The organism is Paraburkholderia sediminicola (genome assembly GCF_046026675.1).
In the GTDB taxonomy this organism is placed as follows: Bacteria; Pseudomonadota; Gammaproteobacteria; order Burkholderiales; family Burkholderiaceae; genus Paraburkholderia; species Paraburkholderia sediminicola_F.
Genome location: NZ_JAQQEY010000001.1, coordinates 3,391,222 through 3,448,072, shown reverse-complemented (window position 1 = coordinate 3,448,072; position 56,851 = coordinate 3,391,222). Strand labels below are relative to the sequence as shown.

Below are 56,851 nucleotides of genomic sequence, written 5' to 3'. Positions count from 1 at the left end.
GAGAAGCCCGCATTGCCGGTGACGAGGCAGAAGTAGATCAGCGTCAGCAGCCAGAAGCGGCCCGAGCGCAACGCAACCGCCAGACTCTGCTCTGCGCCGGCTGCAGCCGCCGCAGTGTTTTCGCGCGAAAGGCGGGTGAGGATTACGCGCTTTTCGTCGTCGGTGAGCCAGGCGGCTTCGGCGGGTGTGTTGCGCAACACGGCGAGCGCCCAGAAGCCGGCGAGGATCGACGGAATGCCTTCGATCAGGAACATCCACTGCCAGCCGCGCAAGCCGTGCGCTTCATGCAGCGCCGACATCAGAAAGCCCGACAACGGCGCGCCGATGATTCCTGCCACCGGAATCGCCGCCATGAACACGGCGACCATCCTCGCGCGCCGGTCGGACGGAAACCAGAAGGTCAGATACAGCACCACGCCCGGCACCAGTCCGGCCTCGGCGACGCCGAGGAAAAAGCGCAACACGTAGAACATCGTCTCCGAGCGTACGAACATCATCAGACACGACAGCAGCCCCCACAGCATCGTGATGCGGGCGATGGTGGCGCGCGCGCCGAACTTCTTCAGCAGCAGATTGCTCGGCACTTCGAACACGAAATAGCCGAAGAAAAAGATCCCCGCGCCGAGTCCGTACGCCGCGTTCGACAGGCCGAGGTCGCCGGTGAACTGCAGCTTCGCATAGCCGATGTTGACGCGGTCCAGGTACGACAGCACGTAGACGAGAAACAGGAACGGCATGATGCGCCAGGTGATCTTGCGCAGGGCGGCGGCTTCGAGCCACGCGTCGGAAGACGCGTCGGCGTTGGCGGATAGCGAAGGGGGATTCATGGATGCCTCATTCGACGATAGGTAACGCGTGCACGCGGTAAGCGTGGCGCAGCGTGCGGTTCAGGATGGGATCGTGCAGTTCGAGTTCGAGCGCGTCGCCGTCGGCCATCCCGACGATGCCGCCTTGTACCGCCAGCGTGCCGCAGAACATCGCGGCGCCTTCCGCTACGGGCGCGCGTTCCAGCAGATCGGCGGCCGGCAGCAGCGACGCGACGCTGCCTTGCTGATAGATGCGCCGCTCGCCGTTCTTTGTCACGGCGAAGGCACGCAGTTCGAGTTGATCCCAGTGACCGGCGACATCGTCGAAACGCCATGCGTCGCGTGCGACCGGTTTCGGGCAAACCTGTTTGGAGACGGTGACGCCATAGGCCTCGACTTCGCGGTCGGTATGATCGGAGCCGACGGTGACGAGTAGCCCCGCCTTCGAGCGCACCAGTACGCACTCGGCTTCACCGCTTGACTTCACGCCGACCACGTCGACCTGTTCAGCCTGCGTCAGCAGTTCGGCGCCGAGGCGATAGAAGCAGGGCGTGGTCGACGGCCGCTTCACGCCGAGTTCCGCCAGTTCGGCGATGTGATGCTCGATCGCCGCCTGATCGCGCCCGGCCCAGCCGGCGATCGTCAGACGATTCACTTCGACGATATCGGCGCGACTGTCGCCGGAACGATCTACAACATTGAAGGACACCTGCATCACTCGACTCCCAAGAAAATATGCGTCAAATATTATTGTGATATTTCACAGGTGTCCAGCGTGTCAAAAAAGTTTCGTGTCAACGGCCCTGCCGTGAGGTTAGCGATCCGGCTAATCCCACGCCCTTTCGACGTTTGCGCGATTTGGTGCGTCGCACGAGTACGTTACACTGCGTTTTTGAGACATTACTTTTTGTAAGGGACGCATCCATGCATCACGGTATCGGCTTTATTCAGGATCTGGCGGTCGTGATGGCGCTCGCCGGCGTCGTCACCGTGCTGTTCCATCGCCTGAAACAGCCGGTGGTGCTGGGCTACATCGCCGCGGGCGTGATCATCGGGCCGTACACGCCGCCGTTCCAGCTGATTCACGACGAGCAGACCATCCAGACGTTGGGTGAACTCGGCGTGGTGTTCCTGATGTTTTCGCTCGGCCTCGAATTCAGCCTGCGCAAGCTGTTCAAGGTCGGCGCGACGGCGATCGTCGCGGCGCTCTCCGAAATCGTGCTGATGCTATGGATCGGCTACGAGATCGGCAGCGCGTTCGGCTGGAGCTCGATGGACTCGCTGTTCCTCGGCGCGATTCTCGCGATCTCGTCGACGACCATCATCGTCAAGGCGCTCTCCGAATTGGGCTTGAAGCGCGAGAGCTTCGCGCAACTGGTGTTCGGAATTCTGATCGTCGAGGATATTCTCGCCATCGCGATGCTGGTGCTGCTCTCCGGCATCGCGCAGACGGGGCAGTTGAGCGCGGGTGTCGCCGTCGTTACGCTCGGCAAGCTGCTGCTCTTCATGACGGTGTCGTTAGTGGTGGGCATTCTGGTCGTGCCGCGCGCGTTGAACTACGTGGCGCGCGCCAGGAGCGACGAGATGCTGCTGGTGTCGGTGCTCGGCTTCTGCTTCGGCTTCTGTCTGCTGGTGGTGAAGCTCGATTACAGCATTGCGCTCGGCGCGTTCCTGATAGGCGCGATCATGGCCGAGTCGCGCCATCTGCATCGGATCGAGCACCTGATCGCGCCGCTGCGCGACGCCTTTTCTGCGATTTTCTTCGTGACGATCGGCCTGATGCTGAACCCGGCTGTGCTGGTCGACTATGCCTGGCCGATCGCGGTGATTACGGTGGCGGTGATCGTCGGCAAGATCGTGTCGTGCGGGCTCGGCACTTTTCTCGCGGGCAAGGATGGACGCACGGCGATGCGGGTCGGCATGACCGTTTCGCAGATCGGCGAGTTCTCGTTCATCATCGCGTCGCTCGGTCTGACCTTGAAGGTGACGAGCGCGTTTCTGTATCCGATCGCGGTGGCGGTCTCCGCTTTGACCACGCTTTTCACGCCTTACCTGATTCGTGCCGCCGATCCGCTGACGCAGCGTCTCGGGCAGGCGATGCCACGCACGCTCGCCAACGTGTTCGGCATGTACGGGCAGTGGCTGCGTAGTTTGAACACTGGAACCGGCGAGCCGACGCTGTTCAGCATGACGCGGCGGATCATTTTGCAGATCGCCGTCAATCTCGCGCTGGTCGCGGCGATCTTCCTGATCGTGTCGTACAGCGCGCCTTACACCAGCACCCTGCTCGGACACTGGATGAGCTCCGAGCCGATGCAGCGCGTCGTGCTTTGGAGCATCGCGCTGGTGCTGTCGATGCCGTTCCTGGTCGCGGTCTATCGTAAGACCAAGTCGCTCGCGCTGCTACTCGCCGAGGTGAGCGTGCAGCCGGCGACAGCGGGGCGCTTCACCAGTGCGATCCGTTACGCGATCTCCGACCTGGTGCCGGTGGTCTCGATGGTCGGCGTGTTTTTGCTGGTCGCGGCGCTCTCCAGCAGCATTTTGCCGCCGACGGGCCTCCTGACCGTGGTGCTGGTGTGCGCTGCCCTACTGCTGGCGCTGGTGTGGCGCTGGTGCGTGAAAATCCACGCGACGATGCAGATCGCCCTGCGCGAAACGTTCGAAGAACAGCCGGATCCGTAAGTCAGACGACCCGCGTCTGGAGCCGCAACAATGTGAGCAATTGTGTGCGGGTTTGCCGGGCTTGCCGCGCTAGCGGATAATCAGGGCATATTCATTCGTTCGCGTGGAAGGCGCCTGTCTGACTGTCATGAGCGAAAACAAACCTGAAAACGCCGGTAAGCCCGGCAGCCCAACGTCGCCTTCGGCGACGCCAGCGTCCTCATCTTCGTCAACACCGTCCGGCGCAGCCCCAGGCGCGTCGAAACCCGAGGTTTTGCCGCCCGAGCCGGCAGCCACGTTGCCGCTTTCCCACGAAGATTCCATCCAGTCGTCGATCAAGGACGTGGTTACGCCGTCGGCTGCATCGCCGGCTGCCGAGGAGGCCGCGGCGAGGTCGTCGACTGACGACCCTAATAGCGCATCCACTGTCACCCCCACCGATCCGCAAACGGCGCGGCAACGCGACGCAGCTGAAGCACGCAGTTCAGCGGCGGCGTCGACCGCACAGCAGGAGGCCGAGGTTCACGAGCGCGCCGCACGCAAGGCGGGACAGGCTTACAAGAGTCCAGCCACACGTCCCAGCACGCTCGGAAGCAGTGAACCGCTCGCCGGCGAATTGAGCGCTCCGGCCGACGAAGCAGCCCTCACCGGAAACGAGGAACAAGCGCAAGAAGCGGCCGCTGCCGCCCACCGGGCCGGTTCGCCGCCGCCGGGTTTCGGCGCCGCGCCTGACTTCACTGCAACGAACCCGCCGCCGCCGAATGCGTTGCCGCCGTCGCCGCCGCGCTATCTGAAGCAAAGCGATTCGGCGTGGACGGTGTTCGGCCGCATCATCGCGGCGCGGGCGCGTCAGTTGTTCGATCGCGCTGGCCAACGGATCACGCAGCGCACGCTGCGCATCGGCGTGTCGGCACGCATCTTTCACCCGGAGCCGGGCGCGAAGGGCTTGCGGGGCAAGACGCTGCAATACCTCGAGGAATCGATTGCGCACTGGGTGATGTCGCGCGACGTGCTGGTGTTCATGATTCCGACGGTCGGCCATCAGGGCATGCTGCACCCGAGCAATATCCGTTTGCGCGACTATGCGAAGCATCTCGACGGTCTGCTGCTGCAAGGCGGCGCGGACGTCTCGCCGCAATCGTACGCGGAACAGGCAACGAGTCCCGAGTGGCCGGGCGACCGCGTGCGCGACATGTACGAACTTGAATTGCTGCATGAGTTCATCGAGTCGGGCAAGCCGGTGCTTGGCGTGTGCCGCGGTTGCCAGTTGATCAATGTGGCGTTCGGCGGCACCTTGTATCAGGACATCGCCACCGACGTGCCGACCGCCGGCGCGCACGTCAACGAGAACTACGATCAGCATCGGCACAGCATTCATTTTCCGGACGGCTCGACGCTGGCCAATATGTTTCCGGGCCGGCGCGAGGCGATCGTCAACTCGATTCACCATCAGGCGGTCAAGACCATCGGCCGCGATCTGAATATCGAGGCGGTGTCGGCGTCGGACGGCATCATCGAGGCCGTGCGCTATCGGCGTGCGCCGTTTGTGATGGGCGTGCAGTGGCACCCGGAGTTTCATCGCGCGGGCGGTCCGGAGCTACTCGATTGCACGCCGCTGCTCGATACCTTCCTGCGGGTGGCGCGCGAAACGCGGTTTTAAGGGCACGCCTTCAGGGCGTGCTTTCGAGTTTCGAGTCCGGTCTTTCAAGCACGATTGTCACGAGCTGCCGCCATGTTTGGCAGCGGCGCTTCGTGCGGTTGTTTTCCCACTGCGGCTTCATGTTCATGTTCGCTCCGCTGTCAGGGCCTTAATTGGGTTATGCGGGTTATACGCTTGTTATCGGCGGCGTGTTTTCAAGCTACCTATCTCCATATTTCCGCTCTGCTTGACGTTGGATTCGTGCGAACGCCATGCAGATTGGGAAACGTCCGCATGAGTCATGCGTGAGTCAAATTGTTGCGTTTTCATGTTATCCGAAACCTTTTATTTCGCGACGGATACGTCCATCTGGCTAAATCATTCGTTATCGATTTATCTCGATTTAAAGTCCGTCAGCGAGACAGTTGAATGCTTCGCTTGACGGCTAATCCGCGCGATAATCCAAGGCTGTTTTGGATTTGCATGGAGTATGCACGTATGAAGTACCCCTTAATTGTACGGCGCACCATGTTGCTCGCGGCCTCGTGTGCGCTGTTGCAGCATGGTGGTTTCGTACTGGCAGCGCAAAGCGACGAAACCGCGCCGCTGGTCGGCACGCGGCCGTCCATCAACACGCTCACGCCCCAACCGGTCGCTGCTGCGCTGCGTAGCGCGGCATCCGCCACGCCGGCTACCGCCAGCGATGCGCAAGGCAACGTCGCAGAACTGATGCAGATGATTCACGATGCGAAGCTGAGCGAACTGCGCACCACATATAACGGCAGCTACGGCGCGAGTCTGTTTTTCTATCCGCAGGAAATGACGTACTACGTCGCGCTTTTTCAGGACAAGCATTTCTGGCGCGTAATCAAGTCGGAGGACGTAGGCCGCGCCGAAGCGGTCTATGCAGGTTTCGTCCAGAAGACGGCGCAACTCGCGGACGTCGAGATTCGCCGTACGCAGCTGCAGGCGCAGAAGGCGTATATCGAAGACATCATCGCGTTATCGGAAGATCGCGCGAAGCGCTTGCAGGCCGATCTCGACGTTGCGCGTGCGCAGCAGGCCAAGGTCAACGACTACCAGCGGCAGGCGCAAGGCGAGGCGGCGGCGCTGCGCGGGGAAAAGGAAAAGGCACAGGCGCAGTTGCGTCAGGTGCAGGGCGAAGTGATGCAGTTGCAGCGGCAGACCGAGTTCGGATTGCCAACGCAGAAGTAGGTGTATGAGTGTAAAAAAGCCCGGGCGTGAATGGCCGGGCTCAGACTGCTGATCAACCCCACGTTTTTCGGAGCGTGGGGTTTTGTTTTTTGCGACTCGATTTTTCGGTGTTTCGATGGCCGCGCAATATTGCGCAGATATGTGCCGGCTGACAGGGTCATCGACGCATATTCGTCGGTGCCGCTTTGGACGACGATCAAACCAGGCGCACGTACCTCACCGATCCAGCCGGTACACGTAGCGCAACGCAGTAATATCCACGCCGCCCATATGATCCGGTTCGGCGCCGACGAACTGCCAGCCTTGCCGTTCATAAAAACCGATCGCCGGTGTGTTGCCTTCGAGCACGTAGAGATACAACTGCGTCTCGCCTTGCGCGCGCGCCCAGTCTTCGGCGGCACGCATCAACAGCTTGCCGGCGCCAATGCCCTGGTGTGCTGGCAGCGCATGCAGGTTGTCGAGCAGGACACCCCATGCGGATTCCGGCTGCCGTTCGACGCAGACAAAACCGATCGGCTCGTCCGCGAGCTCGGCGATCAGGACGATACGGCGCTCGCCGCCCGGTGCGCGCAGGCGCGCTTCCCAATAGGCGGCACGCTCCCGCGTTACCTCGCCGTCGAGGAACGCATCAGGCAGCAGGCCGCGATAGGTAGCCTGCCAGCTGGCGCTATGGATCGAAGCGATCAGCGCCGCATCCGCGAGGGTCGCAGGGCGCAGTGAGAGTGCGTGGGAGGTTTGCATCGGGATGGTGGTCAACGGGAATGGCCTGTCTGCGAAAAGTCTACCGCAAGGGTGAGCGGGTGTTGTCTGTAATGAAGCTGTATGGAATACGCGACAGCGCCAGGAACGGTAACATTACGTGTTGCGGGTTCCGGGTATTTCACAACGTTTACCCTGATACCGCGCAAATGTGTTCAGCATGAAAATGCAGCGCCCCCGGCGCGTTCTAATTATTGAGTTGCCCGCGGCATCCGCTTGCCGAACGCAGTGGATCGTTTCAACTGCCTGAGCGCCGCCTGTCTGCGTGGCGACAGGCTTATCAGAGAATGTCATGTCTACTGCGTCACACGCTACTTCTTCATCGCAGGAATCCAAGGTCAAGACAGTTTTCCGCGTGGTTAGCGGCAACTTTCTTGAGATGTACGACTTCATGGTCTACGGCTATTACGCGTCCGCGATTGCCAAGACCTATTTCCCGAGCGGTAACGAATTCGCCTCGCTGATGTTGTCGTTGTCGGTATTCGGCGCGGGCTTCCTGATGCGGCCGCTTGGCGCAATCGTGCTGGGTGCCTACATCGACCATCACGGCCGGCGCAAAGGCCTGATCCTCACCCTCGGCCTGATGGCGCTCGGCACCCTCACGGTCGCGTCGATACCAGGCTACGCGACCATCGGCGTGCTTGCGCCCGTGCTAGTGCTGGGCGGCCGGCTGCTGCAAGGCTTCTCGGCCGGGGTCGAACTGGGCGGCGTGTCGGTCTATCTGTCGGAGATCGCGACCAAGGGCAACAAGGGTTTCTATTGCGCGTGGCAGTCGGGCAGCCAGCAGGTTGCCGTGGTGTTTGCCGCGCTGATCGGCGTGGTGCTCAACAAAGTGCTGCCGGCTGACCAGATGAGCGCCTGGGGCTGGCGCGTGCCGTTCCTGATCGGCTGCCTGATCGTGCCGTTCCTGTTCCTGATCCGCCGTTCGTTGCAGGAAACCGAGGAATTCAAGGCGCGCAAGCATCGTCCGAGCATGGGCGAGATCATGAAGACGATGGCCGCGAACTGGGGCATCGTGCTGGGCGGTATGGGCATGGTCATCATGACCACCGTGTCGTTCTACATGATCACGGCCTACACGCCGACCTTCGGCAAGGAAGTGCTGAAGCTGTCGTCGATCGATACGCTCGTCGTCACCGTCTGTATCGGTTTGTCGAACCTGATCTGGCTGCCGCTCGCGGGCGCGTTGTCGGATCGCGTCGGCCGCCGTCCGGTGCTGATCGCCTTCACGATCCTGACGATCATCACCGCATACCCGGCGCTGCAATGGCTGGTCGCCGACCCGTCGTTCGCTCGCCTTCTGGCGGTCGAGCTGTGGCTGTCGTTCCTGTACGGCAGCTACAACGGGGCGATGGTGGTGGCGCTGACCGAAGTGATGCCGGTCGAAGTGCGGACCGCCGGCTTCTCGCTGGCCTACAGCCTGGCTACGACGATCGGCGGCTTCACGCCGGCCATTTCCACGTTGCTCATTCACACCACCGGCAACAAGGCCGCGCCTGGTCTGTTCCTGGGCGTGGCGGCGATTTGCGGGTTGATCGCGACGCTGGTGCTGTATCGCACGCCGGAGTCGCGCAATCAGTATCGAGCGGCTTAAGCGTCACCGTTCACCCGGGCAAACAAAAACCCCGCGCTCGTGAGAGCGCGGGGTTTTTTCTTGAGCGTCGCATCGGCAACCGATTTCGCTGAATCCGGTCCAGTTAGCCGCGGCGCAATTCGTTCGCCACTGCCTCAACCACATCGCCCCACGCGCCGGGTTGTGGCTGGCGCAACAGCGTTGCGCCCGGATACCACGGACTGCGCGACTCGCCGACGAACCAGCGCCAATCCGCGGCGAACGGCAGCATCAGCCATAGCGGCTTTTTCAGTGCACCGGCGAGGTGAGCGATCGACGTATCGATCGACACAACCGCGTCGAGCCGCTCGATGATTGCCGCGGTATCCGCAAAATCGCCGATCCGCTTGTCGAAGCGATGAATCGACGCCGCGTGCGGATGCGCGTCGAGCGCCACGTGTTCCTCGGCGCTCAGTTCAGGTTGCAGCACGATCCAGTCGATCCCTTCGAGCGCGAACAGCGGAGCGAGCGCGGCGAGCGGCATCGAACGGGTTTCGTTCTGCTGGATGCGTCCTGACCACGCGATGCCGATCTTGCGCTTCGCGTGACCGCCGAGCGAGCCGCGCCATTTGCGGCCGTAAGCCGGCGGTGCGCTGAGGTAGGGCGTGCGGTCGGGAATCGTGTCGTAGGTTGTGCCGAGCGCGAGCGGCAAGCTCAGCAGCGGGCATTGCAGATCCGCCGCCGGACGCGGTGTGCCCTGGGCGATTAGCGTCACGCGCCACGCTTGCGCGGCCGGTGCAAGCAGCGGCAGCAGTTGCGGTTGCACTTCGAGCACAACGCGCGCGGCACGCTGCGCGGCCAGCGGAACGAAACGGACGAATTGCAGCGTATCGCCGAAGCCCTGCTCGGCATGAACGAGGAGCGTGCGTTGTTCGATCGGCTCGCCGTGCCAGCGCGGCAACGTCTGAATGACCGGCTGCGCGGTGGTCTGCAGCCGCCATTCGTATTCCGGCAGCCCACGTGCGAAATCGCGCAACGCGAGCCAGGCAAGCGCACGGTTCATGTGCGCGGACGCGAGATCGGGGCGCAAGCGCAGCGCCTGATCGAAGGCCCGCACTGCTGCGGCGTGCGCGCCCAGTGCCTGGTGTGCCGTGCCGAGGCTCAGCCATGCGAGTGCGAACTGCGGATCGAGACCCACCGCGCGCTCGAGATACGGCAGCGCTTGCGCATGGCGTCCCAGTGCCGCGAGCGCGTTGCCGAGGCCGAAGATAGTGGGCGGCAGGTTCGGCTGCAAGGCGAGCGCCGTCTGGAACGAGGCGACCGCTTCTGCGTGGCGGCCGGTGGCGTCGAGCGTATTGGCGAGATTGAAGTGCGCGGCGACAAAGCGGGGTTCGGCCGCCAGGGCCGCCTGAAAGCACGGGATCGCCTCGTCCGCGCGGTCAAGCGCATTCAGCGACATGCCCATGTTGTTGAGCGCACCCGCGTGCCCAGGACGCAGTTCGAGCGCGCGCTGGAATGACGCGATCGCCTCCGTATGCCGGCCGAGCGCGTGCAATGCGTTGCCGAGATTGTTATGCGACGAGGCGTCGTTCGGTTGCAGGCGCAGCGACTTCTCGAAGGCGTCGGCGGCATCTTCGTGGCGGCCCACCGACGCGTATGCATTGCCCAGGTTGTAGTGCGCCATCGGAAAAGACGGCGCCAGCGTGAGCGCATTGCGGAACTGTTCGATGGCGCCGTCGATCTGGCCGAGCGCCTTTAGTGCATTGCCGAGGTTCAACTGCAGCGCGGCATCTTCCGGGCGCAGGTTCACCGCGCGCCGCACGAGCTCGGCGGCTTCGGCGTGCTGGCCCTGCTGGTGGCGCAGGACGCCCAGCAGGTGCAACGCATCGACGTGCACGGGATTGCCGTCGAGCGTCGCGCGGTAGCCGCGTTCGGCGTCGTCGAGGCGGCCGTCACGATGCGCCGCGAAAGCGCGGTCAAATACTTGTTGCATGACGGAGGGGTGGCATTCGGGTGAGGCAGAGGCCGCATTTTCCCACACTCGCCGGGCCGCCCTCCAATTTGACCTGTTGCCTCGATGTCTATAACATATGAATACATGTTCATATGTGTGTCAATGATGCCGCTTGCCATGGCTTCCGCTATCTCGCCTGCCAGTTTCGAAGACCGTCCAGTGGAGACGATCGTGCCGCTAGCCGACCTGTTTCGCCTGCTTGGCGATCCGACGCGTTTGCGCATCGTGCTCGCGTGCGTCGACGAGCGGCGCGCGGTCGGCGCGATCGCGGAGGGGCTGGGGCTGTCGCCGTCGCTGGTGAGCCACCATTTGCGGCTGCTGCGCGCGGCGCGGATTGTGCGCGCGGAGCGGCGGGGCAAGCAGGTGTTCTATCTTGCCGCCGACCGCCACATCAGCGCGATGCTGGCCGGCATGCTCGAGCATGTAGCTGAGCCGGCCGGCGAATTTTCTTTGGACCCGTCATGAAGAAAATCACCGCCCCGATCCGGGCCGCCGAAGAGCGCGAGGACGACCACGCGCCGGTGTGGCTCGAGGGGGAATTCGATGGCATCGATGGGGAAGATGCGCAGGTCGAGGGGCAGGATGGCGATGCTCGCGATCAGGCCGGGCTTCTGCGCGGCGTGGTTCGTCCCGAGGCGGCCGATGCACGTGAGAGCGGCTTGCAGGAGCACGGCACGCAGGGGCACGAGGCACATGAGCGCGAGGCGAGCACGCACGGTACGAGTGAGCACTGCGCGCATGATCACGGCGCCGACCACAGCCACAGCGCCGACAGTCAAGGCAGCCGCAGTCGAGGCGGCCAAAGCCAAAACAGCCCCGCGGACCACAATCACGGCAACCACGCCGACCATAGTCACGCCGACCACAACCACGGCAGCCACGCCGGCCACGGCCACTCCGGCCACAGCCACTCCGGCCACAGCCACGCCCACGCACCCTCTCCAGGCCACGGCCGCGCCTTCGCGCTCGCCGTCGGGCTGAACGTAGCGATTGTGGTGGTTCAAGCCGTCTACGGCGTGATCGCGCATTCCACCGCGCTGCTCGCCGACGCCGGCCACAATCTCTCCGACGTGCTCGGCTTGCTGCTCGCGTGGGGCGCAACCTGGCTCGCCGCGCGTCGTCCGTCGGCGCGCTATACCTTCGGCTACGGCAGTTCGTCGATCCTGGCGTCGCTCGCCAACGCGGGGCTGCTGCTGTTCGCGTGCGGTGTGATCGTCGCCGAGGCGATCGGGCGCCTGATGAATCCGGCACCCGTCGCGGGACTGGTGGTGTTCGTCGTCGCGACGATCGGCGTGGTGGTGAACGGCTTCTCGGCGTGGCTCTTCATGCGCGGCCAGAAGGAAGATCTGAACATTCGCGGCGCGTTCCTGCATATGGCCGCGGACGCCGCCATCTCGGCCGCTGTCGCGATCAGCGGCCTCGTGATTCTCTATACCAACTGGACGTGGCTCGACCCGGTGATGAGCCTGCTCGTGGTCGCGGTGGTAGTGGTTGGCACGTGGGGACTGCTGCGCGATTCGGTGCGCATGGCGCTCGACGCCGTGCCGCCCGGCGTCAGCCTGCAGGATATCCGCGACTATCTCGCCGGACAGCCCGGCGTGACCGACGTGCACGACCTGCACGTCTGGGCCTTGTCGACTACCGGCAATGCGCTCAGCGCGCATCTGGTGATGCCGGCAGGCCATCCCGGCGACGAGTCGATTGACGCTATCGTCGTCACACTGCGCGAACGTTTTTCGATGCAGCATGCCACGCTGCAAGTCGATCTCGGCACCACCGAGCATCGATGCGCGATGGATCATTCCCACGATTGATGCAGCGCACCGTTGAACGGGCTATCGGCGGCGTACACTAGAACGATCTGTTGCCTCCGGAGTCCCGCATGGACGCTGCCGCACACGATGCGTCGCCGGTGCTGATCGTTGGGGCGGGTCCGACCGGGCTCGCCGCGGCAATGAGTCTGGCGCGTGCCCACATCCCCGTGCGTCTGATCGACAAAGCGCTGCAACCGAATCCGTATTCACGGGCCATCGGCATTCAGGCGCGCACTCTCGAACTGTTTGAACAGCACCGGCTGATCGAGCCGTTTCTCGAACTCGGTCATCGCGCGCGCATCGCCAATCTTTTTTCCAATGGCATGCGTCTCGCGCGCCTCGATTTCGATCCGCTGCGCACACGCTATCCCTATCTGCTGTTTCTCGATCAATCCGTTACCGAACGTCTGCTGACGGAGCATCTCGCGACGCTCGGCGTGACAGTCGAACGCGGCGTTGAACTGATGATGTTCGTGCAGGGTTCCGCCAGCATTCAGGTGACGTTGCGTCGCGCGGACGGCCATACCGAAACCCTGCGCCCGTCGTACGTGATCGCGGCTGACGGCGCGCATAGCACGATCCGCCACCGGCTCGGCTTGAGCTTTGCGGGCAGCACCTTCGAGCAGACGTTCCTGCTGGCCGATGTGCATGCCGAAACCGATTGGCCCGAAGACGAATTCCATATCTTCGCGTCGGGCGAGGGTCTCGTCGCGCTGTTTCCGATGGGCCATGGCCGTCATCGTCTGATTGCGGACCATCCGGTCGAACCGACCACGGTCCCGCCGCCGGCCACGCCCGCGGTGCTCGGCGAACCGCCACTCAACCACGTCTCACCGCCGTCGCTCGCCGAATGCAAGGCGCTGATCGCCCGGCGCGTGCGGGAGCGCGTCGACGTGTCGGAGCTGGCATGGTCATCGTATTTTCATCTGAACAGCAGGATGGTGGAGCGGCTGCGCGTTGGCCGCATCTTCCTCGCCGGGGACGCGGCTCACGTACACAGCCCGGCCGGCGCGCAAGGGATGAACACGGGCATTCAGGAAGCGTTCAATCTCGGCTGGAAGATCGCGCGCGTTCTGAACGGCGCCGCGCCTGACCGTCTGCTCGATACGTATCACAATGAACGGCATCCGATTGAGCGCGACGTGCTGCGGCAAACGGGCTTCATCACGCATATGGCCGAGGCCGATCATGGACCGCTGAAGCTGCTGCGCGAGCGCGTGATGCCGGTGCTAGCGGCGCTCGGTCCGCTGCGCGATGCGGCGCGTATGACGATCAGCGAGTTGTCGGTCCAGTATCGGCGCAGTCCGCTGACGCTCGAACGCCTGCTCGACGGCGGCCCGCGTGCCGGCGAGCGCGCGCCGGATGCGCTGGTGCACGTAGTGGATGGGCCGCTTGGCCGTGCGCCGGGCGTCGGTTGCATTTTCGATCTGCACGATCCGGCGTTTTTCTCGTTGTTCCTGCTGGTCCCGCCGCTGGCCGTCGACGACACGCCGCTCGATCCGGCCGCGAAGCACGCACCGCCACCGGACCCGGAACTGGAGCGGCTGGCTGCGGAGGTCGAGAGATTGTTGCCGGGCGCGGTGCGCATCTGGCGCGTGACCGATACGAGCGGCGAGGGCGGCCCGGCACTGTCCGAATCGTATGGACGCACGCGGCCGTCGTTCTATCTGGTGCGGCCGGACGGCTACATCAGCGCGCGCGGGCGTACGGGGTCCGACCTGCACGGCTTGCTGCGGCATTGCGAAGCGTGGTTTGCCGTGGGGGGCGTGATACCGGAGCAGGCGGCGCTGTGAGGAGGCCCTGACACGCACTCGCCTTGCGCGTCGTATCCGCCGGCTGCCCGGCCTTCGCTTATACCGCAGCCGCCGCAGCCGGCGTCAAGCTTTCACGATGCTTGACGAGCGCTTCCTTGACGATGCCCGACATCTCGATGCCGCTCGCATCCGGCTCATCGAGCGCCGCCAGCAAAGCGCGCCGCATGCGCGGCTCCCAGAAGCGGCGGATATGATCGGCGATGCCGGCGAGTGCTTCCTCGCGGTCCGGCATCGAATCGAAAAAATCGCCGATCCGGTTCGCCATGTCGATCAGATTCTGATTGTCCATGGCTTGCCTCACTTACCCGACGTTGCGTTGGCCAACTCGCGCTGCTTCAGCAGATCGAGCTGCTCCGTGTTGAAGCGCGAATAGTCCTTCTGCCATTGCGACGGTTGTTCGACCGGCATCACCTGCACCGCGGTCACCTTGTATTCGGGACAGTTGGTAGCCCAGTCCGAGCTATCGGTGGTGATGACGTTCGCGCCCGATTCGGGGAAGTGGAACGTCGTGTAAACGACGCCCGGCTGCATCCGCTCGGTGACCTTCGCGCGCAATACGGTTTGTCCCGCGCGGGATTCGATACCGACCCAATCGTCATTCCTGATGCCGCGTTCTTCCGCATCGTGCGGATGGATCTCGAGACGATCTTCGTCATGCCAGCGCGAATTTTCGGTGCGGCGTGTCTGCGCGCCGACGTTGTACTGCGACAGGATGCGGCCTGTGGTGAGTAGCAGTGGAAACTTGCGCGTGACCTTTTCCGGCGTGGCGATGAACTTCGTGATCACGAACTTGCCCTTGCCGCGCACAAAGGCGTCGATGTGCATGGTGGGCGTTCCGTTGGGCGCGTCCTCGTTGCACGGCCACTGGATGCTGCCGAGCTCCTCGAGTTTCTTGTACGACACACCGTGGAAGGTCGGCGTGAGACGCGCAATCTCGTCCATGATCTGCGACGGATGCGTGTAGCCCATCTCGTACCCGAGTGCGCGCGCGAGCATCACCGTGACTTCCCAGTCGGCGTAACCCGGCACCGGCGGCATCACCTTGCGCACGCGCGAAATGCGGCGTTCCGCGTTGGTGAAGGTGCCATCCTTTTCGAGGAACGACGAACCCGGCAGCAGGACGTGCGCGTACTTTGCGGTTTCATTGAGGAAAATGTCCTGCACGACGATGCATTCCATCGACGACAGTGCCGCCGACACGTGATGCGTGTTCGGATCGGATTGCACGATGTCTTCGCCCTGGCAGTACAGACCCTTGAAGGTGCCGTGCACGGCGGCGTCGAACATGTTCGGAATGCGCAGGCCCGGTTCGGGTTGCAGCGTGACGTTCCATGCTTCCTCGAACAACGCACGCGTGATCGAATCGCTGATATGGCGATAGCCCGGCAGTTCGTGCGGGAACGAGCCCATGTCGCATGAACCTTGCACATTGTTCTGGCCACGCAACGGATTTACACCGACACCTTCGCGGCCGATGTTGCCGGTCGCCATCGCCAGATTCGCGATGCCCATCACCATCGTCGAACCTTGCGCGTGTTCGGTGACGCCGAGTCCGTAATAGATTGCGGCATTGCCGCCGGTGGCATAGATGCGCGCAGCTTCGCGGATGGACGCGGCGGGCACGCCGGTGAGTTCCTCCGTCGCTTCCGGCGCGTTCTCGGGCAGGGCGACGAACGCACGCCATTGCTCGAACGCGCGCGTTTCGCAGCGCTCGGCGATGAACGCTTCGTTCAGCAAGCCTTCGGTCACGATCACATGCGCGAGCGCATTGACCACCGCCACGTTGGTGCCCGGACGCAATTGCAAATGATGCGAGGCCTTCACGTGCGGTGTATCGACGATATCGATACGACGCGGATCGACGACGATCAGCTTCGCGCCTTCACGGATACGGCGCTTCATGCGCGAACCGAATACCGGATGGCCGTCGGTCGGATTCGCACCGATCACCATGATGACGTCGGCTTTGTCGACCGAGGCGAAGGTCTGCGTGCCGGCCGATTCGCCGAGCGTGGTCTTCAGGCCGTAGCCGGTCGGTGAGTGACACACGCGCGCGCAGGTGTCGACGTTGTTGTTGCCGAAGGCGGCGCGCACGAGTTTCTGTACGAGATACGTTTCTTCGTTCGTGCAGCGCGACGACGTAATGCCGCCGATCGAATCGCGGCCGTGCTTCGCCTGAATGCGGCGGAATTCCGACGCCGCGTAACTGAGCGCTTCTTCCCAGCTGACTTCACGCCACGGATCCGTAATTTTTGCGCGGATCATCGGCTTGGTGATGCGGTCCTTGTGCGTCGCGTAGCCCCAGGCGAAGCGGCCCTTCACGCACGCGTGGCCTTCGTTGGCCTGGCCGTTCTTGTGCGGCACCATCCGCACGACCTGGTTGCCCTTCATCTCGGCCTTGAACGAGCAGCCGACGCCGCAATACGCGCACGTGGTGACCACCGAATGCTCGGCCTGGCCGAGCATGATGACGGTCTTTTCCTGCAACGTCGCGGTCGGACACGCAGCGACGCATGCGCCGCACGACACGCATTCCGATTCCATGAACGGCTTGTTTTCGCTTGCGGCCACGCGCGATTCGAAACCGCGCCCGGCGATGGTCAGCGCAAACGTGCCTTGCGTTTCTTCACACGCGCGCACGCAACGATTACAGACGATGCACTTCGACGGGTCGTACGTGAAGTACGGATTCGATTCGTCCTTCTTATCCTTCAGGTGGTTCGCGCCATCGAAGCCGTAGCGCACTTCGCGCAAGCCGGTGACGCCTGCCATGTCCTGCAATTCGCAGTCGCCGTTGGCCGGGCAGGTCAGACAGTCGAGCGGGTGATCGGAGATGTACAACTCCATCACGTTACGGCGCAGCGACTGCAGACGATCGGTTTGCGTGCGGACCTTCATGCCCGCTTCGACAGGCGTAGTGCACGAAGCGGGGTAGCCGCGCTTGCCTTCGATCTCGACCAGGCACAAACGGCATGAGCCGAACGGTTCGAGCGAATCGGTCGCGCAGAGCTTCGGCACGTTGACGCCGGCTTCGACGGCGGCGCGCATCACCGAAGTGCCGGCCGGAACCGTCACCGCCTGGCCGTCGATTTCCAGTGTGACGTCGACGTCGGCATGACGCGCGGGTGTGCCGTAGTCGGTGTCGTCAAAGAACGAACGGGGCGCACGTTGCGCTTGTGCTTGCGATTTGCACGCGCAGTTACCGGAGCCGCAGCCGCCACCCAAGGGGACTTCCTTCGGGGCGCCGGCAGGGGAGTTGAGCACATCGGACATGTGAGGCTCCTGGGTCAGGCCGCAGCCGCTTTGGGCGCGTGGTCATGCACGTTATCGAGACCGAAGTCTTCGGGGAAATGGTCGAGCGCGGACAGTACCGGGAACGGCGTCATGCCGCCCATCGCGCAGAGCGAACCGGACACCATCGTGTCGCACAGATCGCGCAGCAACTGCACTTGCCGCGTGGACGTATCGCCGTTGCGGATCCGTCCGATCACTTCGACGCCGCGCGTCGAGCCGATCCGGCACGGCGTGCATTTCCCGCACGACTCCAGCGCGCAGAAGTGCATCGCGTACTGCGCGAGTTCGGCGAGATTCGACGTGTCGTCATGCACGACGATGCCGCCGTGGCCGACCACCGCGCCGACGGCCGCGTACGCTTCGTAGTCCATGGGGATGTCCCACTGGTTTTCGGGCAAATACGTGCCGAGCGGGCCGCCGACCTGCACGGCGCGCGCCGGGCGTCCGCTTGCCGTGCCGTCACCGTAGTCGTAGAGCAATTCGCGCAGCGTGACGCCGAACGCCAGCTCGACCAGACCGCCTTGCTTCACATTGCCGGCGAGCTGGAACGGCAACGTGCCGCGCGAGCGGCCCATGCCAAAGTCTTTATAGAACGCCGCACCGCGCGCGAAGATGATCGGGACCGTTGCGAGTGTGATGACGTTGTTGATCACCGTCGGCTGGCCGTACAGGCCGACTAGCGCCGGCACCGGCGGCTTCGCGCGCACGATGCCGCGTTTGCCTTCGAGCGATTCGAGCAGCGCGGTTTCCTCGCCGCAGACATAAGCGCCTGCACCCTTCGCGACGAAGAGTTCGAAGCGATGCGCTGCCGAGCCGAGTACGCTGTCGCCGAGCCAACCGGCGGCGCGTGCTTTGGCGATCGCGGCTTCGAGCGTCGCGATCGAGTGCGGATATTCGCTGCGCACATAGATATAGCCGACTGTCGCACCGGTCACGACGCCCGCGATGATCATCCCTTCGATCAGCACGTACGGGTCGCTTTCCATTACCAGGCGATCGGAGAAGGTGCCGGAGTCGCCTTCGTCCGCATTGCAGACGATGTATTTCTGCGCCGCCCTGGCGCCGCGCACCGTGCGCCATTTGATGCCGGCGGGGAAGGCTGCGCCGCCGCGCCCGCGCAGGCCGGATTCGATCAGCGCTTCGCAGGCGGCGTCGCCGTCGGTTTGCAGGGCTTGCTTGAGACCTTCGAGGCCGCCGTGAGCGACGTAGTCGTCGATGGAAAGCGGATCGGTGATGCCGATCCGCGCGAAGGTCAGACGCTGTTGCTTCTTCAGATACGGGATGTCATCGACCACACCGACACGGCGGGCGTGCTCGCCGCCTTCGATGAAGCCGGCGTCGAACAGCGCGGTAACGTCGCTCTCTTCGACGTTCGCATAGCCGACTCGACCTTCAGCCGTCGCAACTTCGACGAGCGGTTCGAGCCACAGCAAACCGCGTGAACCGTTGCGAACCAGTTCGATTGCAATACCGCGACGTGCGGCTTCAGATTCGATCGCTTGAGCCAGTGCATCGGCGCCGAGCGCAAGCGCCGACGAATCGCAGGGAACGTAAATGCGCGTCATGCCGTGACCTCCACGCATTTGCTGGCGGCGGCGAAGAGCGCGTCGAATTTTTGCGGCGTCACTTTCGCGTGCAGCGTGCCGTTGACCATCATCGCCGGCGACAGCGCGCATTGGCCGAGGCAATAGACCGATTCCAGCTCGACCGTCTCACCATGCCGATGCTCCGCATCGAAACGGCAGCCTGTGTGCGCCTCGATATGCTGCGCGAGCGCCTCGGTGCCCATGCTGCGGCATGCTTCGGCGCGGCACAGTTGCACCGTGACGGGCGCCGCGGGCTGCGTGCGGAAATGGTGGTAGTAGGTGATGACGCCATGCACTTCCGCGCGCGACAGGTTCATGGCGCGGGCGAGAGACGCAACCGTGTCGGGCGGCACGTAGCCGAGTTCGTCCTGAATGGCGTGCAGTACCGCTAGCAGCGACATGCCCGGTTGAGCGTGACGCTGCACCAACTGCTCTGGCGCGACGGCGATGGAATCATCCAAGTGGGGGCTCCTCCAAAGTCATATATGCACTTGTTATTCATAATGCGTGCACTTATGCTTCGTATATTCGGTATGGGATAGCCGAACAATAGGCGGGTGATACGCCTCGTGCAATAGGAAAGAGTTGAACATATATGATCAGGATCGAGTGCCAGGCGCAGCTGGTTGTGAAGGGCCCGGATGGCCGTGAGGCAAGCCTGTCGGACGTCGTGCCGCTGCTCGCACTGGTGGACGAGTCCGGCAGCATCGCGCAGGCGGCGACGCTTAAGGGTTTGTCCTACCGTCACGCGTGGGGTTTGTTGCGCAGCATCGAGGAGCGTTTGGGTGGTCCGCTGATCGCGAAGGAGCGTGGGCGCGGCTCGGTGCTGTCCGAGCTCGGTCAGGCCGTGCTGCGCGCGCAGCGTCTGTGCGGCGAGCGGCTCGACGGCAACATGCAGGCGCTGGCGAGCGAAGTCGCCAGCGAATTGAACCGTTGGCTCGCGCCGGCCGCCGACGACGTCCGGATCTACGCGTCGCACGGTTACGCCGTGGCGGCGCTGGTGACGGCGCTGGTCGCGAACGACCTGCCGGTCGATATCAAATACCGCGACAGCGCCGACGCGGTTAGCGCGCTCGCCCGTGGCGAATGTGATCTGGCCGGCTTTCACTTACCGCTGGGCGAGTTTCGCGCGGCCTGCGCGGATACGTATCGACGCTGGCTCGATCCGCAGCGTCATGTGCTCGTGCATCTGACGAAGCGCAAACAGGGCCTTTTTCTCGGCAAGGGGAATCCAAAGGGAATCGGCGGCCTGAGCGATCTCGCGCGCGACGACATTCGCTTCGTCAATCGTCAGCCCGGTTCCGGTACGCGCATGCTGCTGGATCTCGCGCTACGAAAAGTCGGAGTCGATCCGGATCGGGTCAACGGCTATGCGTCGGCGGAACTCACGCATTCGGCGATCGCGGCATTCGTGGCGAGCGGCATGGCGGATGTGGGTTTTGGCGTCGAGCCGGCTGCGCATCATTTCGGGCTCGACTTCATTCCGATCGTCGACGAAGACTATTACTTCGCCTGCGACCGCGCCCGGCTGGAGCGCGCGCCGCTCGCAACGGTGATCGGCTTGCTGCGCGGCGCGGCGTTTCGGCATGGCGTCGAACAGCTCGAAGGTTACGATCCACGCGACTGCGGCAAGCTGCTCGATCTCGATGCGGGACTTGGTCCGAGCGCGGCGTAAGCAACTGTAAACAAATTGGTTGCGTCGCCGCTGCGGGGGGCGTTTGTTTGGGATAATCTCTATCCTTCCGCTTACGCCTTAACCGCGCGCTATGGCGCGCTGAACCGATATGAAAGTTCTTCTACACGCATGTGCTGCGGCAGCGACGGCCGGGGTGCTTCTCGCCACCGCTTCGGTTGCTTTCGCACAGAATTCGCCGGGTGTGCCGGGCGGTATCCTGCAAGATCAGTTCCGTCTTGCCGAGCATCCGCAGATGCCGTTTGCGGCGTCCGCGCCCTCGGACAAATACCAGTCCAACAAAAAGTCATCCATGCGCAAGCGTGGCGACAATGGCGATCCGAACGGGTGTAATTTGCAGTGTCCTAAAGACGAATAAGCGAGGCGCGCGAATCAGCGCTTTCGTGTTCCGCTTTTTGTGTTCTGCTTTTGTGTCCGTTTAAGACGCCGGCTTACTGCCGGCGTTTTTCGTTTGAGTGATTTTTATAAGGTCTCTCGGTTCTGGCCCATCGTTCAGCGGCGAGCGGTTATGGCTTCGCCGTGTGCCACATGTCCTTGAAGCCATCCCCCTTCATGTCGCCCGCTTGCTTGTCGGCAGCGTAGCGATACAGCGGATGGCCTTTATAAGCCCATTGCTGTTTGCCGTCGGCCGACGGAATCACGGTCCAGTCGCCTGACGGCTTGTCCGACGAGCTCGCCATGGCCGCCGGCCAGTTGCTCATGCAGCCGCCGGTGCAGGCGCTCATGCCGGGCGTGGTGTCTTTGTCGAAGGTATAGAGCGTCATGCCGTCCGTGGTGACGAAGCGGCCGTCCACAGTCTTCGGGGCTTCGGCAAAAGCGGTCTGTTGCAATGCGAGGAGAGTCAGCGTGGAGAGGCAGAAGAGAGTCTTGCGCATGATGTCGGCTCCTGATTTTGATGTTGGTCTCGCGCGGAACGCAGTGTGCGGTCGTGCGTGCGGAATAAACGATTGGACGGATGCGTTTATTCCCTTGGCTTCACGCAGCTTTGATATGCGCCAGCAAAAAGGCCCGCTCGATGAGCGGGCCTTCTGTTTTATAGGTAGCCAACAAAAAACCCGCAAGCAGCAGGCCGCTTACGGGTTTTGAGTGAGTCTTGATGGTGCAGCATGAAAGTGCAGCTTAAAGCGATGTTCTGGTGGAGGCGGCGGGAATCGAACCCGCGTCCAGAAGCACTCTACGACTAGTTCTACATACTTAGTTCTGTCATTTGATCTAACCACCACGACGCGGACGAACACGCTGCGTGACGGCGATTCACTAGATTTTCGACCTTGGCGTCGTGACGCCGCCAAGACTTAACTGACGTATATGACCTCTGTCGGTATTGCTACCGGTCTTGCGACTCTAGCCCGTCAGTGAACTAGGCAGAGGACGGCGGCCCTTAGGCTGCCAGTGCGAACGTTTCGTCGTTTGCAGTTACGTTTTCCCATTGATTAACGAGGTGACGGGTCCTCGGTATGCCCTAGCCGCTTCGCAACCCCTGTCGAAACCAGGTCGCCCCCGCGGTTCGTTGCCCAAAATGTTTGGGCCGAACAGAGATTTTACAATAGTTTGACGGCCACGTCCTGGCTGATTGGCTTGATGTCCGACCGTGTTGGTGCACTGTCGATGCGAAGCGGCACGACGCCGCGATGCATTGCGAGTGCCGTTTCTACGGTGCTCGCTATATGCATCAGCAGTTCACCCGATGTCGCGCAGCAGCTTCTGCAATTCTGCGGGCGAGTGCACGACATGCTGCGCATGCCATTGCGTCGGAGGAATGTCGTTGCCGCAGTAACCGTAGGCGGCCGCGATGGTCTTCATGCCGGCCGCGAAACCCGCCTGGACGTCGCGCAGGTCGTCGCCAACGTAGACGATGCGCTCCGGCACCACATCCAGCTCACGCGCGGCGTGCAACAGGGGCGCGGGGTGCGGCTTCGAATGCGGGGTCGTGTCGCCGCTCACCACGCAGCCGGCACGCTCTTCGAGGCCGAGTTGCGCGATCAGCGGCTCGGTGAGCCTTGCCACCTTGTTTGTCACGATGCCCCAGCGCACGCCCCGTGCATCGAGATCGTCGAGCAATTCGGGGATGCCGGGAAACAGCGTGGTCTCGATGCACAAGTCCGCTTCGTAGTTGGCGAGAAACTCCTCGCGCATCGACGCGAACTCGTGATCCTCAGGGCCGATGCCGAAGGCCCCGCCGATCAGCCCGCGTGCGCCGGCTGACGCGAGCGGCCGCAGGTCTTCGAGCGGCACCATCTCGAGGCTGCGATCATGGCGCATTTTGTTGACGGCGGCCGCCAGGTCGGGCGCGGTGTCGGCCAGCGTGCCGTCGAGGTCGAACAGGATAGCCTGGCAAAGACCGAGCGCGTCGTCGATGTCTTCGCGTTGGGGCAGGGGCGTGGGATCGCTCATTGATTGGATTGAGTCCGGGCAGGTCGGGGCGGATCAGACGTCGCGGCGGCAGGCGAGCATGTAGTTCACGCTCGTGTCGGAGGAGAGCGTGAAATGCTTGCTGAGCGGGTTGTAAACGATACCTTTGATCTCGACCGTACGTAGGCCGGCGGCGCGTACGAAGCTCGCCAATTCCGACGGACGGATGAAGCGCGCGTAGTCATGCGTACCCTTGGGCAGCATCCGCGCGATATATTCGGCGCCGATCACCGCGAACAGATACGACTTCACATTGCGGTTCAGCGTGGAGAAAAACACCCAGCCGCCGGGTTTCACGAGTGTCTTGCATGCTTCGACAATGGCAGCTGGTTGGGGCACGTGCTCGAGCATTTCCATGCAGGTGACGACGTCGTAAGTGCCCGGTTCGCGGGCGGCCAGTGCTTCGGCGGCGATTTCTTCGTAACTGACGGTTACACCACTTTCAAGGCTGTGAAGATCTGCCACGCCGAGCGCCTGCGTCGACAGGTCGATTCCCCTCACATGCGCTCCCAATCCCGCCATCGACTCCGACAGAATGCCGCCGCCGCAGCCGATATCCAACACGGTTTTGCCGGCGAGATGCGCATGTGCGTCGATCCAGCTCAAGCGAATCGGGTTGAGTTCATGCAGCGGTTTGAATTCGGCATTCGGGTCCCACCAACGATGCGCGAGGTCGCTAAATTTCTGCAGTTCGTGGGGATCGGCGTTGGTCATAGCGGAAGCTGCCTCGATGAGAGCGTTGGGCGGGCGCTCGAGGATAAACCCTGAGTATATAGGCCGGGCGACAGGGCGGCAAAATGCCGCGCGGTGGCGACGCGTCCTGTTCCGGCAGGTCGGGCGCGTACTCGGAGGAGAAGGCGAGCGGCGCCCGCAGCTGCGGCATAAAAAAAGCCCCGCCGAAGCGGGGCTTTGATACTGCGGTAATTTGTAGCTTACTGCTTCGAAGTACCGACAACTTCGACTTCCACGCGACGATCCGGTGCGAGGCAGGCGACGAGTTGCTTGTGGTTCTTCTGGTTGCAGCCGGTCGTGACCGGGTTGCGCTTGCCCTTGCCTTCCGTATAGATACGGTTGGATTCGATGCCCTTGCTGACGAGGTACGACTTCACAGCTTGAGCGCGGCGCAGCGACAGACGGTCGTTGTACTTGTCCGAACCGATGCGGTCCGTGTAACCCGTTGCAACGATGACTTCCAGGTTCAGCGAACCAACCTTCGATGCCAGATCGTCCAGCTTTTCCTTGCCAGCCGGCTTCAGGATAGCCTTGTCAAAGTCGAACAGAGCGTCAGCTTGATACGTAATCTTTTGGCTCGTAATAGCCGGTGCAGGTGCGACCGGAGCCGGCGGGGTCGGAGCCTGGGCAACCAGGGCGCCATCGCACTTAGCGTTGGCCGTTGCCGGCGTCCAGAATGCATCGCGCCAGCAAAGCTCGTTCGTGCCGTTCATCCACACGTATTCGCCGGTACCATTCACCCAGTTGTCGTTCGTAGCTTGTCGCGACGCCGGCACCGATTGCGCCATAGCGGATGCAGCCATAACTGCGGTAGCTGCAATGAACGCGAGCTTTGAAAGTTTATTCATATTTCTCCTCTCGAAATTGAGATTACCGCAGGTTTACTGCGAGCCTGTTGACGAAGACAAGTCATACATTGCTCGAAGTATAACATCGGTGTAGAACAAAAAACGTGCTGTGTAGACTTCGAGCAGTGTCTAACTCTTTGTGCGTTGGCATTTTGCCATATCGTTCCCTTCCAACGATAAAAAAATCTGCCCCCGATCAAATCACCCTCCAATTGTGGTGCATGCGCAACAGAAGCAATCCGCTGTAGGCGCCGCCAGTCATGGCTGAGCGGCGAATTGCCCCACGCACAAATCGAGCCTGCCCCGACTTGATCATGGGGCGTTCAGGCGCCGTTCCCGCTCATCTGCTAATAGGTATACGTACCCCAGTCGGGGGCGGATGCGCGGCATGTTAGAATCGCGTGATGCGTTGCGCCTGCAATGCTTACGCGAAGGCGCGGCGAGGTGAGGTCAGCTTCACGCCGTCGCCTTGGCACGTAAAAGATACGGATAATGGATCAATTCGCCAAAGAGACTCTGCCAATCTCCCTAGAGGAGGAAATGCGCCGTTCGTATCTCGATTACGCGATGAGCGTGATCGTGGGGCGTGCGCTTCCCGATGTTCGCGATGGCCTGAAGCCGGTGCACCGGCGCGTGCTGTACGCGATGCACGAACTGAACAACGACTGGAACCGGGCGTACAAGAAGTCGGCGCGTATTGTCGGCGACGTCATCGGTAAATATCACCCGCACGGCGACACGGCTGTTTACGACACCATCGTCCGGATGGCGCAGAACTTCTCGCTGCGCTACATGCTGGTGGACGGTCAGGGCAACTTCGGTTCGGTCGACGGCGACAACGCCGCGGCAATGCGGTACACCGAAATCCGCATGGCGAAGATCGGCCACGAGCTGCTGGCCGATATCGACAAGGAAACCGTCGACTTCACGCCGAACTACGACGGCAGCGAAAACGAACCGGCCATCCTGCCGGCGCGTATTCCCAATCTGCTGATCAATGGCTCGTCCGGTATTGCGGTCGGCATGGCGACTAACATCCCGCCGCACAACCTCAACGAGGTTGTCGACGCATGTCAGCATCTGCTGAAAAACCCGGAAGCCACGATCGACGAACTGATCGAGATCATCCCGGCGCCTGACTTCCCGACCGCCGGCATCATCTACGGCGTGGCCGGCGTTCGCGACGGCTATCGCACCGGCCGCGGCCGCGTTGTGATGCGCGCGCTCACCCACTTCGAGGAAATCGACCGCGGCCAGCGCATGTCGATCATCGTCGACGAATTGCCGTATCAGGTGAACAAGCGCTCACTTCTTGAGCGCATCGCCGAACTGGTCAACGAGAAGAAGCTCGAAGGCATCTCGGACATTCGCGACGAATCCGATAAGAGCGGCATGCGCGTCGTGATCGAGCTGAAGCGCGGCGAAGTGCCGGAAGTGGTTCTCAACAATCTATATAAAGCCACCCAGCTTCAGGACACCTTCGGCATGAACATGGTCGCGCTGGTCGACGGCCAGCCGAAACTGCTGAACCTGAAGGAAATGCTGGCGTGCTTCCTGTCGCATCGCCGGGAAGTGCTGACGCGGCGCACTGTATACGAACTGCGCAAGGCTCGCGAACGCGGTCACGTGCTCGAAGGTCTGGCCGTCGCGCTCGCCAACATCGACGAGTTCATCGCGATCATCAAGGCCGCACCGACGCCGCCGATCGCCAAGCAGGAATTGATGGCGCGCCCGTGGGATTCGTCTCTGGTACGCGATATGTTGTCGCGTGCCGAGGCGGAAAACGCGTCGGCCGGTGGTCGTGAGGCTTATCGCCCTGACGGTTTGAATCCGTCGTTTGGTATGCAGTCCGACGGCCTCTACCGCTTGTCCGACACCCAGGCTCAGGAAATCTTGCAGATGCGTCTGCAACGCCTGACGGGTCTGGAGCAGGACAAGATCATCGGCGAGTACCGCGAAGTGATGGCGCAAATCGCCGACCTGCTGGACATTCTGGCTCGCCCGGAGCGCATTACGGCGATCATCGTCGAGGAATTGACGTCGATCAAAGCCGAATTCGGCGACGCGCGCCGCTCGAAGATCGAGCTGAACGCAACCGAATTGAACACCGAAGACCTGATCACGCCGCAAGAGATGGTCGTGACCATGTCGCACGCGGGTTATGTGAAATCGCAGCCGCTGTCCGAATACGGTGCGCAGAAGCGGGGTGGTCGCGGCAAACAGGCCACGGCGATGAAAGAAGACGACTGGATCGACACGCTGTTCATCGCGAACACGCACGATCACATTCTGTGCTTCTCGAATCGTGGTCGCGTCTACAGCGTGAAGGTCTACGAAGTGCCGCAAGGTTCGCGGAACTCGCGCGGCCGTCCGATCGTCAATATCTTCCCGCTTCAGGATGGCGAGAAAATTACGGTTGTCTTGCCGGTCAAGGAATTTTCGGCGGACAAATTCGTCTTTATGGGCACCGCGTTAGGAACTGTAAAAAAGACGCCGTTAGAAGCCTTTGGCCGCGTGTTACGCAAGGGTATTATTGCGGTCGGTCTGGATGACGGCGACTACCTGATCGGCGCCGCCATTACAGACGGCCAGCACGACGTGATGCTGTTCTCGGATTCGGGCAAGGCAGTTCGCTTCGACGAGAACGATGTGCGCCCGATGGGCCGCGAGGCGCGTGGCGTACGCGGCATGCAACTCGAAGACGGCCAGAGCGTGATTGCGTTGCTGGTGGCCGGCGACGAGCAGCAGTCGGTATTGACCGCAACCGAAAACGGCTACGGCAAACGCACGCTGATCACCGAGTACACGCGCCACGGGCGCGGCACGAAGGGAATGATCGCGATCCAGACGTCGGAGCGTAACGGCAAGGTCGTCGCCGCCACGCTGGTGGATCAGGAAGCGCAGATCATGCTGATCACCAATACGGGCGTGCTGATTCGTACGCGCGTATCGGAAATCCGCGAAATGGGGCGCGCAACCCAAGGTGTTACACTCATCAGCCTTGACGAAGGGACCAAGCTTTCAGGTCTGCAACAGGTTGCTGAGGCGGAAGCAGATATCGATGTGGAAGGCGACACCGAAGATCCTGCCGAAGGCGACAACGGCGGTGAAGACGGTGGTGCGGCCTGATTCGCGTCGGCAGCTTTCAGTCTCAGTTATTGGTTGAAAGCTGCGCAGGGAACAATGGCGTGTCGGGCCGATACGCATCCCGCGCAGCTTGCAGTTCAAGTTAATTTCTCTTAGGGAGTAATGATGCAAAAACGATTCAAACAACTGATGTTGCTGGCTGCTCTCGTGCCGACCTTCGCTATGGCTCAAGCGCTTCAGAGCCCGGCCCCGGCGGCTCCGGCTGCTGCCGCTGCACCGGTTGATCCGGCCAAGCAGGCTGCAATCAAGGACTTGCTGGACGCAATCGACGCACAGAAGCTCGTCGGCGCGATCGGCAACAGTGCCCAGATGCAAGCCAAGCAGCTGGTTCCGGCTATCCTGTCGGACGCCCTGAGCGAAAACAAGACGATGACGGACAAGCAGAAGCAGGCTTCCGTCCCGACGCTGCAAAAGAACGCAGTGCCGAAGCTGGTTGACGGCGCGGGCCAGGTGTTCGCAACGGACAGCTTCCGCCAGGACGCAATGCAAGCTCAGTACGACGCTTACGCGAAGTACTACAGCACGTCGGAAATCAAAGATCTGACCACGTTCTACAAGAGCCCGACCGGCCGCAAGTTCATCCAGGTGCAAGACCAGGTTGGCCGCGACGTCGTGAATGGCTTGATGCAAAAGTACATGCCGCAATCGATCAAGGCGACGCGCGACCAGGCTGACAAGGAAGTCGCTTCGGTCAAGCCGGCTAAGTAAGTTGGTTAAATGAGTTGGCTAAATAAGCCGGCGAGTTGAACCAAAAGGTCGAAAGGCTGCGCTGACATCGCGCTAGCCGCTGCTCGGCGAGCCATATGGCGTGCTGGGTTTGGCGGGTTGGCGGTGACAATGCGATAATGGCCGTTTGCGCACACGCGCAGGCGGCCATTTTCTTTTTGGGCGCGGAAATGTTGCTAAATGCGTGTTGCGAAATGCATGTCGCCCAACTCGCGTTGTTGAGTTTCGCGTCGCAAACTTTGCAATGGCTGCCTTCGCGGCTGCCAACTTCGCCGATTTTTGCGCGATCTGTTCGTTTTTCGCGCCAGCTTCCAGGATCTCACGATGCGCCTCTTTAATTTCTCCGCCGGCCCAGCTGCCATGCCAGAAGAAGTGCTGCGTCAGGCAGCCGACGAGATGCTCGATTGGCAGGGCAGTGGCATGAGCGTGATGGAAATGAGCCATCGCGGCAAAGAATTCATGTCGATCCACGAAGAAGCGCTCGTCGATCTGCGGGAGTTGCTGGAGGTGCCGGCCAGCCACCGGATTTTGTTCCTGCAAGGCGGCGGCCTGGGCGAAAACGCAATCGTGCCGATGAATCTGATGGGCGCGAAACCGCGCGCGGACTTCGTCGTGACCGGTTCGTGGTCGCAAAAGTCGCTCAAAGAAGCGCAAAAGTACGGCACGGTGCATCTGGCGGCGAGCGGCCAGACGGCCGAGGGCTTCACGCGCGCACCCGCTCGCTCGGAATGGCAGCTGTCGGACGATCCGGCGTACGTGCATCTGTGCACCAACGAAACGATTCACGGCGTCGAGACGTTCGAGATTCCCGATCTCGGCGATATTCCGCTGGTGGCGGACGCCTCGTCGCACATCCTGTCGCGCCCGATGGACATCGCCAAATATGGCGTGCTGTTTGGCGGCGCGCAGAAGAACATTGGCATGGCGGGTGTGACTGTCGTGATCGTGCGCGAAGACATGCTGGACCGCGCGCAGGCGATTTGCCCTTCGGCGTTTGAATGGAAAACCGTCGCCGAAAACAATTCGATGTACAACACGCCGCCCACTTACGCGATCTACATCGCGGGGCTGGTATTCAAGTGGTTGAAGAAGCAGGGCGGCCTTGCCGCGATGGATGCGCGTAACCTCGAGAAATCGAAGCTGTTGTACGACACGATCGATTCGAGCAGCTTCTATCTGAACAAGGTCGAGCGTGGCTCGCGTTCGCGGATGAACGTACCGTTTTTCCTCGCCGACGAGTCGCGCAACGAAGATTTCCTGGCCGGCGCGAAAGCGCGGGGAATGGTGCAGCTAAAGGGCCACAAGTCCGTCGGCGGCATGCGGGCGTCGATTTATAACGCCGTCCCGCTCGAAGGCGTCAAAGCGCTTGTCGAATACATGAAGGAATTCGAACAGCGCAGTGCCTGATCGTCTTCGATATTCAGGCACGCGCATCCTTTCCAGCACGCATTTGTGCAGCAGCTACCGGCAGGGCCGTTTTCACGCATGGACGACGAACTCAATACCCGACTCAAACCCCTTCGCGAACGCATCGACGCGCTCGACGCGCAGCTGATCGCGCTTCTCAATCAGCGTGCCGCAGTGGCGCTCGAAGTGGGCGAGGTGAAGAAGCATTTCAACGCACCGGTGTTCCGCCCCGAGCGCGAGCAGCAGGTGATCGCGCGCTTGCAGGATATGAGCGACGGCCCGCTGGCCAGCGAGCATATCAGCGCGATCTGGCGCGAGATCATGGCCGCGAGCCGCGCGCTCGAAAAGAGTATCAAGGCCGCGTATCTCGGTCCGGTCGGTACGTATAGCGAACAGGCGATGCACGAGTACTTTGGTCAGTCGATCGAAGGGCTGCCGTGCCCGTCGATCGACGAAGTATTTCGCTCGGTCGAAGCAGGCGCCGCCGAATTTGGTGTCGTGCCGGTCGAGAATTCGACCGAGGGCGCGGTGTCGCGCACACTCGATCTGCTGTTGCAAACGCAACTCACGATCGGCGGCGAACTGGCCTTGCCGATTCACCATAATCTCTTGACGTTGAACGGCGGCCTCACTGGTGTGACGCGGGTGTGCGCGCACGCGCAGGCGCTCGCCCAGTGTCAGCGCTGGCTTGCGACCAACGCGCCGCATCTCGAGCGCCAGGCGGTGTCGAGCAATGCCGAAGCCGCGCGCATGGCAGCGGAAGATCCGACGGTTGCAGCCATCGCAGGCGACCGCGCGGCGACCCACTACGGTTTGCAAGTTGCGTACGCCCTGATCCAGGACGATCCGCACAACCGCACGCGTTTTGTGATGATCGGCAAGGAGCGCACCGGCGTCAGCGGGCACGACCAGACGTCATTGATCGTTTCGGTGGCGAACGAGCCGGGCGCCGTGTTCAAGTTGCTGGAGCCCTTGGCGCGCCACAGCGTATCCATGACCCGTTTCGAGTCGCGTCCGGCACGCGTCGGCACGTGGGAGTACTACTTCTATATCGATGTCGAAGGCCATCGGGATGAACCGGCGGTTGCCGCCGCACTCACCGAACTCGGTCAGAAGGCCGCGTTCCTGAAGATACTTGGCTCGTATCCGCGCGCTCGTTGATGTCGGCCGAGGCGCGCGCACGCGGTCTGGGCGCGCCTGTCGCAGGTTCACTTACTACTAATTAGTCGTTCGGAGATTTTCATGACAACGTCCTTCGGTCCTTCCTATGTGCGCGCGATCGCGCCTTACATTGCCGGCAAGCCGATTTCGGAAGTAGCCCGCGAGTTTGGCCTCGACGAAGCGACCATCGTGAAGCTCGCGTCGAACGAAAATCCGCTCGGCATGCCGGAGTCGGCGCAACGCGCCATGGCGCAAGCGGCCAGCGAACTCGGCCGCTATCCGGACGCGAATGCATTCGAACTGAAGGCAGCGCTGAGCGAGCGCTACGGCGTGCCGGCCGACTGGGTCACACTCGGCAACGGCAGCAACGACATTCTCGAAATTGCCGCGCATGCGTTCGTCGAGAAGGGCCAGTCGATCGTCTACGCGCAATACTCGTTCGCGGTCTACGCGCTCGCCACGCAAGGCGTGGGCGCGAATGCGATCGTCGTACCGGCCGTCAAGTACGGCCACGACCTCGATGCGATGCTCGCCGCGATCACGGACGACACCCGCGTGATGTTCGTCGCGAACCCGAACAACCCGACCGGCACGTTTATCGAAGGCGCGAAGCTCGAAGCGTTTCTCGACAAGGTGCCGCGCAACGTGGTGGTCGTGCTCGACGAGGCGTACACGGAATATCTGCCGGAAGAAAAGCGCTACGACTCGATCGCGTGGGTGCGCCGTTATCCGAATCTGCTGGTCTCGCGCACGTTCTCGAAGGCGTTTGGCCTGGCTGGACTGCGTGTCGGCTTCGCAATTGCGCAGCCTGAATTGACCGATCTGCTGAACCGTCTGCGTCAGCCGTTCAACGTGAACACGCTGGCACAAGCCGCGGCGATCGCAGCGCTGAACGACAAGGCGTTTCTGGAAAAGAGCGCGGCCCTGAATGCGCAAGGCTATCGCCTTTTGACCGAAGCGTTCGACAAACTCGGCCTCGAGTATGTGCCGTCGGACGGCAACTTCGTGCTGGTGCGCGTCGGCAATGACGACACAGCCGGCAATCGCGTCAACCTCGCGTTGCTGAAGCAGGGCGTGATCGTTCGTCCGGTCGGCAACTACGGTTTGCCGCAATGGCTGCGCATCACGATTGGCCTGCCGGAAGAAAACGAAGCGTTCCTTGTGGCGCTCGAAAAGACGCTCGCCACCGCGTAAGCGGTTGACCTTGACCCGCGCGCCTCAATCATGAAAGGCGCGCTTTTTCAGTGACCGACGTGGCCGCGTTTTCTTTTAATAAGCTGGTGATTTTCGGTGTCGGCCTGATCGGCGGATCGCTCGCGCGCGCGCTGCGTGAGCGGGGTGAGGCGGCAGGCGCGCGAACCGTGGTGGGTGTCGGACGTTCGTCCGCGTCGACGGCGCGCGCGCTCGAGTTGGGTGTGGTCGATGAAACTGCGGCGTTGGGTGACGACGCAGCGTTGCGTGCGGCGTTGTCCGGTGCCGATTTCGTGCTGCTTGCCGCACCTGTCGCGCAGACTCAGCCGTTGCTCGAACGTATTGCGCCGTTTCTCGACGCAGCCACGATCGTCACCGATGCCGGCAGCACCAAGTCCGACGTGGTGGCTTCCGCGCGCGCGGCGCTCGGCGCACGCATCGGCCAGTTCGTGCCGGGGCATCCGATTGCCGGCCGTGAGGCAAGCGGCCCGGATGCGGCGTTGCCCGATCTGTACGTGAATCGCAATGTCGTGTTGTGTCCGCTGCGGGAGAACGCACCGGAAGCGGTCGAACGCGTTGCAGCGATGTGGCGTGCAACCGGCGCCTGTGTGCGGGAGATGACGCCCGAGCAGCATGACCAGGTGCTCGCATCGGTCAGCCATTTGCCGCACGTTTTGTCTTTCGCGCTGGTCGAGCAGATTCTCAATTCGCCCGACGCCGCGCTGAAATTCTCATTCGCCGCCGGCGGCTTCCGTGACTTCACGCGTATCGCCGCGTCGAGCCCGGAAATGTGGCGTGATGTGTGCGTGGCGAATCGCGCCGCGCTACTCGACGAACTGGATGCCTACACGGCCGTGCTCGCGCGCTTGCGCGCGGCGATCGAAGCCGGCGACGGCGCCGCGCTCGAAGCCGTGTTCGCGCGCTCGCGCGTCGCGCGCAGCGAATGGCAGGAACAGCGCAGTGCGGGGGCCGCCCTCGGCGACGCCTCGAAATAACCGGAACTGGACTCAATCATGGAATTCCTCGATCTCGGACCATTTTCTCGTGCGTCCGGCACGGTTCGTTTGCCCGGCTCGAAAAGCATTTCGAATCGCGTGCTGCTGCTCGCGGCGCTCGCCGAAGGCGAAACGACGATCACGAATCTGCTCGACTCCGACGACACCCGCGTGATGCTCGACGCGCTCGAAAAACTCGGCGTACGTCTGAAGCGCGAAGGCGACACCTGTTTCGTGAGCGGCACACGCGGCGCGTTCACGGCGCGCACGGCCGATCTGTTCCTCGGCAATGCCGGCACGGCGGTGCGTCCTCTGACCGCGGCGCTCGCAGTGAATGGCGGCGACTATCGTGTTCACGGTGTGCCGCGCATGCACGAGCGGCCGATCGGCGATCTGGTCGACGGTTTGCGGCAGATCGGTGCGAAGATCGACTACGAAGAGAATGAAGGCTATCCGCCGCTGCGGATTCGCCCGGCGCAAATCACGGCCGAGACACCGATCCGCGTGCGCGGCGACGTATCGAGCCAGTTCCTGACGTCGCTGCTGATGACATTGCCGCTGTTGCGCACGGAAAGCGGCGTGACGACCGTACAGGTGGACGGTGAGCTGATCTCGAAGCCCTATATCGAGATCACGATCAAGCTGATGGAGCGTTTCGGCATCAAGGTCGAGCGCCATGAATGGCACCAGTTCATCGTGCCGGCGGGGCAGCGCTATCAGTCGCCGGGCACGATCATGGTGGAAGGCGACGCGTCGTCGGCGTCATATTTCCTCGCGGCCGGCGCGCTCGGCGGCGGCCCGTTGCGGGTGGAAGGCGTGGGCCGCTCCAGCATCCAGGGCGACGTAGGTTTCGCCGATGCGCTCATCAAGATGGGCGCGAACCTGCAGATGGGTGACGACTGGATCGAAGTGCGCGGTGTCGGCAACGACAACGGCAAGCTCGACCCGATCGACATGGATTTCAACCTGATTCCGGACGCCGCGATGACGATCGCCGTCGCCGCGCTGTTCGCGGACGGCACGACCACGCTGCGCAACATCGCGAGCTGGCGTGTGAAGGAAACCGACCGGATCGCCGCGATGGCCACCGAGCTGCGCAAGGTTGGCGCGAAGGTGCAGGAAGGCGAGGATTTCCTTGTCGTCACGCCGCCCGAAAAACTGATTCCGAATGCCTCGATCGACACCTACGACGATCACCGTATGGCGATGTGTTTCTCGCTCGTGAGCCTGGGCGGCGTGCCGATCCGGATCAACGATCCGAAGTGCGTCGGCAAGACGTTCCCTGACTATTTCGAGCGCTTTACCGCGCTCGCTCAACCCTGATTCGCTCCTGAATCGACTGACGTGCGACTTTTTCGATGAAACCGATCCGTCCCTTTCACCAAACGCCCGTCATTACGATCGACGGCCCCAGCGCCTCGGGCAAAGGCACCGTGGCCGCGCTGGTTGCCGCGAATCTTGGCTTCCATTTGCTGGATAGCGGCGCGCTGTACCGGCTCGCCGCGCTGGCCAGCATGCGCTACAACATCGTAGCGGATGACGTCGACGCGCTTGTAAAGCTGATCGACGACCTGCACATCACGTTTCGCGAGGGGCTGGCACAGCTCGACGGCGCGGACGTATCCGCGGACATTCGCGCCGAAGAAGTCGGCAGCCGGGCCTCGGCGATTGCCGTGCACGCGCCCGTGCGAACCGCGCTGGTGGCCCGTCAGCGGGCTTTCCGTAAGGAACCGGGGCTGGTCGCCGACGGCCGCGACATGGGCACGGTGATCTTCCAGGACGCCATGCTGAAGGTGTTCATGACCGCCAGCGTCGAGGCCCGTGCGGCGCGCCGGCATAAGCAATTGATCCAAAAAGGATTTTCTGCTAATATGGATGACTTGCTCCGGGATTTGCGTGAGCGCGACGAGCGTGACAGCCAGCGCGCGGCCGCGCCGCTCAAGCCCGCAGCGGATGCAAAGCTGCTTGATACCTCCGCATTGTCGGTCGACCAGGCGGTTGAGCAGGTGGTGCAGTGGTATGAAGCATTGGTCCCCCATGCCTGATGTCCGAGTGGCATCTGAGCAGTGGGCGCAGTAGAAGTAGTGTTGTCAGTAGGTGCTCCGCGAGTGTCGTGGAGCGTGTATTAACCCCTTAACCCCGCGTGGCATTCGCACTCTTGCCGTTGTAGCTGACCGTCCGGCCAGCCGGGCACCGCGAGAACCATGCAAATTTTGATTTTTATGTCCGACCTGCAAACTTCCAACCCGAATACCGAATCTTTTGCGGCTCTGTTCGAAGAGTCGCTGACCAAGCAAGACATGCGCGCTGGCGAGGTGATCTCCGCCGAAGTCGTGCGTGTTGACCACAACTTCGTGGTCGTCAACGCTGGTCTCAAGTCCGAAGCCTACATCCCGCTCGAAGAGTTCCTGAACGACGCGGGCGAGGTAGAAGTGCAGGCGGGCGACTTCGTTTCCGTCGCGATCGACGCGCTGGAAAACGGCTATGGCGACACGATCCTGTCGCGCGACAAGGCGAAGCGCCTGGCTTCGTGGCTGTCGCTGGAAAAGGCTCTCGACAACAACGAACTCGTGACCGGCACGATCACGGGCAAGGTCAAGGGCGGCATGACCGTCATGGTCAACGGCATCCGCGCGTTCCTGCCGGGTTCGCTGGTTGACACGCGTCCGGTCAAGGACACGACCCCGTACGAAGGCAAGACGCTGGAATTCCGCGTCATCAAGCTCGACCGCAAGCGTAACAACGTCGTGCTGTCGCGCCGTGCTGTGATCGAAGCGACCCAAGGCGAAGAGCGCGCAAAGCTGCTCGAAACGCTGAAGGAAGGCGCGATCGTGGAAGGCGTGGTGAAGAACATCACCGACTACGGTGCGTTCGTGGACCTCGGCGGTATCGACGGCCTGCTGCACATCACCGACATCGCATGGCGTCGTGTGCGTCACCCGAGCGAAGTTCTGTCGGTTGGCCAGGAAGTCACCGCGAAGATCCTCAAGTTCGATCAAGAGAAGAACCGCGTTTCGCTGGGTATCAAGCAACTGGGCGACGATCCGTGGGAAGGCATTTCCCGCCGTTACCCGTCGGGCACGCGCCTGTTCGGTAAGGTCACCAACATCACCGACTACGGCGCATTCGTCGAAGTCGAATCGGGCATCGAAGGCTTGGTTCACGTGTCGGAAATGGACTGGACGAACAAGAACGTTGCACCGTCGAAGGTTGTTCAGCTGGGCGACGAAGTCGAAGTCATGGTTCTCGAAATCGACGAAGACCGCCGCCGTATCAGCCTCGGCATGAAGCAATGCAAGCCGAACCCGTGGGACGACTTCAGCCGCAACTTCAAGAAGGGCGACAAGCTGCAAGGCGCAATCAAGTCGATCACCGACTTCGGCGTCTTCATCGGTCTGCCGGGCGGCATCGACGGTCTGGTTCACCTGTCGGACCTGTCGTGGAGCGAAACGGGCGAAGAAGCAGTTCGCAAGTACAAGAAGGGCGACGAAGTGGAAGCGATCGTTCTCGGCATCGACGTCGAGAAGGAACGCATTTCGCTGGGCATCAAGCAGCTCGAAGGCGACCCGTTCAGCAACTTCGTTGCAATGAACGACAAGGGTTCGATCGTCGACGGCGTGGTCAAGACGGTAGACGCGAAGGGTGCAGTGGTTCAGCTGTCGGCGGAAGTCGAAGGCTACCTGCGTGCTTCGGAAATCGCACAAGACCGCGTGGAAGATGCTCGCAACGTGCTGAAGGAAGGCGACAAGGTCAACGCGATGATCATCAACATCGATCGCAAGTCGCGTGGTATCAACTTGTCGGTCAAGGCCAAGGATTCGGCTGAGCAACAGGAAGCGATCCGCGGCCTGGCTTCGTCGGATTCGAGCTCGGCTGCTACCGGCACGACGAACCTCGGCGCGCTGCTGAAGGCCAAGCTCGACGGTCAGAACCAGTAATTGAGGAACGCCCCCAAACCTGTCGCCTTGCGGCAGGTCCCCCGCGAGGGGGCAACAACATGGGGGCGGCCCGGCGTTTTCTTGCGAGGTCTGCTGCAGTATGACCAAATCGGAATTGGTCGCCCAGCTGGCTACGCGATTTCCGCAGCTTGTACTTAAAGATGCGGATTTCGCGGTGAAGACGATGCTTGATGCGATGTCGGAGGCGCTTGCCAGCGGTCATCGCATTGAAATTCGCGGCTTCGGCAGCTTCGGCCTTAATCGTCGTCCCTCCCGCGTCGGGCGTAACCCGAAGTCGGGCGAGAAGGTGCTGGTACCTGAGAAGTATGTACCGCATTTCAAGCCGGGCAAGGAATTGCGCGAGCGGGTAGATCGACGTTCGGGCGAGCCGTTGAAGGCCGACGAGCCGGATGACGACGACCTGTAAATGCTTCGCTGTGCGGTTCGCAGCATGGCATTGGTAGCGTCAGCGGCCAAAGCCAGACGGCAAAAGACCAGAAAAAGCGCCTTCGGGCGCTTTTTTTTCGTCCGCATCTTTTGTCCGCCTTTTGACAGTTTTTCGTCCGCTTTTTCGTCACTTACGCGCGGCACATCCCCCGATCGAACACACCTGCCGACGCATCCTCTTGCGGCAAGGTAAACCCCGCGTAAGTCCTCTATTAGCCAGTTCCTGCCCAGCCGCGAGGGCATCCATTACAATACGGGTCACTTCGGCGCGGGCAACACCGTGGCGCGACGCGTCATCAAGCCGGCGTCACCCCGCAACTGCCGTCAAGAGACCTATTCATGAAATTTATCGTCTGGCTGATCCGTGTGCTGGTGTTCGTGCTCCTGCTGGTGCTCGCACTCTCCAATACACAAACTGCTACGCTGAATTTCCTCGCGGGTTACGCGTGGTCGGCGCCTTTGATTCTGATCGGCCTCGCGTTCTTCGTGGTGGGGCTGCTGGCCGGGTTGGTGTCGTCCATGCCGGGCATGGTGCGCCTGCGCATGGAGAATGGCCGGCTCAAGCGCGAGTTGCGTGTGGCGCGCGAAGCCCCGGTGGTGGTCGAACAACCGCCCATGCCGCCGCTGATCTAAGTTGTCTTCTGCCGTGCTTCTAAAGCGCGGCTTTCCGCTTCGGCTTTCCCGGACATTTGCATTAATCGCATGGATCTAGACTTCTGGTGGCTGCTTGTCATACCCGTCGCTTTTGCGTTCGGCTGGATGGCCGCGCGCTACGACCTCAAGACGCTGCTGTCCGAAAGCGCCAACCTGCCGCGCTCGTACTTCCGTGGCTTGAATTTCCTGCTCAATGAGCAGCCTGACCAGGCGATCGACGCGTTTATCGAAGTCGTCAAACTCGACCCGGAAACGGTCGAGCTGCACTTCGCGCTGGGTAACCTGTTTCGCCGCCGCGGCGAGACGGATCGCGCGATTCGCGTGCATCAGAACCTGCTGAGCCGCACCGATCTGCCCGTCACCGAGCGCGATCACGCGCTGTACGAACTGGGTCAGGACTTTCTGAAGGCCGGTTTGCTCGATCGCGCCGAGGAAACCTTTCGCTCGCTCGAAACCGGCAATTACGCGTTGGGCGCGCAGCGTGCGCTGCTCACCATCTACCAGATCGAGAAAGACTGGGTTAAGTCGATCGATATCGCGCGCCATCTGGAAACAATGGGCGCCGAGTCGCTCGACAAGGAAATCGCGCAGTTTCATTGCGAGCTCGCGCAGGAAGCGCTTCAGCAGAAAAATGCAGATGAGGCGCGCCGTCAGCTTGGTTTTGCATTGAAGGCGAACCCAACGAACGTACGCGCCACGATCCTGTTCGGCGACGTGGACGCGACGGCCGGTTCGCAAGAGGCCGCGGTCGTCCAATGGCGGCGCGTCGAGGAACAGAATCCGGCCTATTTGCCGCTCGTCGCTGAAAAGCTGATGAAGGCCTATGAGGCGCTCGGCCGTCCGCAGGATGGCGCCGATCTGCTCATCACGTGGGTGGATCGCTATCCGTCGAACGATCTGCTCGACGTGACCTATCAGCACATTGCGGCGGTGCGCGGGCCCGACGCCGCTCACGCGCTGGCACGCTCGCAGATGCAGAAGTCGCCGAATCTGGCGGGCATGACGCGTCTCCTGGAAGCGCAGGAAGCCGTCGCGGAAGAGCCGCGGAAGAGCGAGCTCGAACTGATGCGTACGCTGATTCGCCAGCGCACCAAAAATCTGCCACGGTATACGTGCCAGAATTGTGGTTTCAGGGCACGGCTGTTCTACTGGCAGTGCCCGGGTTGCAGCGGTTGGGAAACCTATGCGCCGCGTCGCGTCGAACCGATCACGGCGTCGAACTGATAGCGAATGGAATTGCATAGCCGCGCCGCAACGACGGCGGCCCGTGAGGCGAATTAGGCCGGACGGGATCATGACGGCCTTGTTCACTACGAGAAACCCTCACCGGAACCCTCTACCGGAAAGCGTATGAAAATCACCATTATCGGCACGGGCTATGTTGGCCTCGTCACCGGCGCGTGCCTCGCCGAAATCGGCCATGACGTCTTCTGTCTCGACGTTGATCCGCGCAAGATCGAAATCCTCAACAACGGCGGCGTGCCGATCCACGAGCCGGGCTTGCTGGAGATCATCGCCCGTACGCGTGCGGCGCGCCGCATCACGTTTTCGACGGATATCGAAGCGAGCGTGGCGCACGGCGAGGTGCAGTTCATCGCTGTCGGCACGCCGCCCGACGAAGACGGCTCGGCCGATCTGCAATACGTGCTCGAAGCGGCGCGCAATATCGGCCGCACGATGAACGGCTTCAAGGTGATCGTCGACAAGTCGACGGTGCCGGTTGGTACCGCGCAACGCGTGCGTGCGGTGGTCGAAGAGGAACTGGCCAAGCGCGGGCTTGCCAATAGCGAACAGCACCGCTTCTCGGTGGTGTCGAACCCTGAGTTTCTGAAGGAAGGTGCGGCGGTCGACGACTTCATGCGTCCCGATCGCATCGTGCTCGGCAGCGATGAAGACGAAGCCGGCCTGCGCGCGCGTGAGCTGATGAAGCGCCTGTACGCGCCGTTCAACCGCAATCACGAGCGCACGCTGTACATGGATGTGCGCTCGGCTGAGTTCACGAAATACGCTGCCAATGCGATGCTCGCCACGCGCATCTCGTTCATGAACGAGATGTCGAATCTGGCGGACCGGGTCGGCGCGGATATCGAAGCAGTGCGTCGCGGCATCGGCTCGGACCCGCGTATCGGTTATCACTTCCTGTACGCCGGCGCCGGCTACGGCGGTTCATGCTTCCCGAAGGACGTGCAGGCGCTGATCCGCGCCGCCAGCGAAAGCGGCCACAATCTGCGCATCCTCGAAGCGGTCGAGGAAGTGAATGACAGGCAGAAAGACGTGCTGGTGCACAAGATCACGAGCAAGCTCGGTGAAGATCTGAGCGGCCGTACGTTCGCCGTGTGGGGTCTCGCGTTCAAGCCGAATACCGACGACATGCGCGAGGCGCCGAGCCGTCGCGTGATCGCTGAATTGCTGACGCGTGGCGCTCAGGTTCGCGCGTACGATCCGGTCGCGGTGGCCGAAGCGCGCCGCGTGTTCGCGATCGATCTGCACGATGCACCGGACCAGCTCGCGCGTCTCACGTTCACGAGTACCCAGGACGAAACGCTCACCGGCGCCGACGCGCTGGTGGTCGTCACCGAATGGAAGGAGTTCAAGAGCCCGGATTTCGTGCACCTGAAATCGGTGCTGAAGTCACCGCTGATTTTCGACGGCCGCAATCTGTACGAGCCGGACGCGATGACCGAACTCGGCATCGACTATCACTCGATCGGACGACCTTATGCCAAGCCCTCTGAACTTCCGGCCGATGTCTCCAGCAATGCCTGAGGCCGCTCAGTCCACACCCACGTCCGCACTGACCGTGGTGCCGCGTGAACGCCTTGGCGCGGCGCGCGTGCTAGTGGTCGGCGACGTGATGCTCGATCGCTACTGGTTCGGCGACGTGAACCGTATTTCGCCGGAAGCGCCGGTGCCGGTCGTGCATGTGCAGCGCCAGGAAGACCGTCTCGGCGGTGCCGCGAACGTGGCGCGCAATGCGGTGGCGCTCGGCGCGCAAGCGGGTTTGCTGTGCGTGGTCGGCCATGACGAGCCCGGCGAGCGCATCGTGCAACTGCTCGCCGAAAGCGGGGTGGCGCCGCATCTGGAACGCGATCCGGATTTGCTCACCACCATCAAGCTGCGCGTGCTGTCGCGTCAGCAACAGTTGCTGCGCGTCGACTTCGAAAACTCGCCCGCGCACGAGGTGCTGCTCGCGGGGCTCGCGCGTTTCGACGACCTGCTGCCGTCGCACGACGTGATCCTGATGTCCGATTACGCGAAGGGCGGTCTCACGCACGTCACGCAGATGATCACCAAGGCGCATGCGGCGGGTAAGCCGGTATTGGTCGATCCGAAGGGTGACGACTGGGAGCGCTATCGCGGCGCCACGCTGATCACGCCGAATCGCGCCGAGTTGCGCGAGGTGGTCGGACAGTGGAAATCCGAAGAGGATCTGATCGCGCGCGTAACCAAACTGCGTGCCGATCTCGAGTTCAAGGCGCTGCTGCTGACGCGTTCAGAAGAGGGCATGACGCTCTTCGCCGACGACGGCATCCTGCACACTTCGGCTGTCGCACGCGAAGTGTATGATGTATCGGGCGCGGGCGACACCGTGATCGCCACGCTCGCCGCCATGCTCGGCGCGGGTCTTACGCTGGTCGAGGCGGTTGGACTCGCGAATCGCGCGGCCGGCATCGTGGTCGGCAAACTCGGCACCGCTACCGTCACCTACGACGAACTTTTTCATTGATGCAGCCCACCGGGTTTCCTGCCTTGCGCTTCAGTTTCAGCGGCGCAAAAGAGGGACCCGCGAGGCGTCAACTGAGCTGTCGATCGGAGTTGGTGCAAAGCACTTACTCCGATCCCATGCAAAGCCCATTACCGCAGGATCATCATGACCCTCATCGTCACCGGCGCGGCCGGCTTTATCGGCAGCAATCTCGTGAAGGCGCTCAACGAGCGCGGTGAACAACGCATCGTCGCGGTCGATAACCTCACGCGCGCGGACAAGTTCAAGAATCTCGTCGATTGCGAAATCGACGACTATCTCGACAAGACCGAATTCGTCGAGCGCTTCAGGCGTGGCGACTTCGGCAAAGTGCGCGCGATTTTCCACGAAGGCGCCTGCTCGGACACGATGGAAACCGACGGCCGCTACATGATGGACAACAACTTCCGCTACAGCCGTGAAGTGCTCGATGTCTGTCTCGCGCAGAACATTCAGTTTCTGTATGCGTCCTCGGCGGCCACGTATGGCGGCTCCAGCCGCTTCGTTGAAGAGCGCGAAGTCGAGCAGCCGCTGAACGTGTACGGCTACTCGAAATTCCTGTTCGACCAGGTAATTCGCCGCGTGCTGCCCACCTCGAAGAGCCAGATTGCCGGCTTCCGTTATTTCAACGTGTACGGGCCGCGCGAGACGCACAAGGCGCGCATGGCGTCGGTGGCGTTTCACAACTTCAACCAGTTTCGCGCCGAGGGCAAGGTCAAGCTGTTCGGCGAATACAACGGCTATGCCGCCGGCGAACAGACGCGCGATTTCGTCTCCGTCGAAGACGTGGTGAAGGTCAACCTGTTCTTCTTCGACAATCCGGACAAGTCGGGCATCTTCAACCTGGGCAGTGGCCGCGCGCAGCCGTTCAACGACATCGCGAGCACGGTGGTCAACACATTGCGTGCGTTGAACAACGAGCCGCCCTTGTCGCTCGCGGATCAGGTGCAGCGCGGGTTGATCGAATACATTCCGTTCCCCGATGCATTACGCGGCAAATACCAATGCTTCACGCAGGCCGACCAGACCAGGTTGCGTGCTGCCGGTTATGACGCGCCGTTCCTGAGCGTACAGGAAGGTGTCGATCGCTACGTACGTTGGCTATTCGGCCAGGTGTAAATCTTTCGGATACCTCTTTAAACTGGAATCTCCCGGTTGGTGATGGTCGCCAACCGGTTGTACGAGGGAGATTCCATATGTTTCGAAAAATTCTGGTTACCGCGGCCATGCTCGCCGCTTTCGGCCACGCGTATGCGGCGGTCGACGTCAACACGGCTAACGAGGATGCGCTGCGCGGCATCAAGGGCATCGGTCCTGCCAAGGCGAAAGCCATTCTCGAAGAGCGTTCAGCGCATGGTCCTTTCAAGGACCCGGCCGATCTCGGCAAGCGCGTCAAAGGCATGGGCGGGCATACCGTCGAGCGCCTGCAGGCGGAGGGTCTCGCTGTCGGTCCGGCTGGCGCGGCTGCTAACCCGCAGGCTGCGGCGTCTGCACAGAGCAAAGGTGCGGCCGCTGCGAGCAATGGCGCCAACGCGGCCAACTCGACTAGCGCGGCGGCAACCCCAAAGAACGCCACTGTGGCGGTGAAGAAATAGCCTGACGCGAGCCGTGCGCGCGAGGCTGGTCACTTCCGTGCGCATGGTCCCGCGCCTGGTCTGTTACCGTCGTTCCCCTTCATGGTCGGAGTGGGTAAGAACACTCCTTCAGCTGTCATGCAGATGACTGGCTCCCGCGGTTCTCAGCCGCGGGCTTTTTGCGTTGCGTGCGCCCGTCGGTCGGCACCTGCATCCATGCGGCTAGAAGGGCCGCACGGCAGCCGTGCGCACGGTGGTTTAGAATCGATGGATTGAAGACTCCGCGCATCGACAGCACCAGAACCCATATGGCTTACAAAACGATTGAAGACACGATCGGCAATACGCCGCTCGTGCAACTCGTCCGGCTCCCTGACGACGAGATCCGCAGCCGCAATAACGTGATCCTTGCGAAGCTCGAGGGCAACAATCCCGCGGGCTCGGTGAAGGACCGTCCGGCGTTGTCGATGATCAAGAAAGCGGAAGCACGCGGGCGTATCAAGCCGGGTGACACGCTGATCGAATCGACCAGCGGCAACACCGGCATCGCCTTGGCCATGGCTGCGGCGATCCGCGGCTACAAGATGGTGCTGATCATGCCGGAAGACCTGTCGGTGGAGCGCCGTCAGAGCATGGCGGCCTATGGCGCGCAGATCGTGCTGACGCCGGTGACGGGTGGCATGGAGTACGCGCGCGATCTGGCTGAACAGATGCAGCGCGAAGGCAAGGGCATCATCCTCGATCAGTTCGCGAACCCGGACAATCCGGCAGCGCACGTCGAAGGCACCGGTCCGGAAATCTGGCACGACACCGAAGGGCGCATCACGCACTTCGTCTCGTCGATGGGCACGACCGGCACGATCATGGGCGTGTCCAGCTATCTGAAGGAACAGAATCAGGCGATCGAGATCATCGGCGCGCAACCGGAAGAGGGTTCGCGCATTCCGGGCATTCGCAAATGGCCGGAAGCCTATCTGCCGAAGATTTTCGATCGTAGCCGCGTGGACCGCGTCGAGAACGTGAGCCAGGCCGCAGCCGAAGCGATGGCGCGGCGCATGGCCTCGGTCGAAGGGATCTTCGCCGGCATCTCGTCGGGCGGGGCCTGTGAGGTGGCGTTGCGCGTCGCGCGCCAGGTCGAGAACGCGACGATTGTGTTTATCGTCTGCGATCGGGGTGACCGGTATCTGTCTACGGGTGTGTTCCCGGCTTGATTGCGCCGCGGCGCATTGAGTAGCCCTCAAAACGAGTTGGCCAATGCGGGTTGGTCAATGAAAAGCGCCGGTTTAACCGGCGCTTTTTTGTGTCGCTTGCTACCCGTTCGTGATGCGGTGAGTGTCTGGCAACCGGGTGCCTGACAACCGCCGCCGCTCAGCTCATTGCGAGGCCGCGACCGGCGGCGCAGCATTGCTGCTGGCATTCGCCGCGTCGCTTGTTTCCATCTGAGCCTTGACCCGCTGCCCCAATTGATAAACTGCGAGCGCGTAGAAGAAGCTGCGGTTATAGCGCGTGAGCACATAGAAGTTCTTCAGGCCCAGCATGTACTCGGTGCCACGTCCCGGCGACGGCAGATCCACCACCGTCACAGGCGTGCCGGCTTCCGAGGCGATATCGACACCCGGCTCGTTCAGCAGCAGTCCGGCACGGAGCAATTGATCCAGCGGCCAATGCGGCTCCGGCTTACCGTCGGCGGCCGCTTGCGCCACGCCCAGGCTGCCGGCGTCCGTGCCGATCTTCCACACCACCGGCCGGCCGTTTTCCCAGCCGTTCTGGCGCAGATAATTTGCCACGCTGCCGATCGCATCCGCCTGGCTTGTGCGCAGATCGATCTGCTTGTTACCGTCATAGCTCACCGCGTATTGCACGATACTGCTCGGCAGAAACTGCGGAATGCCGATCGCGCCGGTGTAGGAGCCGAGCACGGTGGTCGGATCGATTTGCGAATCGCGTGTCCAGACCAGGTAATCTTCAAGATTCTTGCGAAAGGTCGCCTGGCGATCCGCGCGATTGGCGGTGTTCGGATAGTCGAAACTGAGCGTGGTCAGCGCGTCGAGCACGCGGAAGTTGCCCATGAAGCGCCCGTAAATCGTCTCCACGCCGATGATGCCGACGATCACTTCCGGCGGCACGCCAAATTCTTCGTAGGCGCGTTGCAGCGTGGCTTGATTGGCGCGCCAGAAGCGCACGCCGGCGTTAATGCGCACCTGGTCGAGAAAGCGCGACTGATACACGCGCCAGTTCTTGATCGACGGGGAGGGCGACGGGGTGACGAGCTTGACCGCGGTGGCCGAATAGCTCACGCGAGCGAACAACGCATGCAACGCGGCTTCGTCGAAGTCATAGCGCGCGGACAAGTCGCTGATGAACGCGTCGACATTCGGGTTATTCGCGTAGCGCTGCGGAATGATCTCTTCTTCGAAGGTTTGCCCTTGCGGCACGGCCGGTTGCGGTTGGCTTTGCGCGAGCAGAACCGGCGGCTTTTTCGCGGCGCTTTGCGCTATTGCCGGATTGGTTGCCATGAACATGCACGATGCGACGGACAGTGCGGCGGTTGCGGTCTTCATGCGTAGCCGGTTTCGTGCAGACAGAGCAAGCTTGACGGTCATAGTGAGCTAGGGGCGCAGTGCGAAAGAGACAGGGGGAAACGGACAGGGCAGTATACCCGACGCTTTCTGCAAAACTGTGCCCAGCGCGTCACAGTCGCATGGTGTGGTAACTTGGCAAATGTTGGCGCGCCCAGTGTGCGCGCCCATGGACGGAGACACGCCGCGCGCGCCTTGAAAGCGCCGCGCCGCAGACGAGAATCATGGCAACAGGCTTCTATTCCCACGCCGATTGTTTGCTGCACGATATGGGGCAATGGCATCCCGAATGCCCGGCACGCCTGCAGGCAATCGAAGATCAACTCATCGCGAGCCGCATCGACTCGCTGATCGAGCGCGAGTCGCCGCCGCTCGCCGATGACGCCGCGCTGCTACGCGTGCACACGCAAGCCCACGTCGATTACGTCCGCAGCTGTTCGCCGGTGGAGGGTCTCGCCGAAATCGATCCCGACACGTCGATGAACCCATACACGTTGCAGGCCGCGTTGCGCGCAGCCGGCGCCGCGGTGGCCGCGACCGACGCCGTGATCGAAGGCCGCTACGACAACGCGTTCTGCAGCGTGCGCCCGCCCGGCCACCATGCGGAGCCGGCGCGTGCAATGGGCTTCTGCTTCTTCAACAACGTCGCGATCGCCGCGCGTCACGCGCTTGAAGTGCATGGCATGCAGCGCGTGGCGATCATCGATTTCGACGTCCATCACGGTAACGGCACCGAAGCAGCCTTTTCGGGCGATTCGCGCGTGCTGATGTGCAGCATCTTCCAGCATCCGTTCTATCCGTTCTCCGGCGCCGACAATCAGGCGCCCAACATGTGCAATGTGCCGATGCCGGCGCGCTCGAAAGGCATGGCGGTGCGCGAGGCGGTCGACATGATGTGGCTGCCGCGCCTGCATGAATTCAAGCCGGAGATGATCTTCATCTCGGCTGGCTTCGATGCCCATCGCGAGGACGATCTCGGCAACATGGGTCTCGTCGAAGACGACTACGCATGGATAACCGATCAGATGCGCGAGATCGCGAAGCGCTATGCGCAGGGACGGATCGTCAGTTGTCTCGAGGGCGGGTACAACCTGTCGGCGTTGGGGCGCAGCGTGGTGGCGCATGTGCGCTCGCTGGCCGGGATCTGAGTTGTCACGCGACCAAAGCTGCCCGAACGTCGCGAAATGCACGAATTCAACGAGGAGCGAGCCATGAATGCCGAGGTGCGCGGTGCGTCGCTGGTCGAAATCGAACACGACGCCTACGGCGTGCCGGGCGTCGTCCGTTTGACGATGAACCGGCCCGATGCCTTCAATGCGCTCTCCGAGGCTCTGCTCGACGCGTTGCAGTCGGCGCTGACGGCGCTGGCGGAGTCCAACGCGCGGGTGGTGGTGATCGCCGGCGCGGGCCGCGCGTTCTGCGCGGGACACGATCTGAAGGAAATGCGCGCGGCGCCGTCGCTCGCTTACTACCAGGCGTTGTTCGCGCGCTGCACGAAACTGATGTTGACGATCCAGCGCTTGCCGCAACCGGTGATCGCGCGCGTGCACGGCATCGCCACGGCGGCCGGCTGTCAACTGGTCGCGATGTGCGATCTGGCAGTCGCTGCCGATACCGCGTGCTTTGCCGTCTCGGGTGTCAACCTGGGTCTTTTCTGCGCGACGCCTTCGGTGCCGCTGTCGCGCAATCTCTCGCGCAAGGCGGCGCTCGAAATGCTGCTCACCGGCGATTTCATCGACGCTCTCCAGGCGAAGCAGCAGGGACTCGTGAATCGCATTGCGCCGGCGGACGCGCTCGATGCCGAGGTCGCGCGGCTCGCGAAAAGCATCTGCGCGAAACCCGTCGAAGCGGTGAGCGCCGGCAAGGGCCTGTTTTATCGCCAGCTCGAAATGGGGATCGAAGCGGCGTACCAGTTAGCCGGCCAGACCATGGCCTGCAACATGATGGACGACTCCGCGCTCGAAGGCGTGCAGGCCTTCATCGACAAACGACAACCCGACTGGAAGAGTTAGCCGGGCCGTTGCTGGCTGCGGGCCAGATTTAGTACTCCTCGTGCGTGCTTAAGCCCGAACTTCTGCTGTCTGTGCGGCGCTCAGGCTTTGGGCAGCCGTTTCTCGATCCAGTCGATCAGCGCGCCGATCACCCGATCCCGGTCGAGATCGTTCATCGTTTCGTGATAGCTGTCTTCGTGCATCGTCAGCGTCTTGTCGGGGGATCCTGCGTGCGCGCCGAAATCGCGGCTGCCTTCGGGCTCGGTGAGTTTGTCGGCGGTGCCGTGATACACCAGTAGCGGTACGCGCAGGCCCGCACGGCCGCGTTCGATGCGCGCCATCGCCAGCAACAGCTCCGCACCTGTACGCGCGGGAATCGCGCCGTGATGAACCAGCGGATCATTGCGATTGGCGTTCACCACGGGCTGAAGGCGCGACAACAAAGCCGCGTCGATTTTCATCGCCGGGAAGGTCGGCCAGATGCGGCTGATCACCTGGCTCACCTTGAGCATCCAGCGCGGTACATCGCGGCCTGGCGCGAGCGCGGGGCTCGACAGGATCAGACCGCTCAGCCGACGCCCGCTTGCTTCAAGCCTCTCGATCGCGTAAAGCGCAGCAACTGCGCCGCCCATGCTGTGACCCATCAGGAACAGCGGTGCACAACTGGTTGCCGCTTCATCGAGCAAGGCCTGGGCGTCGAGCAGATAGTCGTCGAACCGGTTGACCCACACGCGTTTGCCCGGCGCATGCCCATGTCCGCGCAAATCGATAGCGACGAGTTCGATGCCGGCCGAGTTCAGCCGATCCGCCAGTGCCGCGTAACGCCCGGCGTGCTCCGCGAGGCCGTGCACCAGCGCGACCGTGCCGCGCAGCGGTGTCGTGGCGGGCCAGCGATACAGCGGCAGTTCCATGCCGTCGCTCGTTGTGATCGTCGAGCGCAGCGCGGCACCGCCTTTCGGTGCGCCCGCAGGGGGACGCACATTGCCGGATCGGGTTGTTTCCATGGCTGCCGTTTATCCTGGACGTGTCCTGATTTCGATTCGCCCGATCATAGTCGCAGCGGGCGCCCACGCGCGAGCATCTGGTGCCAGGCATGCCTCTAATGCTCTGTGGTTATGAAAAGATCGAAATTGATTATTAAAGGGAATGACGGCGCTGCGGTAGAATTGCGGCCTCAAATCCCAATAAAAGCAACGGCGGCCGCTTGTCGGGAGCGCACAACGCTCGTTGGCAAACTCCGCCGTTTCGTTTTTCCATGATCGAAATACGCAATATCTCTCAGCGGTTCGCCGGACCCCGGGGCTGGGTCGAAGCGCTGCACAACGTCAATCTGTCGATTCCGGCGGGTGAGGTGTTCGGCATCATCGGCCGCAGCGGAGCGGGCAAGAGTACGCTCGTACGCACCATCAATCTGCTGACGCGCCCGAGCGAAGGCAATATCGTCGTCAACGGCCGTGATCTGACGACGCTGCCCGCCGCGCAGTTGCGCGAGGCGCGTCGCGAAATCGGCATGATCTTCCAGCACTTCAACCTGCTGTCGTCGCGCACGGTGTACGAGAACGTGGCGTTGCCGCTCGAACTCGCCGGCATGAAGCGCGATGAGATCGAGGCGAACGTGCTGCCGCTGCTCGAACTGGTCGGCCTGTCGGCGCAGAAGGATCGTTATCCGGCGCAGATCAGCGGCGGGCAGAAGCAGCGTGTGGGCATCGCGCGTGCGTTGGCGAGCAAGCCGAAGGTGCTGCTCTCCGACGAAGCGACTTCCGCGCTCGATCCCGAAACCACGCGCTCGATCCTTGATCTGCTCAAGCGTATCAATCGCGAACTCAACCTGACGATCGTGCTGATCACGCACCAGATGGACGTGATCAAGCAGGTCTGCGACCGCGTCGCGGTGCTGGACGCCGGCCGCGTGGTCGAAGAGGGCAAGGTCATCGACGTGTTCCTGCAACCGCATCATGAAGTGACGCGCGCGCTGATCGGCGACGTGATCGCGCAGGAACTGCCGCCCGCGATGAAGGCGCGCGTGGCCGAACGCCTGAAGACCGGCAGCGGCCACTTGTTGCGCCTGGCGTTCACTGGTTCGGGTGTCGATCAGCCGATCCTGTCGGAAACGATTCGCCGCTACGAACTCGACTTCAACATCCTGCATGGCCAGATCGACGAGATTCAGGGGCAGGCGTTCGGCTCACTCGCGGTGCTCGCGGGTGGCGAACCGACGAAGGTCGCACAGGCGCTGACCTATCTGCGCGAACAAGGTGTGGTGGTCGAGGAGCTGTCGTATGTTGAGTGAAATGTTCGATATGTTCGTCCAGTCGTTCTGGGAAACACTCGTGATGGTGGGCATCTCCGGACTGGTCGGCGCAGCGGTCGGTCTGCCGCTCGGCGTGCTGCTGTATCTGACGGACCGTCAGGGCGTGCTGCAGAACATTGCCGTGAATCGTGTGATGGGTGTGATCGTCAACGCGGTGCGTTCCACGCCGTTCATCATCTTGCTGGTCGCTGTGATTCCGTTCACGCGTCTCGTGGTGGGTTCGTCGATCGGTACGGCTGCGGCCGTAGTGCCGCTGACGATCGCCGCGGCGCCGTTCATTGCGCGTCTGGTCGAAACCGCGCTGCGCGAAGTCGACCGCGGCCTGATCGAAGCGGCGCAGGCGATGGGCGCGACCACCAGTCAGATCGTCTTCAAGGTGCTGTTGCCGGAGTCGCTGCCGGGCGTGGTCGCCGGTTTGACGATCACGTTTGTCTCGCTGGTCGGCTATTCGGCGATGGCCGGTGCGATCGGCGGCGGCGGGCTTGGCGATCTGGGCATTCGTTACGGGTATCAGCGTTTTCTGCCGGAAGTGATGGTGACGGTCGTGGTGATTTTGATCGTCTTCGTGCAACTGGTGCAGTCGTTCGGGGATTGGCTCGTGCGTCGTTTGAGCCATAAGTAAACAACAGAATCGATAGATTCGGAAAAGGTCCATCATGCAACGTCGTTTCATTCTCAAGCTGGCCGCCACACTCGGCGCCGCGTCGCTGTTCGCTGCCGCCACCGTGGCTCACGCTGAAGACACGATCAAGGTTGGCGTCACCGGCGGCCCGCACGCGCAGATCATGGAGGTCGTGAAGACGGTCGCGGCGAAGAACGGTCTGAACATCAAGATCGTCGAGTTCTCCGACTACGTGCAGCCGAACGCGGCACTCGCCGGCGGCGATCTGGACGCGAACAGCTACCAGCATGATCCGTACTTGCAGGCCCAGGTGAAGGACCGCGGCTACAAGCTGATCCGCATCGCCGATACGGTCACGTATCCCATGGGCATTTATTCGAAGAAGGTGAAGACCCTGGCTGAATTGCAGCCGGGCGCGAAGATCGCGGTGCCGAACGATCCGACCAATGGCGGCCGGGCACTCCTGTTGCTGCAGAAGCAGGGTCTGCTGAAGCTGCGCGCGGACGCGGGTCTTAAGGCAACGCCGCTCGATATCGTCGACAACCCGAAGAAGCTGAAGATCGTCGAACTCGACGCCGCGCAGATTCCGCGCTCGCTGAACGACGTGGACGCCGCCGCGATCAATACGAACTTCGCGATGGAAGCGGGTTTGAAGCCCAGGCAGGACGCCATCGCGATCGAAGACCCGAAGGGTCCGTACGTGAACATCATCGCAATCCGCGAAGCGGACAAGAGCAAACCGTGGGTTGCGAAGCTGGTCGCGGCGTATCATTCGCCGGAAGTGAAGCAGTTTGTCGAAAGCAAGTTTGGTGGGGCGGTGATTACCGCCTGGTGATTTGACGGCCGTTTTTCGGCCGTTTCGCCTGACAAGACACGACGGCAATGCAAAATTAGAGTCGTAAGTCTTAACCCGGGGTTGTCTCCCGGGTTTTTTCGAGATTAAAATAGAACGATCGTTCGTTATTGCCGTCACGCCGCTGAGGAGCGATATCCTTCTGCTAGAGCGCCCGCGATCAGGCTGCCATGAGGGCAGTCGTTATAATGTCCGTTGGGTTGACGTATTCGTAACTTTGGAGCGTGTGCATGAAAATCCTGGTGCCAGTCAAGAGAGTGGTCGACTACAACGTGAAAGTCCGGGTCAAATCGGACGGCACGGGCGTCGACATCGCGAACGTGAAGATGTCGATGAATCCGTTCGACGAAATCGCGGTTGAAGAAGCCGTGCGTCTACGCGAAGCGGGCGTGGCGACCGAAGTGATCGCTGTGTCGGCCGGTGTGACGCAAGCGCAGGAAACGCTGCGCACAGCGCTGGCAATTGGCGCGGACCGCGCGATCCTGATCGAGTCGGGCGAAGAACTGCAGCCGCTGGCGGTCGCCAAGCTGCTCAAGGCGCTGGTCGACAGGGAACAGCCTGGGCTCGTCATCCTCGGCAAGCAGGCCATCGACGACGATTCGAACCAGACCGGCCAGATGCTGGCTGCGCTGGCGAACCTGCCGCAAGCTACTTTCGCGTCGAAGGTTGTCGTCGCTGACGGCAAGGCTACGGTGTCGCGCGAAGTCGACGGCGGCGCGGAAACGCTGTCGCTGAGCCTGCCGGCTGTGATCACCACCGACCTGCGCCTGAACGAGCCGCGCTACGTGACGCTGCCGAACATCATGAAGGCGAAGAAGAAGCCGCTGGAAGTCGTCAAGCCGGAAGACCTCGGCGTTGATGTGACGCCGCGCCTGAAGACGCTGAAAGTCGTTGAGCCGCCGAAACGCTCCGCCGGTGTGAAGGTGCCGGATGTGAAGACGCTGGTCGAGAAGCTGAAGACCGAAGCCAAGGTGCTGTGAGGAGACGGACGAAATGACGAATCTGGTAATTGCAGAACACGACAGCGCGTCGATCAAGGCCGCGACGCTGAACACGATTGCAGCCGCGCAGAAGATTGGTGGCGATATCCACGTGCTGGTGGCAGGTCACAACGCACAGGCTGCGGCAGAAGCGGCAGCGAAGATTGCAGGCGTTTCGAAGGTGCTGCTGGCCGACGCGGCGCAACTCGAAGCGGGCCTGGCGGAAAACGTCCAGGCAACCGTGATGAACATCGCGAAGGACTACACGCACATCCTCACGCCGGCGACCGCCTACGGCAAGAACATCGCGCCGCGTATCGCCGCGAAGCTGGACGTCGCGCAGATCAGCGACATTACCGCAGTGGATTCGGCCGACACGTTCGAACGTCCGATCTACGCGGGTAACGCAATCGCGACGGTTCAGTCCCAAGACCCGATCAAGGTCATCACGGTCCGCACGACCGGCTTCGACCCGGTGGCAGCAGAAGGCGGCAGCGCAACGGTCGAGAAGATCGAAGCGGCAGCCGACACGGGCCTCTCGCAGTTCGTGAGCCGTGAAGTGACGAAACTGGACCGCCCGGAACTGACCTCGGCGAAGATCATCGTCTCGGGTGGCCGGGGTCTCGGCAACGGCGAGAACTACACGAAGGTTCTGGAACCGCTGGCGGACAAGCTGAACGCAGCGCTGGGCGCATCGCGCGCGGCAGTGGATGCGGGCTTCGTGCCGAACGACTATCAGGTCGGCCAGACCGGCAAGATCGTCGCGCCGCAACTTTACATCGCGGTCGGCATCTCGGGCGCGATCCAGCACCTAGCCGGTATGAAAGACTCGAAGGTCATCGTGGCGATCAACAAGGATGCGGAAGCGCCGATTTTCAGCGTTGCCGATTACGGTCTGGTGGGCGATCTGTTCACGCTCGTGCCGGAACTGGTTAGCGAGCTCGGCTAACAGCCGCAGCGCCGTGTTGTAAAAGGCGTCTGGCAGCAAACAAAGGGCGCGGGACTGATCAAGTCCAGCGCCCTTTTTATATCAAAAGCAGGAGGAGAACTGAAATGAGCTATACGGCGCCCATCAAGGACATGCTGTTCGTGATGAAAGAGCTGGCCGGTCTCGAAGATATCGCGACGCTGCCGGGCTTCGAAGATGCCAACCTCGACACGGCGCAAGCCGTGCTCGACGAATCGGCGAAACTGTGCGGCGAAGTGCTGGCACCGCTGAACGTGGAAGGCGATCGCAATCCGAGCAGCTGGAAAGACGGCGTGGTTACCGCAACGCCCGGTTTCAAGGACGCATTCCGCCAGTTCGGCGAAGGCGGCTGGCAAGGCGTGCAACATCCGGTCGACTACGAAGGCCAGGGTCTGCCCAAGCTGATCGCCACGGCCTGTATCGAGATGCTGAACGCGTCGAACCTGTCGTTCGCGCTGTGCCCGCTCCTCACGGATGGCGCCATCGAGGCACTGCTCACAGCGGGCAGCGAAGAGCAGAAGCAAACCTACGTGCCCAAGCTGATTTCCGGCGAGTGGACCGGCACGATGAACCTGACCGAGCCGCAAGCCGGCTCCGATCTCGCGCTGGTGCGCACGCGCGCCGAACCACAGGGTGATGGGTCGTTCAAGCTGTTCGGCACCAAGATTTTCATCACGTGGGGCGAGCACGACATGGCGAAGAACATCGCCCATCTCGTGCTGGCGCGCACGCCGAATGCACCGGAAGGCGTGAAGGGCATCTCGCTTTTCATCGTGCCGAAGTTTCTCATCAACGAAGACGGTTCGCTCGGTGAGCGTAATGACGTGCATTGCGTGTCGATCGAGCACAAGCTCGGCATCAAGGCGAGCCCGACTGCGGTGCTGCAATTCGGCGATCACGGCGGCGCGATCGGGCATCTGATCGGCGAAGAAAATCGCGGCCTCGAGTACATGTTCATCATGATGAACGCGGCGCGTTTCGCGGTGGGCATGCAAGGTGTTGCCGTGTCCGATCGTGCGTATCAGCAAGCTGTGGCGTATGCAAAGGATCGCGTGCAAAGCCGGCCGGTGGATGGCTCTGCGAAACAATCGGTGGCGATCATTCAGCACCCGGACGTGCGCCGCATGCTCGCCACGATGCGTGGTCTCACCGAAGCGTCGCGCGCGTTGGCGTATGTCGCCGCGGCTCACTGCGATATCGCGCATCGTCATCCTGACGAAGCAAAACGTGCCGAACATCAGGCGATCTACGAATACCTTGTGCCGATCGTGAAGGGCTGGAGCACGGAGTTGTCGATCGACGTGACGAGCCTCGGCGTGCAGGTGCATGGCGGCATGGGCTTCATCGAAGAAACTGGCGCCGCGCAGTACTACCGCGACGCGCGCATTCTGCCGATCTACGAAGGGACGACCGCGATTCAGGCAAACGATCTGATCGGCCGCAAGACCGTTCGTGACGGTGGCAAGGTGGCGAAGGCGCTGCTGGCCGGCGTGGCTGAAACGATCGAAGCACTCGGCGCGCAACAAGGCGCTGCGTTCGAATCGATGAAGAAGTACCTGACGCAGGGCCATCGCTCGCTGAGCGCGGCGGTCGATTTCGTTGTCGCTAACACGAAGAGCGATCCTAACGCGGTGTTCGCGGGCAGTGTGCCGTATCTGAAGCTGGCGGGCGTTGTCCTGGGCGGCTGGCAGATGGCGCGTGCGTTGCTCGTGGCGGCTGACAAGCGTGCTGAAAATCCGTCGTTCTATGGCGCGAAGATCGCAACCGCGCAGTTTTATGCTGAGCATGTGCTGCCGTTGGCTTCGGCGTTGGAAGCCTCGATCGTCAGCGCGAAGGGTGGAGAGAGTGTGCTGGCGTTGTCGGACGATCAGTTCTGATGTTGCATTTCTGTCGAGCCAGGTAGCGAAGGCTCGCGCTTAAAGAGAGCTTAAAAAGACAAACGGCGCCCTGTGGGGCGCCGTTTGTCTTTGTCAGGCCGGTCTGTCTACGATGACGAACCGGCGTAACCGCTCGCGAAGCGTTAAAACATTAACCCTTAAGCATAAGCCGGACGATGCGCACCGCCGGTCTCGCCGAGATAGCGATGCACCGACAGATCGTCTGCCTTGATCGCCGGCTGCTTGCTCGACATCACGTCGGCCAGCAGTTGACCCGAGCCGCACGACATCGTCCAGCCCAGCGTGCCGTGACCCGTGTTCAGGAACAGGTTCGGCACGGGGGTGCGGCCGACGATCGGCGTGCCGTCCGGCGTCATCGGGCGCAGGCCGGTCCAGAAGGTGGCCTTCGACGTATCGCCGCCGCCCGGGAACAGATCGTTCACGCACAGTTCCAGCGTTTCACGGCGCGCCTGGCGCAACGACTTGTCGAAGCCGACGATCTCCGCCATGCCGCCGACACGAATCCGGTCGTCGAAGCGTGTGATCGCGATTTTGTAGGTTTCGTCGAGCACGGTTGAAATCGGCGCGGATGCTTCGTTGACGATCGGCGCGGTGATCGAATAACCCTTGAGCGGGTACACCGGAATCTTCACGAGGCCGGACAGGAATTTCGTCGAGTACGAACCGAGCGCCACGACAAACGAGTCAGCGCGGACCAGTTCATCGCCGCATTGCACGCCGGCGATGCGGTCGCCCGCCATGGCGAGGGCGTCGATCGGCGTGTTGTAGCGGAACTTGACGCCCAGTTGCTCGGCCATCGCGGCGAGGCGCGTGGTGAACATCTGGC

51 protein-coding genes and 1 other RNA gene (2 of these 52 running past the window's edge) are annotated in these 56,851 nt (G+C 62.1%); 35 read left to right on the top strand and 17 right to left on the bottom strand.

Features of this window, described 5'->3' with window-relative positions:
• Positions 1 to 827: the 5' portion of an MFS transporter gene (locus PQQ86_RS14900; protein WP_408268048.1), read on the bottom strand. Its footprint begins 526 nt before the window's first position; only the first 827 of its 1,353 coding nucleotides appear in the window; it begins with the start codon at positions 825 to 827; its stop codon lies off the left edge, out of view.
• Positions 828 to 834: 7 nt separating this feature from the next.
• Positions 835 to 1,521 carry a DUF2848 domain-containing protein gene (locus tag PQQ86_RS14895; RefSeq protein ID WP_408268045.1) on the bottom strand — a complete coding sequence of 229 codons (687 nt, stop codon included), beginning with the start codon at positions 1,519 to 1,521 and terminating at the stop codon, positions 835 to 837.
• Between the two features lie 209 nt (positions 1,522 to 1,730).
• Between PQQ86_RS14895 and PQQ86_RS14890 the strand changes: the two genes are divergently transcribed.
• A complete protein-coding gene (locus tag PQQ86_RS14890; protein ID WP_408268043.1) occupies positions 1,731 to 3,488 on the top strand; it encodes a cation:proton antiporter in 1,758 nt (585 codons plus the stop codon).
• A gap of 69 nt (positions 3,489 to 3,557) precedes the next feature.
• On the opposite strand, the gene PQQ86_RS14885 is transcribed toward PQQ86_RS14890, so the two are convergent.
• Positions 3,558 to 3,806, bottom strand: coding sequence for a hypothetical protein (locus PQQ86_RS14885; RefSeq protein WP_408268040.1), 249 nt, complete (start codon positions 3,804 to 3,806; stop codon positions 3,558 to 3,560).
• Between the two features lie 4 nt (positions 3,807 to 3,810).
• Between PQQ86_RS14885 and PQQ86_RS14880 the strand changes: the two genes are divergently transcribed.
• Positions 3,811 to 5,127, top strand: coding sequence for a gamma-glutamyl-gamma-aminobutyrate hydrolase family protein (locus PQQ86_RS14880; RefSeq protein ID WP_408268039.1), 1,317 nt, complete (start codon positions 3,811 to 3,813; stop codon positions 5,125 to 5,127).
• 477 nt (positions 5,128 to 5,604) lie between these two features.
• The gene (locus tag PQQ86_RS14875) at positions 5,605 to 6,321 is read left to right on the top strand and encodes a DUF2968 domain-containing protein (RefSeq protein ID WP_408268036.1); all 717 of its coding nucleotides are present in this window, start codon (positions 5,605 to 5,607) and stop codon (positions 6,319 to 6,321) included.
• Between the two features lie 216 nt (positions 6,322 to 6,537).
• Here the strand turns inward: PQQ86_RS14875 and PQQ86_RS14870 are convergent, their stop codons facing one another.
• Positions 6,538 to 7,062 carry a GNAT family N-acetyltransferase gene (locus PQQ86_RS14870; protein ID WP_408268033.1) on the bottom strand — a complete coding sequence of 175 codons (525 nt, stop codon included), beginning with the start codon at positions 7,060 to 7,062 and terminating at the stop codon, positions 6,538 to 6,540.
• A 310-nt stretch (positions 7,063 to 7,372) separates the two neighbouring features.
• On the opposite strand from PQQ86_RS14870, the gene PQQ86_RS14865 reads away from it, so the two are divergent.
• Positions 7,373 to 8,674 carry an MFS transporter gene (locus tag PQQ86_RS14865; RefSeq protein ID WP_408268030.1) on the top strand — a complete coding sequence of 434 codons (1,302 nt, stop codon included), beginning with the start codon at positions 7,373 to 7,375 and terminating at the stop codon, positions 8,672 to 8,674.
• Positions 8,675 to 8,777: 103 nt separating this feature from the next.
• Here PQQ86_RS14865 and PQQ86_RS14860 read toward each other — a convergent pair whose 3' ends face one another.
• The gene (locus tag PQQ86_RS14860; protein WP_408268028.1) at positions 8,778 to 10,625 is read right to left on the bottom strand and encodes a tetratricopeptide repeat protein; all 1,848 of its coding nucleotides are present in this window, start codon (positions 10,623 to 10,625) and stop codon (positions 8,778 to 8,780) included.
• Between the two features lie 138 nt (positions 10,626 to 10,763).
• On the opposite strand from PQQ86_RS14860, the gene PQQ86_RS14855 reads away from it, so the two are divergent.
• From PQQ86_RS14855 to PQQ86_RS14845, 3 genes are all read left to right on the top strand, one after another.
• Positions 10,764 to 11,111: an ArsR/SmtB family transcription factor gene (locus tag PQQ86_RS14855; protein WP_408268025.1), complete on the top strand. Its 348-nt coding sequence runs from the start codon at positions 10,764 to 10,766 to the stop codon at positions 11,109 to 11,111.
• Between the two features lie 146 nt (positions 11,112 to 11,257).
• On the top strand, positions 11,258 to 12,460 hold the full coding sequence (locus PQQ86_RS14850; protein ID WP_408270298.1) for a cation diffusion facilitator family transporter: 1,203 nt from the start codon (positions 11,258 to 11,260) through the stop codon (positions 12,458 to 12,460).
• A gap of 68 nt (positions 12,461 to 12,528) precedes the next feature.
• Positions 12,529 to 14,253: an FAD-dependent monooxygenase gene (locus tag PQQ86_RS14845; RefSeq protein ID WP_408268022.1), complete on the top strand. Its 1,725-nt coding sequence runs from the start codon at positions 12,529 to 12,531 to the stop codon at positions 14,251 to 14,253.
• 58 nt (positions 14,254 to 14,311) lie between these two features.
• Here PQQ86_RS14845 and PQQ86_RS14840 read toward each other — a convergent pair whose 3' ends face one another.
• Genes PQQ86_RS14840 through PQQ86_RS14825 form a run of 4 tightly spaced genes read right to left on the bottom strand, consistent with a single transcriptional unit; the run spans position 14,312 to position 19,615 of the window.
• Positions 14,312 to 14,563, bottom strand: a complete 252-nt coding sequence (locus PQQ86_RS14840; protein ID WP_408268019.1) for a formate dehydrogenase subunit delta — start codon at positions 14,561 to 14,563, stop codon at positions 14,312 to 14,314.
• 8 nt (positions 14,564 to 14,571) lie between these two features.
• Complete coding sequence (gene fdhF / locus PQQ86_RS14835) at positions 14,572 to 17,547, bottom strand: formate dehydrogenase subunit alpha (RefSeq protein WP_408268016.1); 2,976 nt, start codon at positions 17,545 to 17,547, stop codon at positions 14,572 to 14,574.
• A 14-nt stretch (positions 17,548 to 17,561) separates the two neighbouring features.
• The gene (locus PQQ86_RS14830) at positions 17,562 to 19,133 is read right to left on the bottom strand and encodes a formate dehydrogenase beta subunit (RefSeq protein ID WP_408268014.1); all 1,572 of its coding nucleotides are present in this window, start codon (positions 19,131 to 19,133) and stop codon (positions 17,562 to 17,564) included.
• Positions 19,130 to 19,615 (bottom strand): NAD(P)H-dependent oxidoreductase subunit E, encoded by a 486-nt coding sequence (locus PQQ86_RS14825; RefSeq protein WP_408268011.1) that lies wholly within the window; start codon positions 19,613 to 19,615, stop codon positions 19,130 to 19,132. Before PQQ86_RS14825 ends, PQQ86_RS14830 begins: the two co-directional genes overlap by 4 nt.
• Positions 19,616 to 19,749: 134 nt before the next feature.
• On the opposite strand from PQQ86_RS14825, the gene PQQ86_RS14820 reads away from it, so the two are divergent.
• Together PQQ86_RS14820 and PQQ86_RS14815 are read left to right on the top strand one after the other, a co-directional pair.
• A complete protein-coding gene (locus PQQ86_RS14820; protein WP_408268008.1) occupies positions 19,750 to 20,829 on the top strand; it encodes a substrate-binding domain-containing protein in 1,080 nt (359 codons plus the stop codon).
• 109 nt (positions 20,830 to 20,938) lie between these two features.
• The gene (locus PQQ86_RS14815; RefSeq protein WP_408268005.1) at positions 20,939 to 21,205 is read left to right on the top strand and encodes a hypothetical protein; all 267 of its coding nucleotides are present in this window, start codon (positions 20,939 to 20,941) and stop codon (positions 21,203 to 21,205) included.
• A gap of 148 nt (positions 21,206 to 21,353) precedes the next feature.
• Here the strand turns inward: PQQ86_RS14815 and PQQ86_RS14810 are convergent, their stop codons facing one another.
• Entirely contained in the window at positions 21,354 to 21,722 is a 369-nt protein-coding gene (locus PQQ86_RS14810) for a COG4315 family predicted lipoprotein (RefSeq protein WP_408268003.1), read from the bottom strand.
• Between PQQ86_RS14810 and PQQ86_RS14805 the strand changes: the two genes are divergently transcribed.
• Complete coding sequence (locus PQQ86_RS14805; protein ID WP_408268000.1) at positions 21,721 to 21,933, top strand: hypothetical protein; 213 nt, start codon at positions 21,721 to 21,723, stop codon at positions 21,931 to 21,933. The genes PQQ86_RS14810 and PQQ86_RS14805 overlap by 2 nt on opposite strands.
• 47 nt (positions 21,934 to 21,980) lie before the next feature.
• Here the strand turns inward: PQQ86_RS14805 and ssrA are convergent.
• From ssrA to ompA, 4 genes are all read right to left on the bottom strand, one after another.
• Positions 21,981 to 22,349: a transfer-messenger RNA gene (gene ssrA / locus PQQ86_RS14800) on the bottom strand.
• 178 nt (positions 22,350 to 22,527) lie between these two features.
• Positions 22,528 to 23,241, bottom strand: a complete 714-nt coding sequence (locus tag PQQ86_RS14795; protein ID WP_408267997.1) for an HAD family hydrolase — start codon at positions 23,239 to 23,241, stop codon at positions 22,528 to 22,530.
• A 33-nt stretch (positions 23,242 to 23,274) separates the two neighbouring features.
• Positions 23,275 to 23,973, bottom strand: coding sequence for a bifunctional 2-polyprenyl-6-hydroxyphenol methylase/3-demethylubiquinol 3-O-methyltransferase UbiG (ubiG, locus tag PQQ86_RS14790; protein ID WP_408267995.1), 699 nt, complete (start codon positions 23,971 to 23,973; stop codon positions 23,275 to 23,277).
• A 218-nt stretch (positions 23,974 to 24,191) separates the two neighbouring features.
• The gene (gene ompA / locus PQQ86_RS14785; protein WP_054037229.1) at positions 24,192 to 24,839 is read right to left on the bottom strand and encodes an outer membrane protein OmpA; all 648 of its coding nucleotides are present in this window, start codon (positions 24,837 to 24,839) and stop codon (positions 24,192 to 24,194) included.
• 492 nt (positions 24,840 to 25,331) lie between these two features.
• Between ompA and gyrA the strand changes: the two genes are divergently transcribed.
• The 17 genes from gyrA (at position 25,332) to cysM (ending at position 45,035) form a co-directional block, all read left to right on the top strand.
• Positions 25,332 to 27,968, top strand: a complete 2,637-nt coding sequence (gene gyrA / locus PQQ86_RS14780; protein ID WP_459252426.1) for a DNA gyrase subunit A — start codon at positions 25,332 to 25,334, stop codon at positions 27,966 to 27,968.
• 123 nt (positions 27,969 to 28,091) lie between these two features.
• The gene (locus tag PQQ86_RS14775; protein ID WP_007180881.1) at positions 28,092 to 28,694 is read left to right on the top strand and encodes a DUF2059 domain-containing protein; all 603 of its coding nucleotides are present in this window, start codon (positions 28,092 to 28,094) and stop codon (positions 28,692 to 28,694) included.
• A gap of 342 nt (positions 28,695 to 29,036) precedes the next feature.
• On the top strand, positions 29,037 to 30,119 hold the full coding sequence (gene serC / locus PQQ86_RS14770; protein ID WP_408267990.1) for a 3-phosphoserine/phosphohydroxythreonine transaminase: 1,083 nt from the start codon (positions 29,037 to 29,039) through the stop codon (positions 30,117 to 30,119).
• Positions 30,120 to 30,197: 78 nt separating this feature from the next.
• Positions 30,198 to 31,280, top strand: a complete 1,083-nt coding sequence (pheA, locus tag PQQ86_RS14765) for a prephenate dehydratase (RefSeq protein WP_097393415.1) — start codon at positions 30,198 to 30,200, stop codon at positions 31,278 to 31,280.
• An 81-nt stretch (positions 31,281 to 31,361) separates the two neighbouring features.
• Positions 31,362 to 32,474 carry a histidinol-phosphate transaminase gene (gene hisC / locus PQQ86_RS14760; RefSeq protein WP_408267987.1) on the top strand — a complete coding sequence of 371 codons (1,113 nt, stop codon included), beginning with the start codon at positions 31,362 to 31,364 and terminating at the stop codon, positions 32,472 to 32,474.
• Between the two features lie 50 nt (positions 32,475 to 32,524).
• Entirely contained in the window at positions 32,525 to 33,466 is a 942-nt protein-coding gene (locus PQQ86_RS14755) for a prephenate dehydrogenase (protein ID WP_408267984.1), read from the top strand.
• Positions 33,467 to 33,484: 18 nt separating this feature from the next.
• Positions 33,485 to 34,789: a 3-phosphoshikimate 1-carboxyvinyltransferase gene (aroA, locus tag PQQ86_RS14750; RefSeq protein ID WP_408267982.1), complete on the top strand. Its 1,305-nt coding sequence runs from the start codon at positions 33,485 to 33,487 to the stop codon at positions 34,787 to 34,789.
• Between the two features lie 35 nt (positions 34,790 to 34,824).
• Complete coding sequence (gene cmk / locus PQQ86_RS14745; protein ID WP_408267979.1) at positions 34,825 to 35,511, top strand: (d)CMP kinase; 687 nt, start codon at positions 34,825 to 34,827, stop codon at positions 35,509 to 35,511.
• A gap of 159 nt (positions 35,512 to 35,670) precedes the next feature.
• Positions 35,671 to 37,404, top strand: coding sequence for a 30S ribosomal protein S1 (gene rpsA / locus PQQ86_RS14740; protein WP_028200080.1), 1,734 nt, complete (start codon positions 35,671 to 35,673; stop codon positions 37,402 to 37,404).
• Between the two features lie 100 nt (positions 37,405 to 37,504).
• A complete protein-coding gene (locus PQQ86_RS14735; protein ID WP_408267976.1) occupies positions 37,505 to 37,831 on the top strand; it encodes an integration host factor subunit beta in 327 nt (108 codons plus the stop codon).
• A gap of 359 nt (positions 37,832 to 38,190) precedes the next feature.
• A complete protein-coding gene (locus PQQ86_RS14730) occupies positions 38,191 to 38,484 on the top strand; it encodes a LapA family protein (RefSeq protein ID WP_054037219.1) in 294 nt (97 codons plus the stop codon).
• Between the two features lie 69 nt (positions 38,485 to 38,553).
• Positions 38,554 to 39,729 carry a lipopolysaccharide assembly protein LapB gene (gene lapB, locus PQQ86_RS14725; protein WP_408267973.1) on the top strand — a complete coding sequence of 392 codons (1,176 nt, stop codon included), beginning with the start codon at positions 38,554 to 38,556 and terminating at the stop codon, positions 39,727 to 39,729.
• Between the two features lie 126 nt (positions 39,730 to 39,855).
• On the top strand, positions 39,856 to 41,271 hold the full coding sequence (locus PQQ86_RS14720; protein ID WP_408267969.1) for a UDP-glucose dehydrogenase family protein: 1,416 nt from the start codon (positions 39,856 to 39,858) through the stop codon (positions 41,269 to 41,271).
• Entirely contained in the window at positions 41,225 to 42,232 is a 1,008-nt protein-coding gene (gene rfaE1 / locus PQQ86_RS14715; protein WP_408267966.1) for a D-glycero-beta-D-manno-heptose-7-phosphate kinase, read from the top strand. Before PQQ86_RS14720 ends, rfaE1 begins: the two co-directional genes overlap by 47 nt.
• Before the next feature lie 144 nt (positions 42,233 to 42,376).
• A complete protein-coding gene (rfaD, locus tag PQQ86_RS14710) occupies positions 42,377 to 43,369 on the top strand; it encodes an ADP-glyceromanno-heptose 6-epimerase (RefSeq protein WP_408267963.1) in 993 nt (330 codons plus the stop codon).
• Positions 43,370 to 43,446: 77 nt separating this feature from the next.
• Complete coding sequence (locus PQQ86_RS14705) at positions 43,447 to 43,845, top strand: ComEA family DNA-binding protein (RefSeq protein WP_408267960.1); 399 nt, start codon at positions 43,447 to 43,449, stop codon at positions 43,843 to 43,845.
• A gap of 287 nt (positions 43,846 to 44,132) precedes the next feature.
• Positions 44,133 to 45,035 carry a cysteine synthase CysM gene (gene cysM / locus PQQ86_RS14700; RefSeq protein WP_408267958.1) on the top strand — a complete coding sequence of 301 codons (903 nt, stop codon included), beginning with the start codon at positions 44,133 to 44,135 and terminating at the stop codon, positions 45,033 to 45,035.
• 162 nt (positions 45,036 to 45,197) lie between these two features.
• On the opposite strand, the gene mltB is transcribed toward cysM, so the two are convergent.
• A complete protein-coding gene (gene mltB, locus PQQ86_RS14695; protein WP_408267955.1) occupies positions 45,198 to 46,385 on the bottom strand; it encodes a lytic murein transglycosylase B in 1,188 nt (395 codons plus the stop codon).
• 242 nt (positions 46,386 to 46,627) lie between these two features.
• Between mltB and PQQ86_RS14690 the strand changes: the two genes are divergently transcribed.
• Complete coding sequence (locus PQQ86_RS14690) at positions 46,628 to 47,551, top strand: histone deacetylase family protein (RefSeq protein ID WP_408267952.1); 924 nt, start codon at positions 46,628 to 46,630, stop codon at positions 47,549 to 47,551.
• A 63-nt stretch (positions 47,552 to 47,614) separates the two neighbouring features.
• Positions 47,615 to 48,415, top strand: coding sequence for an enoyl-CoA hydratase (locus PQQ86_RS14685; protein ID WP_408267950.1), 801 nt, complete (start codon positions 47,615 to 47,617; stop codon positions 48,413 to 48,415).
• A gap of 80 nt (positions 48,416 to 48,495) precedes the next feature.
• On the opposite strand, the gene PQQ86_RS14680 is transcribed toward PQQ86_RS14685, so the two are convergent.
• Positions 48,496 to 49,398 (bottom strand): alpha/beta hydrolase, encoded by a 903-nt coding sequence (locus tag PQQ86_RS14680; RefSeq protein ID WP_408267948.1) that lies wholly within the window; start codon positions 49,396 to 49,398, stop codon positions 48,496 to 48,498.
• 251 nt (positions 49,399 to 49,649) lie between these two features.
• Between PQQ86_RS14680 and PQQ86_RS14675 the strand changes: the two genes are divergently transcribed.
• The 6 genes from PQQ86_RS14675 to PQQ86_RS14650 all read left to right on the top strand — a co-directional run bounded on the left by PQQ86_RS14675 (position 49,650) and on the right by PQQ86_RS14650 (position 56,004).
• Entirely contained in the window at positions 49,650 to 50,684 is a 1,035-nt protein-coding gene (locus PQQ86_RS14675; protein ID WP_408267945.1) for a methionine ABC transporter ATP-binding protein, read from the top strand.
• A complete protein-coding gene (locus PQQ86_RS14670; protein ID WP_054037200.1) occupies positions 50,674 to 51,327 on the top strand; it encodes a methionine ABC transporter permease in 654 nt (217 codons plus the stop codon). The genes PQQ86_RS14675 and PQQ86_RS14670 overlap by 11 nt, the downstream gene beginning before the upstream one ends.
• A gap of 34 nt (positions 51,328 to 51,361) precedes the next feature.
• Entirely contained in the window at positions 51,362 to 52,162 is an 801-nt protein-coding gene (locus tag PQQ86_RS14665) for a MetQ/NlpA family ABC transporter substrate-binding protein (RefSeq protein ID WP_408267942.1), read from the top strand.
• A 248-nt stretch (positions 52,163 to 52,410) separates the two neighbouring features.
• Entirely contained in the window at positions 52,411 to 53,160 is a 750-nt protein-coding gene (locus PQQ86_RS14660) for an electron transfer flavoprotein subunit beta/FixA family protein (RefSeq protein WP_097390076.1), read from the top strand.
• Positions 53,161 to 53,173: 13 nt separating this feature from the next.
• Positions 53,174 to 54,109 carry an electron transfer flavoprotein subunit alpha/FixB family protein gene (locus tag PQQ86_RS14655; RefSeq protein ID WP_408267940.1) on the top strand — a complete coding sequence of 312 codons (936 nt, stop codon included), beginning with the start codon at positions 53,174 to 53,176 and terminating at the stop codon, positions 54,107 to 54,109.
• A gap of 104 nt (positions 54,110 to 54,213) precedes the next feature.
• Entirely contained in the window at positions 54,214 to 56,004 is a 1,791-nt protein-coding gene (locus PQQ86_RS14650) for an acyl-CoA dehydrogenase (protein WP_408267938.1), read from the top strand.
• Positions 56,005 to 56,162: 158 nt separating this feature from the next.
• Here PQQ86_RS14650 and PQQ86_RS14645 read toward each other — a convergent pair whose 3' ends face one another.
• Positions 56,163 to 56,851, bottom strand: the 3' portion of a protein-coding gene (locus PQQ86_RS14645) for a D-amino acid dehydrogenase (protein WP_408267936.1). Its footprint extends 598 nt past the window's final position; only the last 689 of its 1,287 coding nucleotides appear in the window; its start codon lies beyond the right edge, outside the window — the gene reads right to left on this strand; it ends in the stop codon at positions 56,163 to 56,165.

What these genes read in the sequence shown, in the direction of transcription:
- PQQ86_RS14720 (WP_408267969.1), top strand. Translation starts at nt 39,856, where the DNA reads ATGAAAATCACCATTATCGGCACGGGCTATGTTGGCCTCGTCACCGGC.
- PQQ86_RS14680 (WP_408267948.1), bottom strand. Translation starts at nt 49,398, where the DNA reads ATGGAAACAACCCGATCCGGCAATGTGCGTCCCCCTGCGGGCGCACCG.
- PQQ86_RS14830 (WP_408268014.1), bottom strand. Translation starts at nt 19,133, where the DNA reads ATGACGCGCATTTACGTTCCCTGCGATTCGTCGGCGCTTGCGCTCGGC.
- cysM (WP_408267958.1), top strand. Translation starts at nt 44,133, where the DNA reads ATGGCTTACAAAACGATTGAAGACACGATCGGCAATACGCCGCTCGTG.
- PQQ86_RS14860 (WP_408268028.1), bottom strand. Translation starts at nt 10,625, where the DNA reads ATGCAACAAGTATTTGACCGCGCTTTCGCGGCGCATCGTGACGGCCGC.
- rfaE1 (WP_408267966.1), top strand. Translation starts at nt 41,225, where the DNA reads ATGCCAAGCCCTCTGAACTTCCGGCCGATGTCTCCAGCAATGCCTGAG.
- PQQ86_RS14845 (WP_408268022.1), top strand. Translation starts at nt 12,529, where the DNA reads ATGGACGCTGCCGCACACGATGCGTCGCCGGTGCTGATCGTTGGGGCG.
- PQQ86_RS14810 (WP_408268003.1), bottom strand. Translation starts at nt 21,722, where the DNA reads ATGCGCAAGACTCTCTTCTGCCTCTCCACGCTGACTCTCCTCGCATTG.
- PQQ86_RS14875 (WP_408268036.1), top strand. Translation starts at nt 5,605, where the DNA reads ATGAAGTACCCCTTAATTGTACGGCGCACCATGTTGCTCGCGGCCTCG.
- PQQ86_RS14735 (WP_408267976.1), top strand. Translation starts at nt 37,505, where the DNA reads ATGACCAAATCGGAATTGGTCGCCCAGCTGGCTACGCGATTTCCGCAG.
- fdhF (WP_408268016.1), bottom strand. Translation starts at nt 17,547, where the DNA reads ATGTCCGATGTGCTCAACTCCCCTGCCGGCGCCCCGAAGGAAGTCCCC.
- PQQ86_RS14865 (WP_408268030.1), top strand. Translation starts at nt 7,373, where the DNA reads ATGTCTACTGCGTCACACGCTACTTCTTCATCGCAGGAATCCAAGGTC.
- PQQ86_RS14650 (WP_408267938.1), top strand. Translation starts at nt 54,214, where the DNA reads ATGAGCTATACGGCGCCCATCAAGGACATGCTGTTCGTGATGAAAGAG.
- PQQ86_RS14855 (WP_408268025.1), top strand. Translation starts at nt 10,764, where the DNA reads ATGGCTTCCGCTATCTCGCCTGCCAGTTTCGAAGACCGTCCAGTGGAG.
- PQQ86_RS14660 (WP_097390076.1), top strand. Translation starts at nt 52,411, where the DNA reads ATGAAAATCCTGGTGCCAGTCAAGAGAGTGGTCGACTACAACGTGAAA.
- gyrA (WP_459252426.1), top strand. Translation starts at nt 25,332, where the DNA reads ATGGATCAATTCGCCAAAGAGACTCTGCCAATCTCCCTAGAGGAGGAA.
- aroA (WP_408267982.1), top strand. Translation starts at nt 33,485, where the DNA reads ATGGAATTCCTCGATCTCGGACCATTTTCTCGTGCGTCCGGCACGGTT.
- pheA (WP_097393415.1), top strand. Translation starts at nt 30,198, where the DNA reads ATGGACGACGAACTCAATACCCGACTCAAACCCCTTCGCGAACGCATC.
- ubiG (WP_408267995.1), bottom strand. Translation starts at nt 23,973, where the DNA reads ATGACCAACGCCGATCCCCACGAACTGCAGAAATTTAGCGACCTCGCG.
- PQQ86_RS14655 (WP_408267940.1), top strand. Translation starts at nt 53,174, where the DNA reads ATGACGAATCTGGTAATTGCAGAACACGACAGCGCGTCGATCAAGGCC.
- PQQ86_RS14685 (WP_408267950.1), top strand. Translation starts at nt 47,615, where the DNA reads ATGAATGCCGAGGTGCGCGGTGCGTCGCTGGTCGAAATCGAACACGAC.
- PQQ86_RS14775 (WP_007180881.1), top strand. Translation starts at nt 28,092, where the DNA reads ATGCAAAAACGATTCAAACAACTGATGTTGCTGGCTGCTCTCGTGCCG.
- PQQ86_RS14665 (WP_408267942.1), top strand. Translation starts at nt 51,362, where the DNA reads ATGCAACGTCGTTTCATTCTCAAGCTGGCCGCCACACTCGGCGCCGCG.
- PQQ86_RS14675 (WP_408267945.1), top strand. Translation starts at nt 49,650, where the DNA reads ATGATCGAAATACGCAATATCTCTCAGCGGTTCGCCGGACCCCGGGGC.
- lapB (WP_408267973.1), top strand. Translation starts at nt 38,554, where the DNA reads ATGGATCTAGACTTCTGGTGGCTGCTTGTCATACCCGTCGCTTTTGCG.
- PQQ86_RS14795 (WP_408267997.1), bottom strand. Translation starts at nt 23,241, where the DNA reads ATGAGCGATCCCACGCCCCTGCCCCAACGCGAAGACATCGACGACGCG.
- PQQ86_RS14815 (WP_408268005.1), top strand. Translation starts at nt 20,939, where the DNA reads ATGAAAGTTCTTCTACACGCATGTGCTGCGGCAGCGACGGCCGGGGTG.
- PQQ86_RS14895 (WP_408268045.1), bottom strand. Translation starts at nt 1,521, where the DNA reads ATGCAGGTGTCCTTCAATGTTGTAGATCGTTCCGGCGACAGTCGCGCC.
- PQQ86_RS14805 (WP_408268000.1), top strand. Translation starts at nt 21,721, where the DNA reads ATGATGTCGGCTCCTGATTTTGATGTTGGTCTCGCGCGGAACGCAGTG.
- PQQ86_RS14890 (WP_408268043.1), top strand. Translation starts at nt 1,731, where the DNA reads ATGCATCACGGTATCGGCTTTATTCAGGATCTGGCGGTCGTGATGGCG.
- ompA (WP_054037229.1), bottom strand. Translation starts at nt 24,839, where the DNA reads ATGAATAAACTTTCAAAGCTCGCGTTCATTGCAGCTACCGCAGTTATG.
- PQQ86_RS14870 (WP_408268033.1), bottom strand. Translation starts at nt 7,062, where the DNA reads ATGCAAACCTCCCACGCACTCTCACTGCGCCCTGCGACCCTCGCGGAT.
- PQQ86_RS14840 (WP_408268019.1), bottom strand. Translation starts at nt 14,563, where the DNA reads ATGGACAATCAGAATCTGATCGACATGGCGAACCGGATCGGCGATTTT.
- PQQ86_RS14820 (WP_408268008.1), top strand. Translation starts at nt 19,750, where the DNA reads ATGATCAGGATCGAGTGCCAGGCGCAGCTGGTTGTGAAGGGCCCGGAT.
- hisC (WP_408267987.1), top strand. Translation starts at nt 31,362, where the DNA reads ATGACAACGTCCTTCGGTCCTTCCTATGTGCGCGCGATCGCGCCTTAC.
- cmk (WP_408267979.1), top strand. Translation starts at nt 34,825, where the DNA reads ATGAAACCGATCCGTCCCTTTCACCAAACGCCCGTCATTACGATCGAC.
- PQQ86_RS14690 (WP_408267952.1), top strand. Translation starts at nt 46,628, where the DNA reads ATGGCAACAGGCTTCTATTCCCACGCCGATTGTTTGCTGCACGATATG.
- serC (WP_408267990.1), top strand. Translation starts at nt 29,037, where the DNA reads ATGCGCCTCTTTAATTTCTCCGCCGGCCCAGCTGCCATGCCAGAAGAA.
- PQQ86_RS14705 (WP_408267960.1), top strand. Translation starts at nt 43,447, where the DNA reads ATGTTTCGAAAAATTCTGGTTACCGCGGCCATGCTCGCCGCTTTCGGC.
- mltB (WP_408267955.1), bottom strand. Translation starts at nt 46,385, where the DNA reads ATGAAGACCGCAACCGCCGCACTGTCCGTCGCATCGTGCATGTTCATG.
- PQQ86_RS14730 (WP_054037219.1), top strand. Translation starts at nt 38,191, where the DNA reads ATGAAATTTATCGTCTGGCTGATCCGTGTGCTGGTGTTCGTGCTCCTG.
- PQQ86_RS14670 (WP_054037200.1), top strand. Translation starts at nt 50,674, where the DNA reads ATGTTGAGTGAAATGTTCGATATGTTCGTCCAGTCGTTCTGGGAAACA.
- rpsA (WP_028200080.1), top strand. Translation starts at nt 35,671, where the DNA reads ATGCAAATTTTGATTTTTATGTCCGACCTGCAAACTTCCAACCCGAAT.
- rfaD (WP_408267963.1), top strand. Translation starts at nt 42,377, where the DNA reads ATGACCCTCATCGTCACCGGCGCGGCCGGCTTTATCGGCAGCAATCTC.